This is a genomic window from Nitrospiria bacterium, assembly GCA_036397255.1.
Taxonomy (GTDB): domain Bacteria; phylum Nitrospirota; class Nitrospiria; order DASWJH01; family DASWJH01; genus DASWJH01.
On sequence record DASWJH010000018.1, the window covers coordinates 1 to 57,671 of the forward strand.

60 protein-coding genes and 5 tRNA genes (1 of these 65 running past the window's edge) are annotated in these 57,671 nt (G+C 42.3%); 4 read left to right on the plus strand and 61 right to left on the minus strand.

Translation table 11 applies throughout. The features are described from left to right. The 5 genes from VGB26_02570 to VGB26_02590 all read right to left on the minus strand — a co-directional run. Nucleotides 1-150 (minus strand): GTP-binding protein (locus VGB26_02570; protein ID HEX9756671.1); only part of this gene is annotated, 150 nt, incomplete at its 3' end. Between the two features lie 98 nt (nt 151-248). Next, nucleotides 249-324, minus strand: a tRNA-Thr gene (locus tag VGB26_02575). Between the two features lie 81 nt (nt 325-405). Continuing rightward, nucleotides 406-482 (minus strand) — tRNA-Gly (locus tag VGB26_02580). Nucleotides 483-538: 56 nt separating this feature from the next. After that, nucleotides 539-620: transfer RNA gene (locus VGB26_02585), tRNA-Tyr, on the minus strand. A gap of 61 nt (nt 621-681) precedes the next feature. Further along, nucleotides 682-757 (minus strand) — tRNA-Thr (locus VGB26_02590). A 260-nt stretch (nt 758-1,017) separates the two neighbouring features. Between VGB26_02590 and VGB26_02595 the strand changes: the two genes are divergently transcribed. Next, nucleotides 1,018-1,764, plus strand: a complete 747-nt coding sequence (locus tag VGB26_02595) for a hypothetical protein (protein HEX9756672.1) — start codon at nt 1,018-1,020, stop codon at nt 1,762-1,764. Here VGB26_02595 and VGB26_02600 read toward each other — a convergent pair. The 43 genes from VGB26_02600 to VGB26_02810 form a co-directional block, all read right to left on the minus strand. Beyond that, complete coding sequence (locus VGB26_02600) at nt 1,761-2,498, minus strand: RNA methyltransferase (protein ID HEX9756673.1); 738 nt, start codon at nt 2,496-2,498, stop codon at nt 1,761-1,763. The genes VGB26_02595 and VGB26_02600 overlap by 4 nt on opposite strands. A 223-nt stretch (nt 2,499-2,721) precedes the next feature. Then, the gene (locus VGB26_02605) at nt 2,722-3,840 is read right to left on the minus strand and encodes a DegT/DnrJ/EryC1/StrS family aminotransferase (protein ID HEX9756674.1); all 1,119 of its coding nucleotides are present in this window, start codon (nt 3,838-3,840) and stop codon (nt 2,722-2,724) included. A 169-nt stretch (nt 3,841-4,009) separates the two neighbouring features. Next, nucleotides 4,010-5,173 carry a glycosyltransferase family 4 protein gene (locus VGB26_02610; protein HEX9756675.1) on the minus strand — a complete coding sequence of 388 codons (1,164 nt, stop codon included), beginning with the start codon at nt 5,171-5,173 and terminating at the stop codon, nt 4,010-4,012. After that, nucleotides 5,170-6,522 carry an FAD-dependent oxidoreductase gene (locus VGB26_02615; protein HEX9756676.1) on the minus strand — a complete coding sequence of 451 codons (1,353 nt, stop codon included), beginning with the start codon at nt 6,520-6,522 and terminating at the stop codon, nt 5,170-5,172. Before VGB26_02615 ends, VGB26_02610 begins: the two co-directional genes overlap by 4 nt. A gap of 189 nt (nt 6,523-6,711) precedes the next feature. Continuing rightward, nucleotides 6,712-7,707 (minus strand): MraY family glycosyltransferase, encoded by a 996-nt coding sequence (locus tag VGB26_02620; GenBank protein ID HEX9756677.1) that lies wholly within the window; start codon nt 7,705-7,707, stop codon nt 6,712-6,714. Next, on the minus strand, nt 7,704-8,702 hold the full coding sequence (locus VGB26_02625; protein ID HEX9756678.1) for a glycosyltransferase family 2 protein: 999 nt from the start codon (nt 8,700-8,702) through the stop codon (nt 7,704-7,706). The genes VGB26_02620 and VGB26_02625 overlap by 4 nt, the downstream gene beginning before the upstream one ends. 95 nt (nt 8,703-8,797) lie before the next feature. Next, complete coding sequence (locus tag VGB26_02630; protein ID HEX9756679.1) at nt 8,798-9,901, minus strand: glycosyltransferase family 4 protein; 1,104 nt, start codon at nt 9,899-9,901, stop codon at nt 8,798-8,800. Nucleotides 9,902-9,994: 93 nt separating this feature from the next. Continuing rightward, nucleotides 9,995-11,089, minus strand: coding sequence for a UDP-N-acetylglucosamine 2-epimerase (non-hydrolyzing) (gene wecB, locus VGB26_02635; GenBank protein ID HEX9756680.1), 1,095 nt, complete (start codon nt 11,087-11,089; stop codon nt 9,995-9,997). Next, entirely contained in the window at nt 11,086-12,144 is a 1,059-nt protein-coding gene (locus tag VGB26_02640) for a polysaccharide biosynthesis protein (protein ID HEX9756681.1), read from the minus strand. Before VGB26_02640 ends, wecB begins: the two co-directional genes overlap by 4 nt. Then, a complete protein-coding gene (locus VGB26_02645) occupies nt 12,131-13,024 on the minus strand; it encodes an SDR family oxidoreductase (protein HEX9756682.1) in 894 nt (297 codons plus the stop codon). Before VGB26_02645 ends, VGB26_02640 begins: the two co-directional genes overlap by 14 nt. Beyond that, a complete protein-coding gene (locus VGB26_02650; GenBank protein HEX9756683.1) occupies nt 13,021-13,962 on the minus strand; it encodes a class I SAM-dependent methyltransferase in 942 nt (313 codons plus the stop codon). Before VGB26_02650 ends, VGB26_02645 begins: the two co-directional genes overlap by 4 nt. 119 nt (nt 13,963-14,081) lie before the next feature. Further along, nucleotides 14,082-15,380, minus strand: coding sequence for a hypothetical protein (locus VGB26_02655; protein ID HEX9756684.1), 1,299 nt, complete (start codon nt 15,378-15,380; stop codon nt 14,082-14,084). A gap of 12 nt (nt 15,381-15,392) precedes the next feature. Then, nucleotides 15,393-16,583: a glycosyltransferase gene (locus VGB26_02660; GenBank protein ID HEX9756685.1), complete on the minus strand. Its 1,191-nt coding sequence runs from the start codon at nt 16,581-16,583 to the stop codon at nt 15,393-15,395. Further along, nucleotides 16,584-18,380: a glycosyltransferase gene (locus VGB26_02665; protein ID HEX9756686.1), complete on the minus strand. Its 1,797-nt coding sequence runs from the start codon at nt 18,378-18,380 to the stop codon at nt 16,584-16,586. 32 nt (nt 18,381-18,412) lie between these two features. Further along, nucleotides 18,413-19,270, minus strand: coding sequence for a sulfotransferase (locus tag VGB26_02670; GenBank protein ID HEX9756687.1), 858 nt, complete (start codon nt 19,268-19,270; stop codon nt 18,413-18,415). Nucleotides 19,271-19,416: 146 nt separating this feature from the next. After that, nucleotides 19,417-20,286, minus strand: coding sequence for a sulfotransferase domain-containing protein (locus tag VGB26_02675; GenBank protein ID HEX9756688.1), 870 nt, complete (start codon nt 20,284-20,286; stop codon nt 19,417-19,419). Further along, nucleotides 20,273-21,520 (minus strand): ABC transporter ATP-binding protein, encoded by a 1,248-nt coding sequence (locus VGB26_02680; GenBank protein ID HEX9756689.1) that lies wholly within the window; start codon nt 21,518-21,520, stop codon nt 20,273-20,275. Before VGB26_02680 ends, VGB26_02675 begins: the two co-directional genes overlap by 14 nt. Nucleotides 21,521-21,545: 25 nt before the next feature. After that, nucleotides 21,546-22,370 (minus strand): ABC transporter permease, encoded by an 825-nt coding sequence (locus VGB26_02685; GenBank protein HEX9756690.1) that lies wholly within the window; start codon nt 22,368-22,370, stop codon nt 21,546-21,548. After that, nucleotides 22,360-23,025, minus strand: a complete 666-nt coding sequence (locus tag VGB26_02690) for a winged helix-turn-helix transcriptional regulator (GenBank protein ID HEX9756691.1) — start codon at nt 23,023-23,025, stop codon at nt 22,360-22,362. The genes VGB26_02685 and VGB26_02690 overlap by 11 nt, the downstream gene beginning before the upstream one ends. A gap of 74 nt (nt 23,026-23,099) precedes the next feature. Continuing rightward, nucleotides 23,100-23,885: an ABC transporter permease gene (locus VGB26_02695; protein HEX9756692.1), complete on the minus strand. Its 786-nt coding sequence runs from the start codon at nt 23,883-23,885 to the stop codon at nt 23,100-23,102. A gap of 2 nt (nt 23,886-23,887) precedes the next feature. After that, entirely contained in the window at nt 23,888-24,817 is a 930-nt protein-coding gene (locus tag VGB26_02700; protein HEX9756693.1) for an ABC transporter ATP-binding protein, read from the minus strand. A 41-nt stretch (nt 24,818-24,858) separates the two neighbouring features. Further along, on the minus strand, nt 24,859-25,542 hold the full coding sequence (locus VGB26_02705; GenBank protein HEX9756694.1) for a hypothetical protein: 684 nt from the start codon (nt 25,540-25,542) through the stop codon (nt 24,859-24,861). Continuing rightward, entirely contained in the window at nt 25,523-27,565 is a 2,043-nt protein-coding gene (locus tag VGB26_02710; protein HEX9756695.1) for an O-antigen ligase family protein, read from the minus strand. The genes VGB26_02705 and VGB26_02710 overlap by 20 nt, the downstream gene beginning before the upstream one ends. Nucleotides 27,566-27,595: 30 nt before the next feature. Then, on the minus strand, nt 27,596-28,138 hold the full coding sequence (locus tag VGB26_02715; GenBank protein ID HEX9756696.1) for a prepilin-type N-terminal cleavage/methylation domain-containing protein: 543 nt from the start codon (nt 28,136-28,138) through the stop codon (nt 27,596-27,598). 65 nt (nt 28,139-28,203) lie between these two features. Next, nucleotides 28,204-28,731, minus strand: a complete 528-nt coding sequence (locus VGB26_02720; protein HEX9756697.1) for a prepilin-type N-terminal cleavage/methylation domain-containing protein — start codon at nt 28,729-28,731, stop codon at nt 28,204-28,206. Between the two features lie 511 nt (nt 28,732-29,242). Next, nucleotides 29,243-30,079 (minus strand): class I SAM-dependent methyltransferase, encoded by an 837-nt coding sequence (locus VGB26_02725; protein ID HEX9756698.1) that lies wholly within the window; start codon nt 30,077-30,079, stop codon nt 29,243-29,245. 438 nt (nt 30,080-30,517) lie between these two features. Next, nucleotides 30,518-30,593, minus strand: a tRNA-Ala gene (locus tag VGB26_02730). Next, nucleotides 30,584-30,958, minus strand: coding sequence for a GIY-YIG nuclease family protein (locus VGB26_02735; protein ID HEX9756699.1), 375 nt, complete (start codon nt 30,956-30,958; stop codon nt 30,584-30,586). Before VGB26_02735 ends, VGB26_02730 begins: the two co-directional genes overlap by 10 nt. 5 nt (nt 30,959-30,963) lie before the next feature. After that, complete coding sequence (locus VGB26_02740; protein HEX9756700.1) at nt 30,964-31,440, minus strand: tetratricopeptide repeat protein; 477 nt, start codon at nt 31,438-31,440, stop codon at nt 30,964-30,966. Next, on the minus strand, nt 31,433-32,278 hold the full coding sequence (locus tag VGB26_02745) for a heavy metal-binding domain-containing protein (protein HEX9756701.1): 846 nt from the start codon (nt 32,276-32,278) through the stop codon (nt 31,433-31,435). The genes VGB26_02740 and VGB26_02745 overlap by 8 nt, the downstream gene beginning before the upstream one ends. Before the next feature lie 2 nt (nt 32,279-32,280). Then, nucleotides 32,281-32,946 (minus strand): phosphoribosylglycinamide formyltransferase, encoded by a 666-nt coding sequence (gene purN, locus VGB26_02750; protein HEX9756702.1) that lies wholly within the window; start codon nt 32,944-32,946, stop codon nt 32,281-32,283. Continuing rightward, nucleotides 32,939-33,979 carry a phosphoribosylformylglycinamidine cyclo-ligase gene (purM, locus tag VGB26_02755; protein ID HEX9756703.1) on the minus strand — a complete coding sequence of 347 codons (1,041 nt, stop codon included), beginning with the start codon at nt 33,977-33,979 and terminating at the stop codon, nt 32,939-32,941. Before purM ends, purN begins: the two co-directional genes overlap by 8 nt. An 86-nt stretch (nt 33,980-34,065) precedes the next feature. After that, nucleotides 34,066-34,779 (minus strand): ribonuclease III, encoded by a 714-nt coding sequence (gene rnc, locus VGB26_02760; protein HEX9756704.1) that lies wholly within the window; start codon nt 34,777-34,779, stop codon nt 34,066-34,068. Between the two features lie 74 nt (nt 34,780-34,853). Beyond that, nucleotides 34,854-36,092 (minus strand): beta-ketoacyl-ACP synthase II, encoded by a 1,239-nt coding sequence (fabF, locus tag VGB26_02765; protein HEX9756705.1) that lies wholly within the window; start codon nt 36,090-36,092, stop codon nt 34,854-34,856. A 46-nt stretch (nt 36,093-36,138) separates the two neighbouring features. After that, nucleotides 36,139-36,369, minus strand: a complete 231-nt coding sequence (gene acpP / locus VGB26_02770; GenBank protein ID HEX9756706.1) for an acyl carrier protein — start codon at nt 36,367-36,369, stop codon at nt 36,139-36,141. 75 nt (nt 36,370-36,444) lie between these two features. Further along, on the minus strand, nt 36,445-37,197 hold the full coding sequence (fabG, locus tag VGB26_02775) for a 3-oxoacyl-[acyl-carrier-protein] reductase (GenBank protein HEX9756707.1): 753 nt from the start codon (nt 37,195-37,197) through the stop codon (nt 36,445-36,447). A 360-nt stretch (nt 37,198-37,557) separates the two neighbouring features. Beyond that, the gene (locus VGB26_02780) at nt 37,558-38,556 is read right to left on the minus strand and encodes a beta-ketoacyl-ACP synthase III (GenBank protein HEX9756708.1); all 999 of its coding nucleotides are present in this window, start codon (nt 38,554-38,556) and stop codon (nt 37,558-37,560) included. Next, the gene (gene plsX, locus VGB26_02785) at nt 38,556-39,578 is read right to left on the minus strand and encodes a phosphate acyltransferase PlsX (GenBank protein HEX9756709.1); all 1,023 of its coding nucleotides are present in this window, start codon (nt 39,576-39,578) and stop codon (nt 38,556-38,558) included. The genes VGB26_02780 and plsX overlap by 1 nt, the downstream gene beginning before the upstream one ends. A 72-nt stretch (nt 39,579-39,650) precedes the next feature. After that, nucleotides 39,651-39,833 carry a 50S ribosomal protein L32 gene (gene rpmF / locus VGB26_02790; GenBank protein ID HEX9756710.1) on the minus strand — a complete coding sequence of 61 codons (183 nt, stop codon included), beginning with the start codon at nt 39,831-39,833 and terminating at the stop codon, nt 39,651-39,653. A gap of 36 nt (nt 39,834-39,869) precedes the next feature. After that, nucleotides 39,870-40,409 (minus strand): DUF177 domain-containing protein, encoded by a 540-nt coding sequence (locus tag VGB26_02795; GenBank protein HEX9756711.1) that lies wholly within the window; start codon nt 40,407-40,409, stop codon nt 39,870-39,872. Between the two features lie 98 nt (nt 40,410-40,507). Beyond that, the gene (gene tsaD / locus VGB26_02800) at nt 40,508-41,536 is read right to left on the minus strand and encodes a tRNA (adenosine(37)-N6)-threonylcarbamoyltransferase complex transferase subunit TsaD (GenBank protein HEX9756712.1); all 1,029 of its coding nucleotides are present in this window, start codon (nt 41,534-41,536) and stop codon (nt 40,508-40,510) included. 26 nt (nt 41,537-41,562) lie between these two features. Next, complete coding sequence (locus tag VGB26_02805; protein ID HEX9756713.1) at nt 41,563-41,988, minus strand: tetratricopeptide repeat protein; 426 nt, start codon at nt 41,986-41,988, stop codon at nt 41,563-41,565. A gap of 346 nt (nt 41,989-42,334) precedes the next feature. Beyond that, nucleotides 42,335-44,764, minus strand: a complete 2,430-nt coding sequence (locus tag VGB26_02810) for an ATP-dependent Clp protease ATP-binding subunit (protein ID HEX9756714.1) — start codon at nt 44,762-44,764, stop codon at nt 42,335-42,337. Nucleotides 44,765-45,009: 245 nt separating this feature from the next. Between VGB26_02810 and bioF the strand changes: the two genes are divergently transcribed. From bioF to bioD, 3 genes are read left to right on the plus strand one after another with little or no spacing between them, the layout of a single operon-like run. Beyond that, nucleotides 45,010-46,182, plus strand: a complete 1,173-nt coding sequence (gene bioF / locus VGB26_02815) for an 8-amino-7-oxononanoate synthase (protein HEX9756715.1) — start codon at nt 45,010-45,012, stop codon at nt 46,180-46,182. Continuing rightward, on the plus strand, nt 46,183-46,929 hold the full coding sequence (locus VGB26_02820) for an SDR family NAD(P)-dependent oxidoreductase (GenBank protein HEX9756716.1): 747 nt from the start codon (nt 46,183-46,185) through the stop codon (nt 46,927-46,929). 16 nt (nt 46,930-46,945) lie between these two features. Further along, nucleotides 46,946-47,692, plus strand: coding sequence for a dethiobiotin synthase (gene bioD, locus VGB26_02825; protein ID HEX9756717.1), 747 nt, complete (start codon nt 46,946-46,948; stop codon nt 47,690-47,692). 8 nt (nt 47,693-47,700) lie between these two features. Here bioD and VGB26_02830 read toward each other — a convergent pair whose 3' ends face one another. The 13 genes from VGB26_02830 to VGB26_02890 form a co-directional block, all read right to left on the minus strand. Then, entirely contained in the window at nt 47,701-48,018 is a 318-nt protein-coding gene (locus tag VGB26_02830) for a glucokinase (GenBank protein ID HEX9756718.1), read from the minus strand. Beyond that, a complete protein-coding gene (locus VGB26_02835; protein HEX9756719.1) occupies nt 48,002-48,691 on the minus strand; it encodes a glucokinase in 690 nt (229 codons plus the stop codon). Before VGB26_02835 ends, VGB26_02830 begins: the two co-directional genes overlap by 17 nt. A gap of 93 nt (nt 48,692-48,784) precedes the next feature. After that, complete coding sequence (gene thiE / locus VGB26_02840) at nt 48,785-49,423, minus strand: thiamine phosphate synthase (protein ID HEX9756720.1); 639 nt, start codon at nt 49,421-49,423, stop codon at nt 48,785-48,787. A 115-nt stretch (nt 49,424-49,538) separates the two neighbouring features. Beyond that, nucleotides 49,539-50,894, minus strand: a complete 1,356-nt coding sequence (gene accC, locus VGB26_02845) for an acetyl-CoA carboxylase biotin carboxylase subunit (protein ID HEX9756721.1) — start codon at nt 50,892-50,894, stop codon at nt 49,539-49,541. A gap of 112 nt (nt 50,895-51,006) precedes the next feature. Beyond that, nucleotides 51,007-51,477 (minus strand): acetyl-CoA carboxylase biotin carboxyl carrier protein, encoded by a 471-nt coding sequence (accB, locus tag VGB26_02850; GenBank protein ID HEX9756722.1) that lies wholly within the window; start codon nt 51,475-51,477, stop codon nt 51,007-51,009. 8 nt (nt 51,478-51,485) lie between these two features. Then, nucleotides 51,486-52,037, minus strand: coding sequence for an elongation factor P (gene efp, locus VGB26_02855; protein ID HEX9756723.1), 552 nt, complete (start codon nt 52,035-52,037; stop codon nt 51,486-51,488). A gap of 152 nt (nt 52,038-52,189) precedes the next feature. Further along, nucleotides 52,190-52,627, minus strand: a complete 438-nt coding sequence (gene aroQ, locus VGB26_02860; protein HEX9756724.1) for a type II 3-dehydroquinate dehydratase — start codon at nt 52,625-52,627, stop codon at nt 52,190-52,192. 232 nt (nt 52,628-52,859) lie between these two features. Beyond that, nucleotides 52,860-53,216, minus strand: coding sequence for a roadblock/LC7 domain-containing protein (locus tag VGB26_02865; GenBank protein HEX9756725.1), 357 nt, complete (start codon nt 53,214-53,216; stop codon nt 52,860-52,862). Between the two features lie 6 nt (nt 53,217-53,222). Then, the gene (locus VGB26_02870) at nt 53,223-54,863 is read right to left on the minus strand and encodes a tetratricopeptide repeat protein (GenBank protein ID HEX9756726.1); all 1,641 of its coding nucleotides are present in this window, start codon (nt 54,861-54,863) and stop codon (nt 53,223-53,225) included. A 215-nt stretch (nt 54,864-55,078) separates the two neighbouring features. Continuing rightward, nucleotides 55,079-56,308: a bifunctional phosphopantothenoylcysteine decarboxylase/phosphopantothenate--cysteine ligase CoaBC gene (gene coaBC, locus VGB26_02875; GenBank protein HEX9756727.1), complete on the minus strand. Its 1,230-nt coding sequence runs from the start codon at nt 56,306-56,308 to the stop codon at nt 55,079-55,081. 75 nt (nt 56,309-56,383) lie between these two features. Continuing rightward, complete coding sequence (gene rpoZ, locus VGB26_02880; protein HEX9756728.1) at nt 56,384-56,767, minus strand: DNA-directed RNA polymerase subunit omega; 384 nt, start codon at nt 56,765-56,767, stop codon at nt 56,384-56,386. Next, entirely contained in the window at nt 56,768-57,394 is a 627-nt protein-coding gene (gene gmk, locus VGB26_02885) for a guanylate kinase (GenBank protein ID HEX9756729.1), read from the minus strand. Between the two features lie 92 nt (nt 57,395-57,486). Further along, on the minus strand, nt 57,487-57,671 hold the final stretch of the coding sequence (locus VGB26_02890) for a YicC/YloC family endoribonuclease (GenBank protein HEX9756730.1). 682 nt of this gene lie beyond the right edge of the window; 185 of the gene's 867 nt are visible here — the last part of the coding sequence; its start codon lies beyond the right edge, outside the window — the gene reads right to left on this strand; the stop codon is at nt 57,487-57,489.

A 57,671-nucleotide genomic window follows, 5' to 3' on the forward strand; every position in this document is an offset into this window, starting at 1 on the left:
GATCTTATCGTAGGCTAAATACTCCGCCATCTTCTTTTCTGCCAATACCTTCGTAATCGCCGCGGTCAACGTCGTCTTCCCATGATCCACATGCCCGATCGTCCCCACATTTAAATGCGGCTTCGTTCGTTCAAATTTCGCTTTTGACATACATAACCTCCTAAAAATAATAAATAGGCAAACGATCTAAAACCCTTGGAAAGGTCCAAATATAAGCCACCATTAAGGATACTTTTCAGGCCTGGGGATGGAGCCCTCGACCGGGATCGAACCGGTGACCTCGTCCTTACCAAGGACGTGCTCTACCAACTGAGCTACAAGGGCCTCTCCAGTCGAAAAGTTGCACGCAAAAAAGGGTTTCTCTATTTCCCACATTAGGCCTACCGGTTCAAGATGAACCCAAACTGGAGCGGGAAACGGGATTCGAACCCGCGACCCCCAGCTTGGAAGGCTGGCGCTCTAGCCAACTGAGCTATTCCCGCAAAATTAAACTGCTTGAACCGTTTAAACGGTTTAAAGCGTTTAATTCGAATAAAAGTGGGGAGGGGAGGATTCGAACCTCCGAAGCCTACGGCGACAGATTTACAGTCTGTTCCCTTTGTCCACTCGGGAACCTCCCCTTTTTGATTAGGCTTGAAAAAATTTCATCCACCTCAATCCCACGGTTTATCAAAACGTGCATGGAGCCGATGAGAGGACTTGAACCTCCAACCTACTGATTACAAATCAGTTGCTCTGCCAATTGAGCTACATCGGCAAGGAAAAGGCTGCCTCCCGCCTCTTAAAAACCCAAACTGCGGACCCAATACTTTACAAAATTCCCAACATATGATATGAATTTCTATCAATGGGTATTTCTTTGGAAGGACCTTAGTTAAAAACCAAAAAATGGGTCTTCAAGAAAAATGCTATATCTTATATAGCTAATTAGCCATTGTCAAGGTCTTTTTTCAACCTTTTCCTTTAAAATTTCAACAAGGAAGAAGAATTCTAAGAAACCGCTGGGAGAACCCCTTTATGCTTAATTACAAAAGCCACTTCGCCTTTTTTGCTTTCCTTTTAACCTTTATAATCGCCTCCTCTGGTTGGGCTGGGGGGAATGATTTACAAATTCCTGATCCTTTTTTTGATCAAGATGATTTTAAACAGTTCTCAAGAGAGGCTGGAATAGCTTTGAGCTACGCCCCCTTGGCCCCGGCCGAACCCCTTGGAATCACTGGGTTTGATATCGGTCTTGAGGTAACAGCAGCTAACATTAGCGATGAGGCAGGATATTGGAAAAAACTATTTGTAGATGGAAATCCTCCTAATTACCTTCCCATTCCCAAACTCCATATTCAAAAGGGACTTCCTTTTAATGTTGATTTGGGTCTCATTTATTCTCAAATTCCCGATTCAAACATTGCTTTAATCGGGGGAGAGGTAAAATGGGCACTACTGGAAGGGAGCACCGTTACACCTGCCGCAGCCATCCGGGCCAACTACACACGGCTTCTGGGTGTTTCGGATATCGATCTTGAAACCTACGGGGTGGATGTTTCAGTCAGCAAAGGGTTCGCTTTTTTAACCCCTTATGCGGGTTTAGGACAAGTTTGGATTAGAACCCAAGAGAATTCAAACCTAGTCACTCTTGAAAACGAAAATCTGAATGAAACCAAAGGCTTTGTTGGGGTAAAGACAACGTTTCTCCTCTTTTCTTTGGTGGCCGAAGCTGCCTATGCCAATATTTCCACCTATTCCTTAAGGGCCAATGTCAGTTTTTAATTTCGCTTCAAAACCCCTCTTTGGCGTGCCGCCTCATAAAAAATAATCCCTGCAGAAACCGCTACATTTAAAGAATCTACCGGTGTTTTCATTGGAATGGAGGCTGAAAAATCCGTTTTTTCCATTACCTGTTCTGGTAACCCTGAACCCTCCTGCCCAAATACTAATAAGGTAGGGTTTTTAAAATCTATGTCGTAATAAGGTGTTTGGCTTTGAATTCCTGTGGAAACCGTTTGTATTCCTCTTTCCCTGCAATGGGACAGTACGCCGAACACATCATTTACCGCTCCCAAGGGAATTCGGAAAAGACTTCCCATGGAAGACCGAACCACTTTAGGGTGGAAAGGATCCACCCCCTTTTGTGTATACAGAACCCCTGTTATCCCCGAGGCCTCCGAAACCCTGATGAGGGAACCAAAATTTCCAGGGTCCTGAAGATCCACTAACAAAACCCCAAAAAATCCTGACTTTGATAAGATGTTTTGAACCACCCCTTCCACCCGTTTAAAAATAATAAAAATCCCCTGATTCTGTTGGGTTTCCGATAAAAAACCAGCCACCCTTTCGGAAACACAAAACATTGGAAAACCAAGCCTTGAAACCGTTTGAATTAACTGGGATCCCCTTTTATTTTCTCTGCACCGGTCACTGAAAAAAACCTGCTGGATTAATCCCGGAACCTGACAGGCTTCCTCCCCCAACCGGATTCCTTCAGCCGTGCATAAACCTTCCATACGGCTCTTTTTTTGATTTCTAAGAGACCGATAAAACTTAATTTTTGGGTTGGTGGTGCTTGTGATCACTTGATTTGCACGCAGTGTCGGAATAGGGCGCTCCCTATCCTTTTCCGTTGGATGAGGTGATCGGTCAAGAATAAGGAATCTTAAAAAAGAAAGGAAATCTTTTTTTTAAGTTCTTGAATTTATGGAATTGTTTATTTAAAAAAGGTTTGGAAACTCACGATTTCTTGAAAAACTCAGAAATGGTCTCAACAATAAAAGCTTGTTGTTCAACCTCCAGCTCAGGGAAAATGGGTAAGGCAAGAACCGTTCGGGCCGCATTCTCAGAAACAGGAAAATCTCCTTCTTTATACCCAAGGTTTTTAAAACAAGGTTGGAGATGGAGGGGAAGGGGGTAGTATACTGCCGTTCCGATTTCCTTATCATTTAAAAAAGTTTTTAATTTATCCCGCTGGTCCGTTTTTATCACATACTGGTTAAAAACGTGGGTACATCCCTCCCGGACCTGGGGAATGGAAATTTTTTCTCCTAACCCCGCGCTTTGAAACATTTCTGCGTATCGTTCAGCATTTTCTCGACGTTGTTTATTCCATTGCTCCAGAAATTTAAGTTTAATTTCTAGAATGGCTGCTTGAAGAACATCCAAACGGCTATTGATTCCCACTTCTGTATGAAAATAACCCTCAGCGCTTCCGTGAACCCGAAGTCTTCGGATCAAATCTCCATAAGAATCACTCTGAGTGGTGATTAAACCTCCATCTCCAGCCCCTCCCAAATTCTTCGAAGGGAAAAAACTAAAACAACCAAAAGTCCCCACCGTTCCGGCCATTTCGGAACCATCCCGAGCCCCGGTGGCTTGAGCGACATCTTCAATGATAAAAAGCTCTTCTTCCTCCGACAACACCTTTAAGGGCTTCAGATCAACCATCAAACCGAAAAGATGAACAGGAATAACGGCCTTGGCGTTAGGGGTCATCACTTCTTCAACTTGGGAAGGATTCATTAAAAAAGTGTTAGGATCAATATCGACGAAAACCGGGGTTGCTCCCAAACGGCTGATCACACCCGCAGTGGCAAAAAAGGTAAAAGGAGTCGTTATAACCTCATCCCCGGGTTGGACGCCTAAAGCCATGAGGGACAAGTAAAGGGAATCGGTGCCAGATGCTACACCAACCGCATTTCGAACCCCTAGATAGGAAGCCATTTTTTTTTCAAATTCTTTAACTCGGGGCCCTAAAATAAACCCCTGCTCTTCAAAAATGTCTTTCAGAACGCCCTCGACTTCTTTATGAATCGATTGATATTGTAATTTTAAATCAAAAAAAGGTACCTTCACAAATCCTCCCTAGTGTTTAAAGATGTTTTTTGATTATTATCCGAAATTCTCCAGCTCCAAATAGGAACCCCAATTCAAAACTGGGAATGCAGTATAAGGGTAAATTAAATAAAAGGTAAAGAAAAAAATAAAAAAACGATTGGGATTTCCTTTTTCAAATTTTCTACCCTTAAAGGATTTCTTTAAAATATAAATTTTGATGGGTTTGAACCATACGATTAATTTCAAAAGACTTGACTATCTGTTGACCCTTTTTCCCCATCTTTTTCGCACCCGGCTGATCCTTTAAAAGTTGAATTACGAAACGGCTCATTCCGGCCACATCCCTCGGGGAAACCAGAAAACCATTCCCTCCGTTTTGAACAACTTCAGGAGTTCCATCCACATGGGTCGCCACAATTGGAATTCCGCTGGCCGAAGCCTCCAAAAGGCAAATTGGCATTCCTTCCCAAAGAGAGGTTAATACAAAAATATCCATGATACCGAAAAGGTCAGGAATATCCTCTCTCCACCCTAATAGAAAAATTTTATCTTTCAGCCCAAGGTCTCGAATGGTTTTCTCAATGATAGGCCTTAAGACACCGTCCCCTATCATCACAAATAAACATTGGGGAATCTCCCGTTGAACCATTTGGGCCATTCGAACAAAATCAAGAGGAGCTTTTTGGGGTTTAAAGCAGGCAATCATTCCCACCAGTGGGGCATCGGGAGGAAAACCCAAACCACTTTTTAAATTAAAAGAAGAGTGGCCATTCCGTTTGAAAGCAGACAGATCGATCCCATAATGAACCAAAAGGGTTTTTTCCGGTTTTAAGATTCCTAATGTTTCTCCTTTTTGAATATTGGCGTGGGAAACACCGATTATTCGATCGGTAATTAAAGATGTGAGCTTTTCCACAAAAACCAGACATTTTCTCAAAAATATATTCTGGCGATCGTGGAAACCAAACCCATGATAGGTATGAAATATCAGGGAAACCCCGGCAAAAAAAGCAGCCCATCTACCCAATATACCGGCTTTTGAACTGTGGGTATGAACAATGATTTGCGAAAGGGGAAATAAGCCTTTTTTAATTCGCCTGATAAACCAATAAATATGACAAAAAGCCAGGAAATCTTTAATTGGGTTGATCGGGCGAACCAGGTCTGAAACAAAAAAAATGGTTAAACCGGGAATGTCCTGGGCTTCGGGTTCAAGGATTCCACCCGTCCCCGTAATCAAATATAAATCCACCCCCTTCTCTCTCATTCCCCTCAGAAGGGAAAGGGCCATTTTCTGGGCTCCCCCCAATTCCAGTTTTGTAACGACAAAAACCAAAGCCCCTTTCTTCAATCATCCTCCCCGCTTTTATTTTCCATAATTTCTTGGGCAGTCTGTTTTCCTTGGTAAATCGCATCCTCCATGGAGGTGTGTTCCCAGGCCCCATACCGCCCGATGGAAAAAATTCCCCGCTTTTTTAAATTTTGAAGAAGAGGGGAAAGATGTTTTTGCCGGTAACCGTTAAAGATGACATAAGCATAGTCAATGTTTTGAATTTGGGAAACCACGATCTCATCTTTCTCCTTTAAAATTCCGGACCGAACCAAACCCCGTCTCACTTCCCCAAGCAACACCTCCTTGGGAATCAAAACATTGGGAAGATGGGATATTTCTACATAAAGGGAACTCCTCCCCTTTGGGGCTAGGGAAGGGGAAAAATTCATTGGAAAACCCACCCGGTAAAAGGGGAACTCTTTCTCGGGAAAATAAACCCAATGTTTTTTAGATAATCCATCTCGGTTCACACCTAAATTCACATTATAAACGGAAATATATTCCAGACCTGATGCGATTTTTTTCATGCGTGGTGGAAGGTCATTACAACATTGAATGAACTCAGGAAGAGGCATTGTTGACACCAGAATATCAAAATCCACCGTCCTCCCACTCTTGAGCTTGATATTTTTTTTCTTGAGGCTCACAGCATCAATCTCTTCTCCAAGATAAATATGGGACAGGTTTTTGGCCATCATCCGGGGAAGGGTTTCAATTCCACCTTTTTTGGGATAAAAAAATGAGGGGTTATAACCCAAATCCCTCCGAGTGAGTCCCAAGGCCCCATTGATAACATCCTCTAAGTTGGGTTTCGGAACAAGCCATGAAACCCAATCACTGGTTAATTGGGTTAAGGGTCTTTGCCATAATTTTTCATTAAAAGGGACCATAAAATGGCGTGCAATCCCTTCACCAAAGGTTTGGTGAATCCACGCTTCAAATGAAAATCCATTTTGGGTATTTTTTCGGCCGTCATTCGAATTGGGGAAAACGTTCAATTGATTTTGTTGAATTAGGGACTCAACAAAACCCAAAAGACATTCTTTAATCACCTCGGGGGGAAGGCCGTGAGTATTGGCTTGAAATGGATAAGAAGTAAATACACCCTTGGAGAAAATATAAGATTCCCTTCCATGGCCACCCAATTGGCCCTTCATCAGATTTTCCACGAGGGTTTTAATTTCTGGTTTCCGAAAATGAAGAAGGTGGCCAGTAAAATCAAATGTAAATCCATCCACTTTGGAAGAACGACAAAGCCCCCCCACCCGATCCCCCTTTTCATAGAGTTCATAGGAGGCGCCGTCGAGGTGATAAGCCGTGCTGAGTCCGGCCAATCCTCCACCAATGATAACGATTCTTTTTGACATAACGCCCTCTGCGCTTCTTCTAACAGGGTGAAAACGTTTTTGATCTTTTTGTCGTCATTCCCGTGTAAACGGGAATCCAGGAAACGTTGATTCTAAAGAGCCTGGATTCCTGCCTGCCGGCAGGCAGGCCCGATAAAATCATTCGGGAATGACAAATCAAGGGTCACAGCGATGCGGAGCGATCCCCACCTACAATTTCATATCAATTCGTTTTAGAAAAAAACCGACCAAGGTTAAAACCAAAAAGGTAATCCCTACTAAGAAAACGGCTTTTTCTATAGAAACCTGAATTAATAGAATTCCCAAAAGACCCAAAACCAGGGTAACCCCATAACTCAATAAAACCGTCTGCTCCACAGAAAGTGCCCATTTTCGAAGCCTAAGGGCAAAATGGTCCTGGCTTCCTTTAAAAATTGACATGCCCCTGCGAAAACGAATATAGGAAACAAAAAAGGTATCAAAAATCGGAACTCCCAAAATAAAAATAGGGGCCAGCATTGCAACGGTATTGATCTGAGTATAGCTTCCATTCATCGCCAAAGCTCCAAGCATTAGACCCACAAAAAGGCTTCCGCAGTCTCCCATAAAAATTTTTGCAGGCCGGAAATTATACCGAAGGAAACCCAAAAGACTCCCACAAAGAGTGATTGACATCATGGCTATCATTTCAGCCCCGTTCAAAGCAGAAATGAAAAATAGAACCAAAGCGGAAAGACAGGCAACCCCTGCTGATAACCCGTCCATCACATCAATTAAATTAAACGCATTGACCAGAACAATAAGCCAAATCACCGTTAAGGTGACCTGCAACCAAAACGGCAAAAATGCCAGTTGAATATAAATTCCACTTTTGATCAAAATAAAAATGGCAATAAATTGTCCGACTAATTTAACCTGCGGTGATAAAACCCCTAAATCGTCAATTAACCCAAGGATCAGGACCAAGGTTCCGGATAAGATGATTCCCAAAACTTCCTGGCTAAAAGAAAAGGTAAAAGAGAGACTTAATAGAAAAGCCAAATAGATAGATAAGCCCCCCAAATAGGGAACAGGTTCCCTATGGCTTTTTAAATGCCCATCCGGTTTGTCCACAATCCCAAACTTTAAAGCAGCTTTTCGGGCAATGGGTGTTCCGTATAAAGACACCAGAAATGCAATTGCAAAACCAAGGAGATGGAAGATCATGACACGGTTTTATGCTCAAAATTAACAAAAGGGTGGTTTTTATTTTGAATCATTTTTCGCTTCATAAAGGCCCTTTTCACCAGATGCATTTTCTTTAAAATATCCAAAACCAATACGGGACGAAAAATAAAAATATAACCCCATAAAAGGATTTCATAGAAGAGAATAAAAGGTAAATCCCTCAGAAAATTCCCCATGCGGTCATTTTTTATTATTGTCAAATAACGGTTTAGAACAATATCCACTTGAATGGAACGGGGACGGCGGGTAAATTCGAAGCGAGAAAAAAACCATGAATGTTTACTTTTTGGGGAATTGGTTCCCCCCCGGCAGTGATAGGCAAGGGCATGGGGGGTATAAAACCCCTTCCATCCCCGGTTTCGAGCCCTCCATCCCAAATCAATATCCTCATAAAAGGCAAAAAAATCTTCGTCAAAGTACTCTCCTGGTATTCCAATATCTTCCAACATTTCTTTTCGATAAAAAGCGACAGCCCCACAAATGGAGAAAACCTCCCCCGGTTTTTGAAACTGATCTTGATTCCTTTGGCCATACCCCAATTCAATTGCCCGTCTATTTCTTCCAAGGATTTGGCCACAGGAATCAATGAAAAACCGGTCAAACCGTAGAATTCGGCCAGTTACCATCCCAATTCGTTCATCCCATGCAAGTACTTCTTCCATTTTTTCAACATAATTTCTTTCCAATTCGGTATCGGAGTTTAGGATCAAGAAATGGGTCCCCTTTCCCAGCCGGATTCCTTGGTTACAAGCAACACTAAACCCCCGGTTTTCTTCATTGCAAATGGTAACCAGGTTTTTTTCCTTCCCCAACACCTTTAAGGATTCATCGGTGGAATGATTATCCACAACGATAATCTCTAAGGGAAAAACCGTTTGAGAATGGATGGATTGAATACAATTCCGCAAATAACTCCCCCCATTCCAATTAACTATAACCACCGTTGTTCGAATGGGCGTCTTTACCTTCACCATGGTAACCTGTTTAAAATCCTTATTAATTAATGAATGGGAAATTTTTTTTAACCCCTGGTAACTCCAAAGGGCCCACCTAAAATTTTTATATCTTTTTAAGAAAGGATTTTGAGAAAGGCTTCCTCCAATTTCCCTTTTTGATCTTCCAAATTAAACCGGTTATGGACCCATTTTTTCCCCTCTAAACCCATTTGTTTTCTCAGCTTTTCATTTTGAACCAAAGAAGTTACTGTAAGGGCCATGGACTGAATATCTCCAGATGGAATCAAACAACCGGTAACCCCGTGGTGCACTACTTCCGAAATTCCGCCCACATCAAAAGCAACAACGGGAATTCCGTTGGCGCTGGCTTCCAAACTGACCAAAGATAAACTTTCATTAATTGAAGTCACGACTAAAATATCTAAACGCCTCAGCAATTCCTGTATTCGGTAAATGGGGCCGGTAAAAATAAGCCGGTGGTCCAACCCCAATTTTCGTCGGAGGGTTAATAACCGCCGATAATAAAAAGACTTGGAATCGTATTTGCCAACAACCAAAAATAAAGCTTGAGGGATTTTTTCTAAAACCTCTACTGCCATTTTTAAAAACCGATCAATCCCTTTCGTGGGTTCCACCAATCCCACTAATCCAATCAAAGGCCTTTCGGAGGGAATATCCTTAAAAATCTGGTCCTCTCGGGACCCATTTTGAAAATCCCCGTTTAAACTCACCCCCGCGGGAATTTTTACCAAATTGGGAAACACACCATCTAGAAATAAATGTTTGGCAACGGCATTGGATTGAACCATTACCCGAGCACTGAAAACCCTCAACATCTTGGAGATAAAAAACCGAAAAAAAGAAGGCAAAAGGATTTCATGGGCCATGGTAATATGGGGAATTTTAAAAACCTTGGCAGCCAAAAGTCCATGAAGAATTACACTGGTATTACTAAAAACAAGATCGAAGGACACCTCTTTCATTAGAAATCTCACCTTGTAGAAATTGCGTGCAAGAGCATAAAACCCCCTTAAATAAGCTAAGGGTCTAAAGCGAACGGGAAAATATCCCGGGGTTAAAAAAAATACCTCACGGCAAAGTGGACGAAAAAATTCAAAAAAAGGACCCTGGGGTGCCGCCAGGTAAAGTTCAAATAATTTCGGATTCAGGTTTTTCATAATCTGAAATAAGGTTCGCTCAGCTCCCCCCATTTGCATACTATGGGAAACGAATAATAATCGGTAACGTTTATCCTGAATTTTAGATTTCTCCTTACCTGAATGAAATTTGTATCCTTTTAGCTTCCTCTCTCATTCGCCCTTTTCCCCTTCAGCCCCCAATAAAATTTTCACGACAGTTGAAGAAACATTTTCCCTGGTATACTCCTCGGGAGGCAACCCCTTTCCTTTTTGATAGAGAGAAACTTTGACACAAGCTAGGATACGATCCGGTTCCACCCCGCTTAGGATTCCGCTCCCGGTTTCAATGGTTTCGGGCCTTTCGGTTGTATCTCGGATGGTGACATTTGGAACCTTTAGAATGGAACACTCCTCTTGGACGGTACCGCTGTCACTTAAAACACAAAGGGCTTGTCTCTCCAAAGCAATAAAATCAAAAAAAGAAAAAGGAGAATGAAAATGAATTTTTTCGTTTTGGTTCTGAAATCCAAATTGCTTGACCCGGTCTTTCAGCCGAGGATGTGCACTTAAAATGATGGGAACCTGGTACTCTCGCTGTAATTGATCAAGCCCTTTAAATAGGCTCCTCAAACGACTCTCTACATCTACATTTTCAGCTCGATGCGTGGTCACCAGAAAATACCCCCCGGATGTCAGGCCAAGATTTCCTAAGATGGGTGACCGCTGGATTTTCGAATCATAAAAACGAATCACTTCAAAAATCGGGTTACCCGTTACAAAAATACGGTGACCCGGTATCCCTTCTCTCAGTAAATTGGCGCGACTTCGTTCCGTATAGGGCATTAAAATATCGCTACAATGATCAATGGTGCGGCGGTTGATTTCCTCGGGAACGCGATCGTCAAAACAACGGTTTCCTGCTTCCATATGAAAAACCCGAATCCCCAAACGTTTAGCCACCAGAGCAGAAAGACCGCTATTGGTATCCCCTAAAATCAAAAAGCGATCCGGTTTTTCTTTAGTCAAAACCTTTTCACTCTCCACTAGAATTTTGGCCAACTGCTCCCCAAATGAACTGCCCCTTACCCCCAGGTAATAATTTGGCCTTCGAATGGCCAGGTCTTTAAAAAAGACATCACTCAAAGTGGGTTCAAAATTCTGCCCACTATGAACCAAGACATGGTCGCAAACCTCATCCAAACTTTTCATAATTAAACTGAGGCGAATAATTTCGGGCCTTGTGCCGAGAAGTGTAAGGATTTTCATACCTTTAAATTTTCTTTGATCCCTGTGGAATGGGGTTTCAAGTAATTGCATTTCTTTAGCAATTCTTCCAGGGCCTCTTTGGTCATCACATGATGGGCAGAACTAAACTCATTTCCGATGGGTTTTTCAGAAGATAAAGGTGACCGGAGTTCCGGCAAAATGGGAAAAATGACATAGAAATTCCCTCGTTGAATGGTGCGATGCGCTTCTTCCTCTGAAACCAGCGATTCATGTATTTTTTCTCCCGGACGGATTCCTGTAACCACCGTTTGGATCGGGCGTTTATCGATGAGGGTTTCCGTAATATCCACCACGCGGGCGGATGGAACCATGGGAACATAAGTTTCCCCTCGGTGGGCATGTTGATAGGCAGCAAAAATGGTATCCACTGCCTGATCTAAGTCCAATAAAAACCGTGTCATTTCCGGAGTGGTGATGGTCACAGGCCCCCCATTGGAAATCTGGTTTTGAAACAATGGAATTACAGAACCCCGTGATGCGAGAACATTCCCGTACCGAACACAAACGAAACGGGTTTTATGACAATCCAGGTTGGCACGAATAAAAATCCTTTCCTGAACCGCCTTCGTCATCCCCATGACATTGACCGGTTTACATGCCTTATCCGTAGAAATTCCCACCACAGTCTCTACGGGTAGATCGCGGTCTCGAATTTCACGGACAATGTTTTCTGCTCCCAAAATATTGGTCTGAACCGCTTCGAATGGAAAATATTCACACGTCGGAACCTGTTTCAGTGCGGCGGCATTAAAGACAACATCCGATTCCCTCAACATGGCACCGATACTATGTCGATCCCTAACGTCACCGATATGGAAGCGCAATAGATGTTCGAAGTTCCGGTAAATGACCTCATCCGTTGCAAATTTAAGGTTTTGGTATTCCAATCTCATTTCATGTTGCTTTGCTTCATCACGGGAAAACACGGTGATCTGTTTTGGGGTCCCAAATTCTCCGGTTAATATTCGCCTAACCAGGACCTTCCCTAAAGATCCGGTTCCACCGGTCACAACAACCCTTTTATTGGTTAACATGAATCCTCCTCATTTGGTGATAGGGGGTGGGATCTTCAGCTAATTGTTGAACCATCTCTTGCCAAGTCGGAGGTAAAAATCCAAATTTAGAACGGAACCGGCCGCTGTTTAAACTCCGGTCGCAACAGAGGGTCTCATTGCCGTTAATATGAATGCTGATTTTAAAATATTTTTTGAACAGTTGAAGAAGGTCGTACTTACTAATGGGGTCGGAGGAGATATGCCAAATCCCTTGGAGATCTCCATGGTTCTCAATTACATCTAAAAGAAACTTTCCAAAGGCCTGTGTCGTAAAACCACTGAAAATGGAACGGGAATAACCCCACACTTCTTTTCCTTGCTGACTCAAAAACCACTCCACCAACCCGCTGGCACCCAGGAGCTCCCGCCCAATTAGGGACGTTCGAAAGGTCAATGCCTTTGGCCCGGTAACTTCCCCTAGTAATTTGGTCCTTCCATACAGATCCGGTCCATCAGGAATATCCAATTCTGAATAATTGCCAACCTTTCCCGAAAAAACACAATCCGTACTAATATGAATCATTTTTACCTGGTTTAATTCGCAGACCTGAGCCAATTGATGGGGAAACAAGGCATTAATCATTATGGCAGACTGGGGATTACTCCCTAGACGCCGTTGCTTCACTAGCCCAATTCCATTTACCACAATAGAGGGATTCAATTCCCCAATAGCTTTTTTGACCGTTTCAAACTGTTCTGCCCGCACATTTCCAACCAAATTGGAAGGGGACAGGACTGGGTGTCCCTCGAATTTTAAAACGTCACCCCGGACCGTACCCCAAACCTCAAACTTGGAGGAGAAAACCTGCATTAATTTATGTCCCAGCATTCCATTGGCCCCTAAAACCAAAATCCTCATGGGTTATCTCTCCTGTCCCCAACTCTTCTAATCCAAAAGCTTCCACTGGTTGCCAAATGTTTTTGGGGGTCATAATGAGGAAATGCAGCCTGGAACTCTTTGATCCGTTCGGTCATCAAAAAACCCATGGGCAATAAAATTTCATAATCACGGTTTAAACACAGAAAGGATTGCAATAAATAGGCTTCGGTCCAAAACATTCGAAAATGGGGATTGGTGGCATAGACCTTAGGATATTCATAGGGAAGGCCAATATCGTGGAAATGGACCACCACACCGGAAGACAAGCGGGGCAAAACCTCTAAAATTAAAAAATTCACATCGCTTCCAGTACGAACCGTATGCCCTGAATCAATAAATAAAATATCGTTTTTATTCAATTCCTCAAAAAGTTTTAAATCTTGGATTTCCACCCCTTGTTTGATAATGCGAGCTACAGGGGACATTTTTTTTTCAATCTCGGTTTTGGGGTATGGGTCCACGATGGTGTATCCAAAGGAACTTCCAAACATTTTCCGGTTCAGTTGGATGGCATCTAAAATAACCTTGGAAGAATTTCCTGAGCCAATTTCAATTACTTGAGCAGGTTTAAAATGGCGGATCATACAATGGGTGCTGGCTGCGCAGCCAAAACTAAAGGACCCATTTTCAGTAAAAAATCCTTCCTCATTCCCCACGGGTTGAGGGGGCCAATGGCATTCATCCCCAAACTCCCTTCCCACCTTTTGTAAAAATTGACCCTGCTGACTGCAATTAAAATTCAATCCAGCCAGTTCACTTTTGCGATCCCAAACCCGTCTGCTTTCTAATTCTTCTAAATCGGGGATCGGTGAATAAAAGTGAATTGGCAAGGGGAGAAAACCTTTTTTTAAACAGAGGTCACTGCCCACCCCCGTCTGGGCCACCTGTTTAAAATGGTCCACCAAATAAGAGGTCAACTTTTTGTGACCCCAAAATAAAAAAGGAGCAATCAGTCTGTTTTTAATTATTCTCTTAAAAATTCCCATCATTTTTCCTGACCAAACTTTTCCTTGAGTTTCCGTTCATTTCAATGAAATTAAGTCTGGTGAATTCTCATTTCTGAAACAGAGGAATTTTCCCTTCCGGAACATTCCAGGGAATTTGCCAATAAAATAATTCGATGTTTCCGGTGGGAGGGAAATTCTTTTATTCCTTCAAAGTATTTCTCAATCAAGGGTCTTTGACTTTCATTGATTTCAAAAACAGCCTTTTTACATTTCATTTTGGATAACGCCTTTTCTTGGAGCGTGGCATCCCCATAATGATGCAAAACATTCAAACACATAATGACATCACATTCCGGAATATCGTCACCCCCGATCCATTCCTTAAAAACCACATGGCCTCCCCTCACTTGATTGATCATTCGCGCTGTTTCCAACGCCGTTGAGCTTCGGTCCAACCCGGATACAATCCCCCCACATTCCTCCACTTTGAAACAAAAATATCCATGGAAACAGCCCAAATCAACGACCCTTGCTCCTTTCCAATCTACTAGGTCTTTAATATGGTTCCACGTTTTAAATGAATTTGAATAACCAACAAAACCAATAACTTCAATATCCTGATAGCCAACATCATATTGTCCTTCTAACTCATTTAATCGGGTTTTTAATCGAAATGCATCATATTGAATACGGTTTAACATCTCCCCTTCCGTTGTAAATTCATTACGAAAGGAATCATAAAAAAGTATATTTTCAAACCTTTTCATTCCGGGTAAAGTAAAATAAAAGGAATTTCGATATTCCGATAAATATCGCAGGACCTCTTTTCGTTCAAATTGCACACTTCGTTCAATCATGAATTTCCACCACGAAACCTTTGCACGGACATAACCCCGAAAATTTTTTAGGATATTTCTTATACCTTTTTTTGCTAGAACTTCTCTCTTTTTCGCCTTTTCGAAAACTCTCCTTACCCATTCCTGTTCGTTTGGACAATACACATAAATCACCAGAGGATTATTGATTGCCGCATATTCGAAAAAATCTGACCAAGTCCCTTTTTCATCAATTGGAATGGCATCCATCATAAAAGAAGGGGGTAAGTTGTTTAAAATAAATTGACTTTGATTTTCTTTCTTATGATAGACAAACTGGTTATCAAAACTGATATAAGGTACATTTTGTTCTTTCGCATATTTTTTCGCAAAAAAGGTTTTTCCACTTCCATATACACCTGTAACAAAAATTTTCTCATTTTTTTTATTTTTTGGATTAGGAATGGGTTTCCAGGTTATTTTTTTCCATCTGACAGAGGTTACATGGATTAAAACTTTAAATAAGAAAATCAGCCTTCGTTTTACAATGTTTACTTTTTCTAATACTGGCAAAAACCCCATTTTCTAGTTTGTTCCTCTATGATTTAATACTTTTTCATACATAGAAATGACTTGGGATTGAATAACCGTATAATTGAGTCGATTTAATATGGTCCGATGATTCAAATCGGAAGCATGGTCAACCAATGGATCATCCGAAATGGCAAGCTGGATGGCATTGGCAATGACCTGAGGGTCCTCCGGATGAACCAGGAGAGCCGTCTCATTATGCTGGACCCACTCATAAGCACAACTTGTGTTAGATTGAATAGGAAAGGAACCCATCACCATTGCTTCAAGCAAGGAAGTGCTTATTGCATCACTGATACTCAAACCGATGGAAATTCTGGCTTGTCCATGCAAACGCAACATTTCCTCATGGGAGCAATAAGGAATAATTTCAATGGGTATTCCTGTGGTTTGGGAAACCAATTCTGCTGCGATTTGGACATCTCGGCCAGATGAAAAAACTCCAATTCGGTATCCTCTAAGTTTATCTGCACAGAGTTCAATGGCCCGGAGGCCAACCAGTGCCCTCCCCGCCCATCCTTGGTAACCTTTTAACAAAATTAGGCGTCTTGAGGAAGTGGGACCAACTCCTCGAAATTTTTCTAATTTTTCTAAGGCGAACCCTCCTGAATTAGGCAGTGTGGGAAGGGCTTCTCCTTTAAACCCAAAGGACCAGGCCAATTTCACATCCCTTTGACATTCGCATGTGTAGTAGTTACAGGCCGATAAAACCCTTCGAATGCGATCAGCGTGTTCTGATAAACGTCCAAAGAGATAAATATCGCTTCCCCAATTGGTGGCAATCCAGGGCGGAAACTCCCCACCCAATTTTTCTCGTGCTTCCAAAGTCAAATACCCTGCATGTTGAATTTCAAGTGAGTGAACAATATCAGGCTTGATTTTCTGGATTTTTGATACGAGACGGGAAGATTGGCTAAACTTATTCGGCCACATTTTTTCCAAACCGGCTGAAAACCGGGTTCTCCCCTTATCAAAAGGAAACCACCATCCCGTTTGAACCAAACTGGGATCCAACCCCCCTGACGGCCGACGGAAAAATGGGTGGACCGTTACTTTATTAAGCGATTGATGGGGATGGGTCTCATCAACTGGGAAAAGATGGATATCCCATTTATCTCTAGGCAACTGTTTGATCCACCTTGCGGTATGGATACTATTGGGCATTGCCACAAAGAGAAGTTTCACTTATTTTCTCTCTTCAAAAAGTTTCAAGAAATTTAACCTAACTTTTTCTAACCCAAAATCCTCTATGGCACGATTACGTGCATTTTTAATCAGCTTTTCCCTTACACTTTCATTTTCTAAAATAGAATATATGGTGTCCCTTAGCTGCACAGGGTCTTTTTGATCCACAACCCATCCGCACTGATGGTGCTTAAAATATTGAGCCAAAAACGAATTTTCCGGAGCATGGACTAAAATAGGACGGCCGCTGACCAAATATTCCCCCAGCTTCCCAGGAGCGGATGTTCTGATAACATCTGGAAAAGGAGAATCAAAGGCCAAGGGTAAAAAAAGGATATCTGCTTTTTGCTGGACTTTAGAAATAACTGAGGGCAACTGGTGACCTTTGTAAATCACCGGACCACAAATTCCTTCCTGCTCAAGTTTTTTAAAGGGCTGAGAGGTATATACATACAAATTTATTTTATAGCGTTCGATGAGCTGAAGGGCGCCAATTAACCGTTGAAATGCGTCGTAATGCGCCTGGTAGACAGCCCCAGTGTAAACCATTTGGACGGGTTGGTTTAAACTGTACCGGATGGACTCCTTCTTTTCCTCCTTTACCGGAATCTCACAAGGGTTGTGTACAACCAAAGGGGTAATTTTATATCTCGATCGATATTGGTCAAATAAATACTCGTTGGGTACAATCACTCCTGATGCACCCCTGATGACAACGGGTTCCACCCACCGTGCAAATCTGCGAGAAATAGGATTAATCCATTGGCCCCTGAAATCATCAAATATGTAAACGTAAAACTTGATATTTGCCATCCGTGCGGCTAAATATCCGGCTGGTAAATCGTATTGGTCTCCTGTACAGGCCAAAAGGGCATCGCATTTCTCTTGTCTAATTAAGCGAAGGATGTTTTTCGCCCGTTGATAAACCTGATAAAAAGCGCTAAGGGGTTTCAGGAAATTCCTAAAAATGAAAGACCTTAATCCCTTCATTTGATTTTCTGGGGGAAGGTGCAGGTATTTTGACAACAATTTTGATTCCGATTTCTGTCTCCAATCATAGGGATCAAACTCGTATTTTGTTTTTGAAATTAAGCAATATCCTTTTGGATCAAAATCACGAAATAATCGATATAAAACCATTGCCTGTCCTGAAGGAGATGGGGGTAAAATGTGAGAAAGGACCCCTAATTTTACAGGCAAGGCATCAATTTTTCGCTCCTTTATAGCCCAAAATGCACCAAAGGGGGGTTCAAGGGCTTCACCTTTGGCATCAGTGGTATGGTATTTTTTTGAAGCGAGAACTTCCCACTTGGAATCGAAATCGTTTGGGGTCCATCCTGATTTATGTGCCTGCCATTGTCCTCCCCGAAAACCCCATGCGTCCTCTTCTCCCGCTTTGTATTCCTGGGGAACAAATCCCAGTGGCGTGAACACTATAATTTGCCTTCTTGCAATTCGTTCACACTCTGAAATTAAACTTCGCCCAGACTCTTTTTCCAAATGCTCGACAACATCCAGTAAAAAAATGCTGTCTACCGATTGATCGGGCATCATTCTTACCAAATTTTGTGCTTCCTCTTGAACAATCACCACATTGAAAATACCTTTAAAGCGACCTTGGAGGTCTTGGACGTATTCCAGGTGGGGTTCGCAGCAAATGTGCAATTTGGGATGGAAAAAACTCTGAGGACGAATTCCACACCCTATATCAAGCACAACATCCACATCTTGAATGAGATCTATAATTGCACGATCTAGGGATTCCCTATCGAACCATTGAATGCTCATGTCATCCATATAAATAGTTTCTCACCTTGAAAATTCCAGAACTACGGACAGTTCCAGTGATTCAAATCACGACCTAAAAATTCTCCGAGGTTTTTGTTATGGCTATAATACAAATCAAACATTCTTTCTCTGATTTCAGAACTCAATTGATGTCTACTCGGAAAGTTAGCCCCTACAACTTCCTTGGTATTGATTTGATTAAGAAATTTTCCAATCTTACTTCCCCGCAATTTATTTTTATTTCTTTCCAAGAATCCTCCTAGCACTTTACTTCTGGGTAAAAGAAGATTCATGGGATTGATCTGCTTCCTTACCGATGGAGGTACAAAGGTTGGATTAACCTGCAGGAAACGGAAAACCGCCTGGATATAGGCTGTTGGATCCTTTTCTAGATCCTCATAGAGGAGAACTAGAATTGACTCTCTGGGATACATATCAAAATATTTCTGCAAATGGTCTAAATAAAACCCCTCTCTCCCATATACCTCGGTATGGTAAATCATAAATTGCCTAAAGGAATAATTTGTCCAAAAGATATCTGGATTAAATCGCAAGAAAAGCCGATACCATGAAAAAGCTCGATCGGATTGATCTCTCAGGCAACAAATTAACTTAGCCTTAGGAATACATTGATTCATTAAGTGGGGTGTATCATCATCAAACAAATAAATCGGGGTTATCTCACCCCATGTCGTAATTCCAGGCTTCAAATGTTTTTCAAATTGTTCAGAGTACCAGGTTAAACCTTTCGACCAGTTCGAGTGCACCATCCTTCGGGTTGTAAAAAAATAGACCTCGCTTGGGGGCAGGGCAATCTGGGGATGCTCTGAAAGACATTGAGCTAGCCAGCGTGTCCCACACCGAGGGGCCCCTATCCCCACAAATGCTGGAAGAACCATTTTTTAAAACCTTTTTTTTCCTTTCCAATTAAGGGAAATCCAGAATCCCACCCACACAGGTGAAGGCTCTTTTTCTCAAAGAAATTGACTACATTACGAAGATGTGTTCGAAATATAAGACTACCCTAAAGCGCCCTAACCCATGCTCATAGTTCATAGCCATAAGCCCTATAAATTGCTTTATCAGCCTCTAACTTTGCCATCATCATTGGGTCCAAATACTCTTTCCATCCACCTATATTTCCGGCTCTAAACGTCGGAGAGAGTTTGTTAAACAAACCATTGGCTATATTTTGGATTTGATCCTCTTTAAGCGGAATGCCAATATGTTGGGAAATACATTTGATGGTCTTGAGCTGTTTCTCGCGGTCTCCCCTTCCTTGGCGGCCAATCAAATCTTCAAACCTGATAATCAGACATCGTTCATCTTTGAGCCACGGAGAAAATCGCCGATACCGTTCTGCTAAACTTAGCAATCCAGTTTTTCCCGCCAAAACATTATCCGGAACCCCCTGAATTGAACAAAGGATGCGTTCCATATCCGAATTCAAACCCCGGAAATATTCGTGGAGACGATTGGAAGATCGTGTTTTCACATAAAACGCCAGCGACACTGCCACATCTCGTGGATCTCTGACAATAAGAACATGAGAAACGGAAAACTGTTTTAGAAAGGAACCAATTTCTTGGTCATAGTAAAGATGGCCATATAGATATTCTCCCTCCCTCAGTTCTCTCAGTGAGGCCTTAATTTCCGAAAATGACATTAGAAAATCCACTCCTCGATTTGCGTTTTGAAGACCTTCCATATTTTTGAATACCTCAAGAAGTAAATTTGTTCCTGCCTTTGGAATGCTATTCGCTAATATTTTTGGTCTTGCGCTTCTGGAATTCTTGAAAAAAACCCACCTTTGTATCCAATGAATGATTCCCTGCTTTGCAGCATTTTTCCTCCCCATAACCATGCGTGGTGAGTATTCTATCCCCTTTTCCCTTTTAATATTATTGATCGCCATCAACCTTCCATTCAAACGGATAGACTAAAAGTCCAATGTTGCGTCCATAATCAAAGGCGGTCCCAAAAATATCAAAGCGGAGAATATTCTCAAGAACATCAAGCCTTCCTTTACCTGGCTCATTAAAAGCAACAGTTAAAAGATAACTGGCAGGTCCTAAAAACCGTCCTGGGATTAGTAATCTGGCATGGTAAACGCCTGGGCCCACTGGATAGCGAATACTGTTATAATCCCACGTTGTGGTTGAAAAAACGACAACACCATCGTAACGGGTTACTGAAACAAACACCCTCCAGTTAAGGAATTTCCGTTTACAGCAAAAAGTTACATGTACATAGATGGGAGAAAAAATGTTAAAACTTGGAGTTACTTCGCCATATTGGTCTCTCAAATCCACGGAACGAATGAATACTTCTTTCGTATTTTCTGGTTCAGAAAACTCGACTCTTCCATCAGATGTAAACAAATTTGAGGTTAAATACGTTTGAACTGCTTTTTCCGGAAGGCCATTTGAGCGGATTCTCCCGTTGTCAATCCAAAGGGCATAGTTACACAGTTTTACAATTGAAGCCATATTATGGCTCACAAACAAAACGGTTCGTCCCCCTTTGGCAACGTCGCCAATTTTACCAAGGCACTTTTCCTGGAAAGTTGCGTCCCCCACCGCCAAAACCTCATCCACCAAAAGAATTTCCGCCTCCAGATGAGCAGCCACAGAAAAGGCTAACCTAAGATACATTCCAGTGGAATAACGCTTAACAGGGGTATCCAGAAATTTCTCTATTTCTGCAAAATCCACTATTTCATCAAATTTCCCGTCGATTTCCTTTTTCTTCATGCCCATCAAAACACCGTTTAGATAAATATTTTCCCGACCGGTTAAATCTGGATGAAACCCGGTTCCCACTTCCAAGAGACTGGCCACTGTTCCCCTTAGTTCGGCCTTACCTTCCGTAGGCTCAGTAATTCTACTTAAAATTTTCAATAAAGTGCTTTTTCCTGTCCCATTACGACCGATTATTCCAACAACCTCTCCGGGTTTCACCTCAAAAGAGACATCCCTTAAGGCCCAAATTACTTCCCTTTGGCCATAAGATGGGCTCTTCTTTCCATTTTTTAGGAAGGAGTTTTGGAATACCTCCGAAACTTTTTGTTGAAAAAATGGAAAACCCTTGGCTGCTTGACCAAGTGTATAGCACTTGCCTAACCCTTTGACGGCAATCGCCGGATCCATTATCTATACCTTTTTAAAAAACTGTTTATAAAGCATCAACAAATTTATGTTCTGACCGAATAAAAAAAATAAAACCACACAAAAACAAACCAAAGCAAAGAAAAGTGGAAACCATAAGTCCAAAAATGTCATAGGGTTGATTTACCAATGCTGCTTTATAATTTTGAACAATGCCAGTCATGGGGTTAAAATAAAACCATTTCTGCCAAGATTTTGGAATAATACTCAATGGATAAATAATAGGAGTTAAAAACATCCAACCCTGGAGCAAAAGAGGAACCATAAACCGAAAATCCCGAAAAAAAACATTCCAAGCGGCTAAAAACATCCCTATTCCAATTGCTGAAATAACGGTCAAAAATACCAAAAATGGGATTAAAATAATTTCTCTTCCTGGGGAGAATCTGTAATAAACCATTAAACCCACTAGAAGTACATTGGCCAAAAAAAACTCAATTAATGCAGGACCCAAGGTGGACATGGGAATAATAAAACGAGGGAAAAAAACTTTTTTAATAATATTTGAAAACCCAACCACACTTTCTGTCGATTGGGAAATAATCGACACAAAGAGAATCCAAGGAAGTAACCCCCCTAAAACAAAGAGGGGATAGGGTACCCCATTTGAAGGAACACCTAGGACTTTCCCAAAAAAAACACTTAAAATTAATATTTGGGTGATCGGTCGAACCAAAGCCCAAATGGGCCCTAAAAATGTCTGTTTATATTTAACTTTAATACTTCTTAGAACCAAAAAATAAAACAGATCAAAATAATGGATAAAATCTTTAAATTTTACTGGGCGAACACCTTTTCGGGGTTCTATAATCGTTAACGGTTTAACTTCCATTCGAATAAATCCACGCTTTATTACTTTTTTCCTTCCTTAAACTATGTTCTCCAGGGTTCAAAAAAACCATTTCTTCTTCTCCCACACCATTAGAAATCAACGCTTCCCGGTGGTTCTGAACTTTACCTAATTCAATTGGATTGGGTATTAATATTATTCGATCGAATTTATTTCTGCATACCCATGAAAATGGTTCAATCTTATGACCACAAAAATTTTTACCAACCCTCTCTTCATCAACTACTCCAACAACTTCAAGGTCGGTTTCCCCTATGGAAAGAAACGCAAGTTCAGACATCCCATCCGTCCCACAAAGCACAACTCTTCTCACACCATATATTTGAAGGTCTTCAAAGACCCCAAGCCATTGCTGTCTAAGTTCCTTAAAATTTTTCCAGGAAAATTGTATATACCGGAAGGATAAAGCCGTTTTTTCTGAAAATCCATTGGGGGTAAGATAATATAAATACCTTTTCCCAGGAATCCCCTTAACTTTGATCAAACCCTTCTTAATAAGACGTTTTAGATATAGATTAGTACACCCAAGTGCAACCCCCAGGCGTTCACTAAGGACCCGTTGGGTTAATTGATTGTTTTTTGAAACCTCATTTAGGATATGTAACGTTCGAAGGGCTTCATCATCCAAACTGTTCATTATATGAACAGTCTAACGTAAATTCGGAACCTGTCAAGAAACCCAAAAAAGGGTGGGAGAAATTAGAAGAGGGGTTATTTAAATTCCCGCCTTTGGAAAATAACCGAGGAAATAACAAACAATAAACTGACGTAAAGGAAGGCATAGATCGAGGTTAACAGAAAATAGGAAGGTTCCACCAAAACCTGATGAACAACTTGTCCTTTAATGTCAAACTGATCAAGGTTGGGAAGGATATAATACAGACCTTTTAACAAAACACTTAAAAAACCTATGGAAACTTTCTGACTCAACCCCACCAAATCTCCGCTGATATGACCGATTACATAAATGAAAATGGAAAATATGGCCGCAAGGGTAGAGGTGGTAAAGGTGGAAAACAAAAGGGCAACCCCCGTGATGATCATTAACTCCAAGTAGATGAGAAACACCGCCTGCAAAATTCGAGGTTCCACGTTCCACATACTATGGCTCCAGCGAACCTCATTGACCATTAACACCAAATAAAGCCCTACGGTCATAATCATAGAATTCACCAAGAGGGTTAACAGTAAACCGGCATATTTTCCCAAGAGAAATTGAGACCTGCCAATGGGTTTTGAAAGAACCGTGTAAATGGTCCTTTTCTCGATTTCCTTGCTCACTAAACCAATCCCCAAAAAAATGGCAATCATCACTCCGAACAGGTTGATACTGGCCAACCCAATGTCCATAATTATTTTAGATTGTTCTCCCACCGTCAGTGTTGCAATCAAAATTGACCCGCCAATCAGGAGAAGGGCAAAAATCAGCAAATTGTATAATATTTTATCCCGAACCGCTTCTTTAAAGGTATTATAAGCAATGGCAAAAAGTTTCATCCCTATCCGTTTCCTTCTTTAGATTCCCGAATGAAATGTTCCTCCAACGTTTCCTTAATCGGCAAAACGGAAATAATTTTTCCTTTTAAATTCATGACAGTGACCAGAACTTTTTCAAGGTTATCCTCACTAGCAATGCGAAAAATAAACTGTTCACCGCTTTTCGAATATCCCCCCGAAAAAGGGTCCAGGGCATTAACCAGGGGGTCATCACATGCACCGATCACCACCTCTGTATATTTTATTCTTGTTTCTAGAATTTCATTGAGATGGCCAATATCCTTCAAACGGCCTTTGACCAGAATACCCACTCGGTCACAGACCATCTCAACATCTGGAATAATATGGGAACTAAAAAACACCGTCTTCCCCTGCCCCTTTAACCGCAAAATAAGATCCCGAACTTCCTTTCGTCCGATGGGATCTAAACCCGACATGGGTTCATCCAAAATCACCAGTTTGGGATCATTGATGAGGGCTTGGGCGATTCCAATTCTCTGTAACATCCCTTTAGAGAATTTTCTTAATTGGAGGGTCCCACGGGACCCAAGTCCCACTAATTTTAACAAGTCTTCTGTTCTTTCCTTTATTTCTTTTTTTGAAAGGCCAAATAGCCTTCCATAAAAACCAAGAAATTCCTTTGCGGTTAAATAATCGTAAAAATAAGGGGACTCCGGAAGAAACCCAATCTGTTGCTTGACCTTAGGGTTTCCCAACGCCTCCCCTAATAACCAAGCCTTTCCAGAGGAAGGACGAATAAAGCCCATTAAAACTTTTAAAGTGGTGGTCTTTCCAGCGCCATTGGGCCCCAAAAACCCGAAAATCTCCCCTTCCTGAACTTGAAAACCCAAACGATCCAAGGCCAAAAATTGTTTCCGACGAAAACCGGATCGAAATACTTTGGTTAAATCCTCTGTTCGAATAACCTCCATGGCACACCTTTCTTTAAAACAATTTTTTCTACTAGAACCATTTAAAATTTCTCTCCCTTTCTAAAAGCTTCAATTCTTTCAGCGATTTTCATTTTAATTCGTTCATCCCGGGTATTTTCATAAACGCTTAACAAAAATACCAAAGCAGTTTTCTCCTCATCTCCTTTACTATAAAACCGCGCCACTAAAAGGGGAAGATAAGGAGGATGCCCCTCTATCTTGGAAGCAATTTCCATATACTTTGCCGCCTCTAAGGAGTCCTTCATATGGTAGAAATAGTTAAACCCAAGGTGAAAAGGAATTTGCCAATAATCGGGTCTATTTTTTAAACCTTTTTCTAAAATGGCATTACTAAGTGCTACCTCATCAGACATAACAGAAAGAACAATTCCCCCGAATTGATAGGCATAGGCAAAATTCGGATCCAGATCCGTCACCCGGTCCAATACCCCAAAAAACCAACTATTGCCCATTTCATTTCGATCCGCACTCCCCACATACTGAATCGCCCTCAACCATAATAAATCCGCGAAAGCCTCCCGATATTCTAAGGCGGCAACACTTAAAAATTGACCTGAGGGAAGGTAGGAGAATTTCTCTATTTTTTCAAAGGTTCCCTTTTGACGATCAATTTTTTGCTGCACCACAACCATGATCCCCAAAATGGGAAAAATGCTTAAAATTAAAACACCGATGAACCACCTTTTAAAAATCCTGTTTTCCATGATCTCTATTTAATTCGTGAACCCCCTTCAAAGAACCTCTGACCCCTTTAATATCAATTTTTAAAAATTCTTTCTCATAGGGAGTCAACCCCTTCCAGTTAAATGAGTTTTTGTACAATTCCAAAACCCTAGAAAATCGGTTGGCCCCCTGTTTGATATGCCCCTCATCCAAATCCATCTGTCCCAGAGAAACAAGAGAAGGAAGGAAAAAGGGCTCCAGTTCCAACGCTTTTTCAAAAGCCCCCCTTGCGGTTTGGAAATCGCTTAATTTTAAATGGATTTTTCCCGCCTCTTGGAAATTTTGGGTTTGAAAGGGGTTCAGTTCAATGGCCTTCCCATAATATCCAAGGGAAATTTCATAAAGATATTCCTGAATTTCTTTTTCTTCCGTAAAAAGGGCAACTACGGAATAAACATACCCCAACCTCCTTGGGAATTCCTCATTTTTGGGGTTCAAATAACCGGAGTAAACCAACTCAAAATTGGCATCATTGACCCACTCTACATTCTTGGTGGTGACATATTTTAAAAACAGAGTTGCCGACAGATTGGAATGATATTGTGTTTTTCCTGGGTCCCACCAGGTGGCATTTTCGTAATAACGTGCCGCAAGATCCAAATTCTCCTCTTTTAAAGCCTGGTCTCCCATTCTTGAATAGGAATATCCTAACATAGGTTTTACAATGATCAAGCCTAAGAGCACAAAAACAATTACGGTAGAAACTTTATAGAATTGGATCTGTGAATATTTTTTTTGGGGGGGGTTAATTCGAAAACAATCCTCCGGATGGATCAACTTTTTTATACAAATCAGCAGACCAGCGGAAAAACTAAAAAGAAGCGCAATGGCAGGCTCATGAAAATTGGAATCCACGAAACTATGACATAATGTACCGATCATTCCTGTGGCCAGACCGATCACAATAGCTAAAAAATTTTCAGAAGTCTTCCGATACATTTTTTTCCAGCAATCCCGGCCAAAAGAAAACAACCCCAAAAGGAAAACCCCTAAACCGGCAAATCCCATTTCCACCCCGATTTGAAGAAATTCATTATGAGGCGTAACCGTCCATCGACCAAAGCGTGAAAAAGTTCCCTCCAAGGGAAAATTATACTGAGGCCAATAATATTTGAACATTCCAAGGCCTACCCCCTTGGGATGATCCATTAGCATTTTCCATGATTGAGTCCAAATGTCAAATCTTGAATAAGAAGAGAGATCCAGTGTAGCAAGTTTCATTAAACGCTCATGAACGGGATTAGGGATAACCAGAAATAAAATGAAAAATAAAAAAAGCCCGATGAACCCTTTTTTCCCATAACCCACGCAAAGGAGAATCAAACCGGAGACCAAAAAAGATAGGATCGCCCCACGGGACCCCGACAAAAACAACCCAAAAACCATAAAAACCACACAAATTCCAGCCAGGCCCTTTAAAGAGATTGGACAACTTCTCTTTAAAACCGATTCAATGTCTTGTTCAACCCCCCGATTTTTAAAAAATAAGAACGCCATTAGAAGGGATATTATGGGAACCAAAAACCCACCGAAAAAATTTGGATTAAAAAAAGTCCCTTTGGCCCGGGAATAGTCCAAAATAAAAAATTGAACAATCCCCAGGAGGGCTTCAAACATTCCTAATATCAATAGGCAACCGATCCCAAACCAAATCTTTTCTTTGGACTGAAAAAATAAAAGGGTCAATCCAAAAAAGAATATATACATGGCAAGGGTTATCCCCCACTCAATGCTGATATTTTTATATGGAGAGAGGACGGTTGTCCAAATAATGAAAAGAACAAAGAGGAGTATATAGGGATAGGAAGTGCTTTTGGGGATTTCAAACGGACAGGTTTTAAGAAAAAGCCATATAACCATACCCGCTAAAGATAGAACCCCTAAACGTAAAAGGGTGAGAGAAGGATAGGGACTCCCCCCTTGGTAAACGGCTGCGATACATAGAAGAGTTAAAAGGAAAAAGCTCAAAAAGGAAGGGAATGTGGGATTACTTTTGTTACTCATTTGACCCGTTCCGGTCTCTTGAAAAACCCCCTAACTTCCAACGTCGTTGGGGTAAAAATTTATCAAATTTCGATCCTGCCCCATGGTCCAGATATCGTCTGTGGGATCATCGTCTAAATTCCCAATCGCCCCCGCGGTATAGGCGGTCCGGGAAGCGGTACTTGCTGGAAGGTCACCCGCTTCATACTGGGTTCCATTGCTTTTTCTCATACTTACTAATTGTGAGGCTGGCAAAACCGCATCGGCAGAATTTCGCCCTGCCGCCACACCCGAACCTCCCAAAGCCCCCCCCGGATCGGGGGCGTCTGTCAAAAATCCATAATCATATCGGGGGGTCCCGGAGGGCAACCACCCTATAATAAATAAATCCGTAGTATAAGACCCATATTCTGCATTGAATGATTCTAGTGCGGTATGAAGGGATCCTAAGTTTGCTTTGACCTCCGCCTGTCTAGCTTTGGCCTGAAATTTAAGGAAATTGGGGATGGCAATGGCGGCTAAAATTCCAATAATGGCAACCACAATCATCAACTCGATTAGGGTGAATCCTTTTTTTTGTAAAAGCAATCTCATATGGACACCTTAAAAAGAAAGGGGAAGGTTTTTAAAAATCCACCTTCCCCTTCTTTCTTTTTTAATTACTGAGATACGTCGTTAGTCACATTGGTTTGGACCCGAGTGGCCGTCATGGTCCACTGATCATCAGTGACATCGTTATCCACGTTTCCTACGGCCCCCGCGGTATAGAACGTCGCACTGGCGGTACTTGCAGGAAGGTCCCCATTGCCATAGGGCGTACCTGTACTGTCATTCATGTTGGTGATTCGGCAAGCAGCATTAGCCGCACAAATTCCGCTCACCAACGTGTCCTTAGTGGTAGCGGTACCACCAAACTCCGTCAAAAAACCATACAGGTAACGAGGAGAGCCGGACGGACCCCACCCAATGGCAATCAGGTCTGTCACATAGGTGGAAAACTCAGCCCTATAAGACTCTTCAGCCGTAAACATCCCTCCTAGGTTTGTTTTAACCTCTGCCTGACGGGATTTGGCCTGGAATTTTAAGAAGTTTGGAATGGCGATGGCCGCCAGAATTCCGATGATCGCAACCACGATCATTAACTCAATCAGTGTAAAACCTTTTTTACCTTTAAGAACTTTAAACATCGAAACCTCCTTTTTTTCGTTGTTATCCTTCTCCATCTGGAAGCCGAATAAAAGGCAACCTAAAAAACGGATCGTTGTCCCGTATAAATAGCAGGAATGATGCCAGCGAAATGGGACCCACAGACCTACAGAATTTCATATAATTATCAATGACTTATTGTAGATTAGGGATTTGAGACAAAATCAATCAGTAAACATAAAACGTCACAATCAAAAGGTTTTGGTGACACTTTTTGACATTTTGGGCTATAAATTTTAGAAAAAAACTTTCAAAAAAATAAGGGTTTGGCCCTTTAAGGGCCCCATAAATCCATTTTCTTATAGATTCATTTAAAAAGAACTTTTTTCAAACAAAAAAATCCATGGAAAGGAGATGAGTAATAAGGCTTTTAAGGGGAGGGAGACACTTTTTGGTCATATCTCTGATAACATACGTTCATATTTCTTTTTATAAATGGGGTTTATTAAAGGTTGGACCGAAGGGATAGAAACAGATCTTGTTGGGCCGGGACTATTTTTTGGCTATAAAAAATATGACTTTAAATGGTTCTGAAGGGATAGGATTCTTTTTAAGAACAGTGATATCTTTAAAGCCGATATCTTTACACATCTGAAGAAGGTCGTTTTCAAATGGCCAGAAAGAAGTGGGTTGAAGACCGGAATTAATATTGACCTGGGCCCCTTCACTATATACTTTACCTCGATAGGTTCCAAATTCTGTAGAAAGTTCTATTACCTGGGCAGTGGGAAAAGGGGAGGCTTCATCCGCATAGTGGGTTGCCAAAAGGAGCACATCGGTCATCTGACTCAAACGGTTGAGTAACAAATGGGGATCATCTAAGTGGTAAAGGATCCCCGCTACCAAAGCCATATCAAATGTTCCATACTTTTCTTGGGAGATTTTTCTCACATCATCCAGATAAAATTTGGCTTCCTCCAAACCGTAAAGGTTTTTGATCACACAACATTTAATGAAATTTTCAGGCCTCCCCTCGATGGCTGTCACTTTGCGGGCACCCATTTGACATAATTTTAACGTGTTCCCACCCTCCAAGGGCCCCAACTCCAGAATCGATAAATCTTTCACATTAAAGAAATTTTGAATTTCGGGAAGATTCAGGGGGGAAATTCTCTCCCTTGAATAATCGGTTTCCCCCCCGTAAGCACTTCCTTCTATTTCAAATCGGGTTTGCCAAAAAGGAAAATATTGAAAAATGCGTCCATAACCGAATGGGTCCCCATTTTTTTGAGAATTTTGTAATTCGTTGAATGAATGACGAACCCGTGTTTGAGTAAACTTTAGGATTTCATGTAAATTCCCTAAAATAGCCTTTCCCCACCTTCCCAAACGCCCCTCCTGTCTCCTTCCCTATTTCTAAAATTTCTTCAAAATTCCTACTTTAAAAATTTTCTTTACGATTTACCCTAGGACCAAAATATCACAATGATTTATCTTTGCAATACATAGGATCATTTTTTCTTGTTCCTTTTTTAGCGTTCCCTTTTCCTCATTTGGCCTTCGTCTCCCAAAATTAAAATGCCCTCGAAAAGAGGGCATCAATAAAAAGAATACCTGGTGGAGCGGAAGGGGAATCTCACACGCTCGTTTCTAGTGAACTCGCTTTCCCCAGGGGGCCAGCCCCCTAGGGCGTCCTGAAAATTCCAGGACTGTGACCCCCGAAGAATAAGGGAGCCTCTCCCCTAAAACTCCTCGTTCGATCCCCCTCTACAATAATGTACTCAAATTGGGGGTAAGAAGTTGTTTTCCGGAATTGGGAAAAATGGATGGTGGAGCGGAAGGGGATCGAACCCTCGACCTTCGCATTGCGAACGCGACGCTCTCCCAACTGAGCTACCGCCCCACATTAAAACCACGAACTAATTCCTGAGGAAAGTTTGTTATTAAGCCTAGTCGTTTCTCCCGACCAGTCCCACTTTTAAAATATTTCTCCCTTGAAATTGCTTCTTCTCGCGTCTCAAATTTCTCGGAGTAAACAAGTTTGTATGGCTTCCATCCCTTTAACGAAGCAGTCCCCCCTGACCAATGTTCTTTTAAGCGCCGCTCCAAGTCATTCGTATGTCCAACATAAAAACGATTATTTCGAATCGACTTCAAAATATTAACATACATCTGCGAACCAGCCGCTCCCTGCCTGCCGGCAGGTCCCAACTGAGCTACCGCCCCATACCAATTCAATATACTCTTATCTCTCCAGGGTAACTCCAACCTCTTCAATACCGAAAACCTGAAGGGTTTTTTCGAAGAATAACTCCAAAATACCGGTTTAAAAAATGATGCCGCGAAAAAAGGCTTAGCAAGGGGCGCCTTCTTTTTCCCAAGCGTTTTAATTCAACCAATATCCCCGTGTGCCGGGGCTCCATTTGGAGGCCCTGGTAAAATGTTTTGATGGCTTTCGGCTTTTGTCCGCGCAATAGGTAGACCCTTCCCAAATTCAAAAAATGATCTCCCTTGGGCTCCCCTCTTGAAACAACTTTCCGGCATAGCTGGAGGCCTTCCTCAATTTCACCCTGAACATAGGCGAGGGTATATCCATAAAATGAAATTAAATCCAATGGAATGACATCGGAGTTTTTCTCTACCCTAGCAAAAGCTTTCTCAAAGCAATAATGGGCTTCTTCCGGCTTACCTTCTTTAAGGTAAAGGCGCCCCAATTGAATATACTCTTCACCCTTCCCAACCTCACCCATGACCTTTAACCCCTTGGGATTCTTTCGGAGGACCCCCTGTCTGAACCGCTGTTCCCATTACGTGAACCACCAAAATTTCTTTTTTAAACTGCTCATACTGAAACCGGACACCCACTATGGCATTGGCATTCAATTTTACCGCTTCTATTTTTAGATCACTGGTAGCGATGGCGATGGCCTTATTCAGAAGATCTTGAAATGAGGTATTTCGAAGTCCACCCACCTCTTTGATGGATGATAAAATAGTTTCAAGAGAATCCAATTTGATTGCAGCATCGGCATGAACCAACCCGCGGTAGAAATGGATCTTCTCCCCTTCAAGGGTTTCAGTGGTTGTGACCAAGACCTCCTGAAGTTTCTGCAAGCTCATAGAAAGGGGAGATTCTTTCCCGTCCTGTGGCCTCCGAACTTTAAAAGAAACGCTTTTCCTCTCCTCAACTTCAAAACCCCTTTGAGGATCTTCTTTTTCTTCCGGGTGAAGGCTTACTGAAACGCCTTCTTGGTAAGGGGTAGTGAGCTCGTCTGCCTGAATTTCTTTTTCTTTTATTTCTATTTTTTTTACCTCTTTTACTTCCCTTTCTGGTTCAATATTTTTTGGGGTTTCCTGAGGTTTTGGATTTTCCTTCAAAGGCGAGATTGGCAACCCTTGGTTTTGTTGATGTTTCGGAATAATCTTTTCTGGAGCACCTTTTGGGCTTATCTCTCGAACGGGTTTGGGTTTTTTCCATCCTTGTTCGATTCCTTGGGGCGAAGGGGGTGAGACTGATTTCAGTAGGGTGTGACATTCGCCACAAACATTTCCTTCTTGTTGGTTATACCCACAATTGGGACAAAGCATCTCTACCCACAGGTTAATGGGTTAGCAAGGGTCATTTCTTTCTGGTGACTAAAATCCTGGACGAAAACTTGCCGACCTTCAACATTGATCCTTCCTTCTGCAAACCACTGTATCGCCAGAGGATAAATCCGATGCTCTTGGTCGAGAATCCGGGAAGATAAGCTTTCTTCCGTATCATCCGGAAATACGGGGACAGCCGCTTGGACAATAATGGGGCCGCCATCCATTTCTTCTTCTACTAAGTGTACCGTACAACCGGAAATTCGAACACCATAATCAAGGGCCTGTTTTTGGGCTTTAAGCCCTCGAAAGGCTGGAAGGATTGAAGGATGAATATTGATTATTCGGTTTTTAAAAGCCTGGATAAGAACCGTGGATAAAAGTCTTCGATAACCCGCAAGGACAACCAGATCCACATGAGAGCTCTCCAAAATCTTTACAAGAGCCCGTTCATGGGCTTCCCGACTCCCAAACGAAGAGGCTTCGACACACACATTTTGTACATTCAATTTTTTTGCTCGTTCAAGAGCCTCCACCTCAGGACGGTCACTAATGACAACATTCACATTTGCCAAAAGGCTCCCCTTCCCAATCGCATCCAAAATGGCTTGGAAATTACTCCCGCGTCCAGAAACCAAAATCCCTAACCCTATTCGTTCCTTAACCATAACAAACCTGACCCGAACCTTCGGAAATTTTCCCAATCAAAAAAGCCTTTTCTCCCAGACCTTTTGCGGCCTTTAACATCCCCTCTTCCACTCCACCGGGAACCACCATGATCAACCCTATCCCCATATTAAATACCCGAAACATTTCTGTTTCCGATAGCTCTCCTTTTTCCGAAAGAAAACCAAAAATGGAGGGGGTTTCCCAAGACTCCCGACGGATGACTGCTGATAACCCTTTGGGTAGGATACGGGGAACGTTTTCAGTTAACCCTCCCCCCGTAATATGGGCAATTCCTTTGACCGGGAACTCACTCACCAATTTTAAAACGGATTTTACGTAGATTCGGGTAGGGGTCATGAGTTCCTCACCTAGGTTTTTTTTTAGTTCAGGGACAAACCCATCCAAGGGCATTTTTAACTGTTCCAACAAAAGTTTACGAACCAAAGAAAACCCATTACTATGCAATCCGGAGGAAGCAAAACCAATTATTTGATCCCCCGCTTTAATGCTCCGACCATTAATCATCTTTTCTTTGTCAACCACCCCGACACAAAAACCCGCTAAATCAAACTCCCCTTCCTGATAAAAAGAAGGCATTTCGGCAGTTTCCCCACCTAAAAGTGAACAGCCCGCTTGTTTACATCCCTCCACAATTCCCTTCATAACTTCTAAAGACTGTTCCGCTTCTAATTTTCCTACGGAAAGGTAATCTAAAAAAAAGAGCGGCTCTGCACCCACCACAGCCACATCGTTAACACACATGGCAACGAGATCAATTCCAATGGTATTGTATTGATTTAGCAGAAAGGAAAGTTTTAATTTCGTTCCAACCCCATCGGTCCCCGAAACCAAAACAGGTTGACGATACTTTTTGAGGTCCAGGCAAAAAAGCCCTCCGAACCCACCTATATCCGATAGGACTTCGGGCCGGTGGGTTTCACGGACTAGGGGGGTGAGCATTTTAACAAATTTATTTCCTTCGTCGATATTGACGCCGGCCCGCTGATAATCCAATGGACTTTTTTCCACCATGGGTGCATCATAACTCAAAAACCCACATCCGTCAAACGGTCCGGCAGGGCCAAAACTTATATTTTTCAAGAGATAAGGTAAAAAAATTACTCTGAATCATCCCTAGTTTCCTTCAATCGACCCAAAGCAAATTTGGCTGCTTGTTGCTCCGCTTCTTTCTTACTTCGCCCTCTCCCTTGACCAAAGAGTTTTCCTTTAATACGTAATTCCACTTCAAATTCTTTACAATGGTCTGGCCCTGCTTCCTCCACCAACCGGTAGACTGGCAGCACTTCAAAATTTCTCTGGGAAAACTCTTGAAGGTCAGTTTTATAATCCCTGGACCCATCATGCAATTGGGAATGAAGCTGGCCCAAATCGAATGTTGCCAATATAAAGGACCTCACTTTTTCCAACCCCCCATCCAGAAAAATGGCTGCAATAATAGCTTCCAAGGTATTGGCCAAAATAGAATCTTTTGCTCTTCCCCCAGTTAATTCCTCTCCCCGACCTAATCGTATATAAGATCCCAGATCCCACCGATGAGCAACGGAGGCCAAAAAGGGTTCACTGACTATTCTGGCCTTTCGCTTTGAAAGCTCTCCTTCTTGAGAAGTTGGAAAATGGAAGATCAGATACTCACGGATGACCAAATCCAAAACAGCATCCCCTAAAAATTCCAACCGTTCATTGTCAGGGGAGGAGGATTCTCTAAACTCGTTGAGAAACGACTTATGAGTGATGGCCTCTTCGAGGAGGGATACATTGTGAAAAGAATGCTTTAAAAAATTTTGAAGGGTTAATAAAAGGTCCCTGGACATGTTGGTCTGATTGCTCCTCTGTAACATTTAACCAATGAACATTCACATCAACCTTGCCAACAGGGTTGATCAGGTTACCCGGAAAATTTTTTAAAAACAAGACAAGCATTGGTTCCACCAAAACCAAAGGAATTGGATAGGCTACTTTCAATATTCGTTTTTCGTGCTTTATTAGGGACATAGTCCAGATCACATTCAGGATCAGGGACTTCGTAATTAATAGTCGGGGGAATAATCCCATGATAAAGGGCCAAAATTGAAAATATGGCCTCAATCCCTCCCGCCGCCCCCAGTAAGTGACCCGTCATGGATTTGGTAGAACTCACAGGAATTCGATAGGCAGCTTCACCAAATACCTGTTTGATTGCAGCGGTTTCTACTTTATCTGCAAAGGTAGAGGTGGCATGAGCATTAATATATCCAATCTGCGAAGGGTCCAAACTGGAGTCCTTAAGGGCCATACTCATGCACCGCATTGCTCCCTCCCCATCTTCTGGTGGTGAAGTAATATGGAATGCATCTCCGGTCATGGCATAACCCACTAACTCAGCGTAGATCCGTGCTTTTCGTCTTTTTGCGTATTCGAGCTCTTCCAGAATTAAAATACCGGCCCCCTCACCAAGTACAAACCCGTCCCTTCCTCGATCAAAAGGGCGACTGGCCCTTTGGGGTTCATCATTTCTTACAGAAAGGGCTCTGGAAGAGGCAAATCCCGCTACGCACAGAGGAGTTATTGCAGCTTCGGTTCCACCCGCAATCATGACATCTGCTTCTCCTCTCTGAATTATCCTAAAAGCATCCCCAATGCAATGGTTCCCAGTTGCACACGCGGTGACGGCAGCAGAATTTGGCCCTTTGGCCCCAAAACGGATAGCAATATGGCCCCCTGCCAAATTGATAATACTCATGGGAATAAAGAAGGGGGTAACCCGTTTAGGACCTTTCTCCAATAAGATCTTGTGCCACTCTTCGATGGCATGAAGACCCCCAATCCCGGAACCCACCACGACGCCTAATCTTTCGTTCCCTTTTTCCTGAATAGGAAGTCTGGAGTCATCAACGGCCATCTGACTGGCGGCGATTGCAAACTGGATAAACGTATCAACCTTTTTAATCTCCTTCTGCTCTAAGAAGGATCGAGGGTTAAACCCTTTTACTTCCGCCGCAATTTGACAAGGATATCCGGACGCATCAAACCCTTGGATTTTACCCACCCCGGACTTTCCCTCGCAAAGGCTATTCCACGTATCCTGAACATTGAGTCCAAGGGGAGTGATGGCCCCACACCCCGTGACCACAACTCTTTTTTCCAGAAGATCACCCCATTTCTTCTCTTAAAATATAAAAAGACAGCATTTTTTAAAGTTTTTCTTTAATATAATCGATCGCGTTTTGGACCGTGAGGATTTTCTCCGCATCTTCATCTGGAATTTCAATACTAAATTCCTCTTCAAAGGCCATTACCAACTCCACCGTATCCAGTGAGTCGGCTCCTAAATCCTCAACAAAGGAGGCCTCTGGGGTTACCTCCTCTTCCTCCACACCTAGCTGTTCAGCAATAATTTTCCTAATTTTCTGCTCCACGGCCATTCCTCCCTTCACCTCCTCTTTCATAATTCTCTCCCTTTCTTTAATTGTGAAAACAAAAAAACCATTTCATGGTATTTAACCCATCCACATACCACCATTGACATGGATCACTTGCCCCGTGATATATGATGCATCCTCAGAAACCAGAAATCGGACTACCCTTGCAATTTCTTCAGGTGACCCCAACCTCCCCAAAGGAATCTGCTGGAGAAGCTTTTGTTTGGTCTCATCTGAAAGGATCTGTGTCATCGATGTATCAATAAAACCGGGGGCAACCGCATTGGCAGTAATCCCACGGAGGGCATACTCCCGGGCAGTTGTTTTGGTAAAACCGATCACAGCCGCTTTAGAAGCGGAATAGTTACCTTGACCTGCATTCCCGGAGACCCCCACGATTGAAGCAATATTCACGATTCTCCCATATCTTTGTTTTGCCATAAATGATAAAGCTTCTTTCGTACAAAGGAAAGTTCCTTTTAGATTTACCGCAATCACAAGGTCCCACTCCTCTTCCTTCATACGTAATAAAAGGTTATCCCGGGTAACTCCCGCGTTATTGACCAATATATCGATCCGTCCCCATCGCTGTTGTGTTTCTTTCACGCTCCTTTGAACATCGGATTGCTTTGCCACATCGGTTTTTAGCGCTATGGCTTCCTGATTCATCTGGGAGATTTCCTTCGCAACTATTTGAGCCTGCTCTTCCTGAATATCGGAAACGGCGACTCTCGCCCCAGCCTCAGCCAACGACAGTGAAATCGAGCGACCGATTCCCTGTCCCCCTCCTGTCACCAACGCCACTTTATTTTTTAAGACCAAATCTTCCATGGATTTAATTGTTTACACCCTTTCAAGTCTTTCTGAGAATCATAAATCTTCTCGAACCGTTGTTTTTATAGAAAACTCAGGGTTATCACGAAATTTCGAGTTAATTCAAGACAAAAAAAACATATCCGAAAAAAGCTTAAACTCTTCCCCCCAGAAAACAAAATTAGACTTTGGAGTAGAATAAAAAATTCTTCTGTGAAACCCAAGGGTTAAACCAGGAAACCAAACCTTTGCAAGAACAGCCCGATATTGATAAAATTTTTTTCCGATGTCAACAAAAATTTTTGATAAAAGGTTTTTGCATGGATGGTCAAGTAATGATCAATTTTTTAAAAAGACGAATATAAAAGGGCTCAGCCCCTACCATCGAAGCAATATCGCTCCCCAGGTTAAACCACTTCCGAAAGCGCCTAAAACAACAAGATCCATGGGAGAAATCTTTCCCGTCCGAACGGCCTCATCCAAGGCAATGGGAATGGATGCAGCAGAGGTATTTCCATATCGGTCCCCATTGAAAAAAACCTTATTCATAGGTAGTCCTAATCGATCTGCAGTAGCCTTTAAAATACGGTAATTTGCTTGGTGAGGGATAAAAAGGCTAATTTGATCCAGGGTTAAACCATTTTCTCTCAAGGCTTCGCGGGTCACCTCCTCCAAAGTCTTCACAGCAATTTTAAAGGTTTCGTTTCCCCTCATCTTAATATATTGGGAACCACCCTTCAGCAAGGTTTCTGAAGGCGGCTCTTTTGAGCCCCCCCCCGGGACATAAATTAAATCCCAATAGGCGCCATCTGAATGAAGATGGCTGGAAAGAATTCCCCTTTCCTCAAGAGTTGGTTTTAAAACAACCGCCCCTGCCCCATCTCCAAACAGGACACAGGTAGACCGGTCCTTCCAATTTGTAATTTTTGACATCACCTCTGCCCCGATGACCAACACCGTTTGATAGGTTCCACTCCGGATATATTGATCACCCACTGAGAGGGCAAAAATAAACCCCGAACAGGCTGCAGCAAGATCAAAAGCAACCGCCCTCTTGGCCCCCAACCGATTCTGGATGAGACATGCTGTAGAGGGAAACAACATATCGGGAGTTGTCGTTGCAACCAGAATGAGGTCAATCTCCATTGGATCAATTTTCGCTTCTTCTAATGCCTTCTGAGCAGCCGGGAACCCTAAATCGGAAGAAGCCTCTTTTTCATCGGCAATTCGACGCTCCCGAATTCCAGTTCGGTCTAAAATCCATTGGTCGGTTGTATCAACCATTTTCTCGAAATCTTTATTGGTAAAAACTGTTTTGGGAACAAAGGAGCCGGTCCCAACAATACATGAACGAAGCCCCCCAGACGGGTCAGCCATTATTTCTTTTCCCTTTCTTTCTCCTCGGGGTTCATTTGGCGCTCAATATCTCTTTGAATAGCCTCATTCACCCTTTGTTCTAATGCCTGTTTGGCCATTTTGATTGCATTTTTAATCGCCTTCCCGGATGATCTTCCATGACAAATTATGCTTACCCCATTGACCCCCAATAAATGAGCCCCTCCATATTCGGCATAATCCACTTTTTTTTTGAAACGGTTCAAGGCGGGTTTCAAGAGCAGGTATCCCAAAACTCCCAGACTGGATCCCTCGATTTCTCTTTTTAAAAAATTACCAATGGTATCCGCAAGACCCTCACTGACCTTTAAAACCACATTTCCAATAAACCCATCACAGACAATTACGTCTGCGTTTCCATTATAAACATCACGCCCCTCAACATTACCAATAAAGTTAAGGTCTCTTTCCCGAAGGAGCCGAAAGGTTTCCTTTGTTAATTCATTCCCTTTAATAGCCTCTTCACCGATACTTAAAAGCCCCACCCTTGGATTGACCTTTCCCTGAACCCGCCGGGCAAATTCTTCCCCCATTATGGCAAACTGTAAAAGGTTATTGGGCTTACAATCTACATTGGCCCCAACATCCAGTAAAAGGGCAGAGCCTTGAAGGGTGGGTAACACGGTGGCAATGGCAGGCCGATCCACCCCTTTGAGGGGGCCCAAAATAAACAAGGCGGTGGCCATGGCGGCACCGGTATTTCCCGCACTAATCACTGCTTCCGCTTTTCCTTCTTTGATCAAATGGGTCGCAACCCAAATGGAAGAATTCTTTTTTTTCCGAATCGCGTGGGAAGGGGACTCATCCATTTCCACTTTTTCCGGGGCATGAACGATTCGAAGATTGGGTCTCTCACCTCCCATTTTTTTTAACAAAGGGGAAAGGACGGCTTCATTTCCCACACAAATAAGTTCGACATCGTATTCGAGGATAGCGGAAATGGCCCCTTCCATGATAGCCTCTGGGGCATTATCCCCACCCATGGCATCAATGGCAATTCTCATCCTTGCACTCCAGAATTTAAATCCTTAAAGGGGTATGATAGGGTTGAAGAGAATTCAAAAAGAGGATAAAACTTAAGACTCCTTCACGGCAATAACATCCATCCCTTTATAAGAACCACATTTCATACAAACCCGGTGAGGAAGTTTTGGCTCTTGGCATTGAGGACAGAGGACCACGCTGGGAGCCCTCAATTTATAATGGGTTCTTCTTTTATCCCGCCGTGATTTGGAAATTTTATGTTTTGGGTGTGCCATATAAATTCCTTTTTTTCAATTATATTTCCGAGTCCCTCAAGAAAAATAATCTTGAAGGATAGAAAAAGGTCCCAGGGGTTTCTCCGCTTCACAACCACAAGGACCGTTATTTAAATTGCTTCCGCACCGATTGCATAACCCCAAACAGGACTCCCTGCAAAGGGGACGAAAGGGCAAAGCTAAAATTACATTTTCCCTAATTAAACTTTCTAAATCTATAGTCTCCCCGGAATAAAAATGAATCTCCAAGGAGCCATCATAGGACTCATCTTCGGTTTGCCCCTCCCCGTCAGAAAGGAACTGTGAATGGATAGCCACCTTTAAAGGCTGGGTAAATTCACTTAAGCAACGGCCGCATTCCAAAAACAAGGTTGTAAAAATCTCTCCCTCTATGGTAACCAATTCTTGAAATTTCTCAATGGCCAGGTCTACGGAAATTATATTTTTTAATTCCACTCCGGTAGAGTTTAGATCCATTTGAATGGCAGGCAAATCGCAACGAAGGGTCAACCCCTCTTTGGGGATTTCATTGGGCCGAATATACACTGGATCTATTTTCTTTCCTAAATCGACCAAGTATAAAGTGTCCTTTTTCCTCTGTCAAGCCAAAAGGGGCAAAAACACCGAGGTTTCTGGGAAGGAATTAAGGTGTTATTATGCTGCCTAAACCCATTTTAAAAGGCCAAATTTTCCTCTGAAAGCGATAAATTAGCCTTTGGGTTTAAATCAAAGGAAGAGTAAATCCCCTTCTGAAAAAGATAGCACCCTACCAGCCCCACCATCCCCGCATTATCGGTAGAGAGAAACGGGGATGGAAAAAAAGGGTCAATCCTCTCTTCGGACCCTTTTTGGAACATCTGCTTCCTCAATAGTGAGTTTGCAGAAACACCCCCCCCAACCACAATTTGACTTACACCTGATCTTTTGGCAGCTTGTAGCCCCTTTTCTACTAAAACATCAACTACTGCTTGTAGAAAACTTGAAGCAAGGTCGGGAAGCTGATTTTCCAATTCCTCTTTTGAATAAACATTCTTTCCTAAATAATCACGTAGAGCAGTCTTCACTCCGCTAAAACTAAAATCTAAAGAGTCTGGACCTAAATACGCCCTGGGAAAATCAATTTTAGGGGTCCCCCCTTGAGAAGAAAGTTGATCCAGGATGGGCCCTCCTGGAAACCCCAACCCCATCATTCTCGCCCCCTTATCTAAAGCCTCACCCGCAGCATCATCCCGTGTTTTTCCCAATAATTTATATATTCCAACTTTCTTTACCAAAAAAAGGTGGGTATGTCCCCCGGAAACAATTAAAGCAACGGTGGGAAATTTAATCTCGGGGTATTCAAAAAGGGGAGCAAAAAGATGGCCCTCCAGGTGATTAACCCCCAGTAAGGGAATATCCAAGGCATAGGCCAAGGCCTTTGCATAAGAGACCCCGACCAGTAATGCGCCAATTAATCCGGGCCCATATGTCACCGCTATCCCACGAATTTCCTTCCAACCCACCGATGCTTTTTTTACCGCCTTTATAACCAAATCATCCAGCACTTCTAAGTGCTGGCGGGAAGCCAATTCAGGGACAACCCCTCCGAAACGACCATGAACCCTTTCTTGGGATAAAAGAACATTGGATAAAATATCTTTTCCATCTCGGACGATTGCAACCGAGGTTTCATCACAGGAGGTTTCTATTGCCAAAATGGTCATTTTGCCCAATATGTGAAGGATCTGCTTTAAAGTTGTCTTAAATGGGCTTTGATCTTTTCGACCAGGCCTGACTGTTCTGGGGAGGCGGAGGAAAGAAAGTGTTCGTATTCTCTTTTGGCTTTATCCAAAAATCCTGCTTTTTCAAGAGATATGGCAAAATTTAGATGAGCATCCGAATAACCGGGGCGATGCTGAAGAGCCCGTTGATAAAGCCCTTGAGCCTTCTGAAATTCCCCCTTCTGGTCCAGCATTACGGCTAAATTATTTAGGGCTTCCGAATAATCAGATTTCAAACCTATGGCATTCTGGTAATGCTCCTTCGCCTTTTCCATTTCGCCTTGTTTTTTATAAATGAGTCCCAAACCATTGTGGGCCTCGGGAAAAAGGGGGTTTAAGGTTACCGCTTCTGAGAAATATTTTTCCGCCCCGCTCAGATTCCCTGAATTTAACATAACCACTCCTTTATCAAATAACACTTGATATTGGACATCACGTAAATTCTTGGAAACAGGAGAGGAAGGTAACATTGTTTGGTTTTTTTCCGTGGTCCGGGGGAGTGATGTTATTGAAACGGAGTTTGGAACCGGATGGTTGTCCCTTGATGTGAGATAGAGGATGGTGGTAACAGCCAATAAAATACAGGTAAGAAGGATTAACCCAAAAGAGAGTCTTCTCCCCCTAATAAACGGGGTTGGTTCAGTGAAGGAGCGATCTTTTATTTCGTTAAAAGGAAGGCGTGGCTCTGTTGTTTTCTGTGCCTTCTTGAGAGCCTCATGTATTATACTCATCTAGGTCCAATTAGACCTCAGCCAAGGCCTCTTCTTCGGTGAAGACAGGAATATTACCCTGAATTAAAACCTTAATTTTTTTATTGTCCTTAAAGCGGCCCTTAATTAACTCTTCGGAAAGAGGGTCCTCAATATTCTTTTGGATGGCTCGTCTCATGGGGCGGGCACCATAAGCTGGCTGGAATCCTTCATTCATCAACCAACTTTTCACCTCGTCTGAAACTTCCAATTGAATTCCTTTTTCGACAAGCCGCCGATTCAGGTCTTGGATTAGATTATCGATAATTTGAGAAAGGTGCTCTGGTTTTAAAGGATGGAAGACGACAATATCATCTACACGGTTTAGAAATTCGGGATTAAAAGTCCGCTTGAGCTCCCCGAGCACATCACCCTTCATACGTTGAAACCGTTCTCCCCCCTGTTCCTTTTGGAAACCTAAAGCCCCCCCCTTTTCAATTAATCTGGCTCCGATATTGGATGTCATAATGAGGATCGTGTTCCGGAAATCCACTTTCCTCCCCAAACTATCCGTTAGACAACCATCATCTAAAACCTGGAGGAGGACATTGAAAAGGTCGGGATGGGCTTTTTCAATTTCATCAAACAAAACGACAGAATAAGGCCTCCTTCTTACCTTTTCGGTAAGCTGCCCCCCTTCTTCATAACCCACATAACCTGGAGGGGCTCCCATTAACCTGGAACTGCTGAATTTTTCCATGTACTCAGACATATCAATGCGAATCAAGGCATCCTCATCATCAAATAAGAATTCAGCCAAAGCCCGGGCCAATTCGGTTTTTCCAACACCTGTAGGACCCAGGAAAATAAATGAACCAACGGGTCTTTTCTCGCCTTTTAACCCTGCACGGGAACGCCGAATTGCCCTTGAGACAGCCCCCACCGCTTCATCTTGGCCAATCAATCGGACATGGAGATTTTCCTCCATATTGATTAATTTTTTGGTTTCTTCCTCTTCCAACTTGTAAAGCGGAATCCCTGTCATTTTTGAAACAACATAGGCAATCTCTTCCTTCCCAATGGTGGGCTTCTGTTTTTCTTGGGTACTCTTCCATTCTTTCTTTGAGTCTTCAAGGAGTTTTTTTAACCGTTCTTCCTCCTCTCTCAACTTTACCGCTTCTTCAAAATTTTGAATCTTTATGGATATTTCCTTTTCGCGGGAAACTTTTTTTAATTCTTGCTCCAGAACTTTCAATTCCTCGGGAAGGGAGAAACTTTGAAGTTTCGCCCTAGACCCTGCCTCATCAATCACGTCAATGGCTTTATCGGGCAAAAAACGATCGGAAATGTAACGATCCGAGAGCCGAACCGCCTCCGAAACAGCCCCTTCGGAAATTTCAACGCCATGGTGATCCTCATACCGATCCCGTAATCCCTTAATAATTCGGATGGTTTCATCCACTGAAGGAGGATGAACATAGATGGGCTGGAATCTCCTTTTCAAAGCACCGTCCCGTTCAATATATTTCCTATACTCATCAAGCGTGGTGGCACCAATACACTGAATTTCCCCCCGTGCCAAAGCGGGTTTCAACATGTTAGAGGCATCAATGGATCCCTCGGCTGCCCCAGCCCCCACCAACGTGTGAAGTTCATCAATAAAAATGATTATATTTCCAGCGTGGACAATTTCTTTCATTACCACTTTCAAACGTTCCTCAAACTGGCCCCTGTATTTGGTCCCGGCAACAAGGGAACCCAAATCAAGGGCAATCACACGCTGATTTAAAAGATTGTCCGGGACTTCCGAGCCCACAATTCTTTGAGCCAACCCTTCTACAATAGCGGTTTTTCCCACTCCGGACTCCCCAATTAATACCGGATTGTTTTTGGTTCTCCGAGTCAGGATTTGGAGGACGCGCTCAATTTCATCCCCACGTCCGATGACCGGGTCTAAACCATTTTCCGCCGCCAGTTGGGTTAGATCTCGCCCAAATTCATCCAAGGCGGGTGTATTACTTTTCTTATCTTTTTCTCGGGGTGTGCTTTTCTTCAATAGATTAACAGTGAGTTGCCTGGCCGTTAGCAAATTGGCACCTAGGCTTCTCAAAATTTTTCCTCCAATTCCCTCTTCTTCCCTTAAAAGTCCCAATAAAAGATGTTCACTTCCGATATAACTATGGCCTAAAAGCCTGGCTTCCTCCACTGCATACTCAATGACTTTTTTCACGCGAGGAGTAAATGGAATTTCACCAAACGTCATGGTATTACTGCCGCTGGGAAGGTTCCGTTCAATTTCTAATTTTGCTTGTTCAGGAGAAAGCCCCATTTTTTTGAGAACCGCAAGGGCAACGCCATCTCCTTCTCTTAAAACAGCCAAAACAAGATGTTCTGTTCCTAAATAATCATTTTGGTGCCTTTCCGCCTCTTCCCGGGCCAAAATGATTATTTTCCTTCCCTTATCGGTAAATCGTTCGAACATCCAAACCTCCCCACGTTGTGTGTGTGAGTACTCGAACTCCTTTAAATATTTAGTTTTATTTTAACCTCATGCATTATCTATGTCAAGTGCTTTCTGGACCTGAAAAAGGATCTTTCCCGTGTTTTTCCAATAGTTATACCATTTTAATAATTTAAAATAGTGGCTCTTTTCCCCCAGGGAAACCTTGACTTTGATCCTAAATATATGCCAAAAACACGCAACCCCAAAAGGAAAAAGAGGGCATTATGGTTGCAGGATTTCACCAAGAGATTACAAATCTCAAAAATCAAAACCTATTACGAAAGCTCATTTCGATTGAAGGTGAACAAGACACAACCATTTCAATTGGGGGTAAAACGGTCATATCTCTTTCTTCCAATAATTACTTAGGGTTAGCAAATCATCCAGCACTTAAAGCTGTCTCGATTCAGATCATACAAAGCCATGGGGTGGGGGCTGGGGCCTCCCGATTGATTTCAGGCAACTCGATTCTTTATGACCAATTAGAAGAAAAATTATCCTCTTTTAAAAAAGTTCCTTCCTGTCTTGTTTTTAACTCCGGGTACACAGCAAACATCTCTCTAATTCCAACCCTGTCCAAAAACAAGGGCCTCATTTTGGCAGATGAATTCAACCATGCAAGCCTTTTTGAGGGATGCCGACTCAGTTCTGCCTTGTTTCGGATTTACCACCACCGGGATATGGCCCATTTAGAAAAATTACTGAAAAAACATTCTTCTGATAAACCAACACTAATTGTGACAGATGGCGTTTTCAGTATGGACGGGGATCTTGCACCGTTACCCTCTATTTATGATCTGGCTCAAAAATACAACGCCCAAATTTACGTAGATGACGCCCACGGAACAGGGGTTTTGGGACAACATGGACGGGGTACCGTTGAGCATTTTGATTTGGAAGAGAAAATTGAATTTCAAATGGCAACCCTGGGCAAGGCCTTGGGAACATTTGGAGGGTTCTTTACCTGCCAATCGGATACCCGAACTTATTTACTCCAAAAAGCAAAATCCTTAATTTTTACCACTGCCCTTCCGCCCTTTATTTTAGCTGCCTCCACTGTAGCAATAGATTGGATTCAAAACCACCCCGAACTCCGTGAAAAACTTTGGAAAAACCGGGAATATTTCATGGGTGGGTTAAGGTCCTTAGGATTTCACCTGACTGAAAGTGAAACCCCGATTATCCCTATCCTGATTGGGCCCCCGGGTCTCGCTCTAACTTTTTCTCAACGTTTACTGGATAAAGGAATATTTGCCCCTGCCATTCGGCCCCCAACCGTCCCCAAAGGAACCAGTAGAATACGAACCACGATTATGGCCACCCATACCCTGGAGCAAATGGATTTTGTTCTTGATTCTTTTCAAAGCATTGGAAAAGCCATTGGAATTATTAAATAAATGACCTTCCCAGGAAAAGATTCCCAAGTGGTGATCATCACGGGGGCAACCGGTGGCCTGGGATATGCGCTGGCGAAAACCTTTGCCTCCCACGGTTTTTATATTGTGGTTCACTATCTTCATCAAGAAAAGGTAGCAAAAAAACTGGCCGCTCTCATTCAAGAGATGGGAACCCAGGCCCTGGCGGTTCGGGCGGATCTCCAAAACAAAATTGAAATAGCCCAAATGAGTGAAAAAACCCTGAAAAGGTGGGGGAAAATAAACGTTTTGATCAATAATGCAAGCATAGTCTCCGATCAAATGATTTTACATATGACTGAAAAAAATTGGGACCAAGTAATTTCAGTAAATTTAACGGGCACTTTCAAGACCATTCAAGCCATTGCTCCTTCCATGGTAAAACAGAGATTTGGACATATAATTAATATTTCCTCCTATACGGGAGCCCATGGACGATCGGGACAATCCAACTATTCCGCCTCCAAGGCTGGAGTAATGGCTTTGACCAAAACAGCGGCCTTAGAGTTGGGTTCTCATAACATTCTGGTCAACACAGTCATCCCAGGTTTTTTAGAAGTAGGAATGGGAAATAAAATGACTTCTAAACAAATTGAAAACATTAGAAGGGATTTTTTGCTTTCAAAGTCCCCCCCCATTCAAAAGATAACGGAATTTATATATACGGTGGCAATGATGGAAGGGGTCTCGGGACAAATATTCAACCTGGACAGTAGAATTCTGTATTAACCAAAAGATGTATAACATGTATAAAGGCCTTTTCATTACAGGAACGGATACCGGGGTGGGAAAAACCATCGTTACTGCGGGATTAGCCCTGGCCTTGAAAAACACACAACGGAATGTCGGCGTGATGAAACCCATTGCAACCGGTTGTTTTAAAAAAAAAGAAAAGTTTGAATCCCCTGACACACAATTTTTAGTCCAAGCCTCCGGGGTAACAGACCCCCTTTCTCTCATCACCCCTTATTGTTTGAAAACCCCATGCTCCCCATATTGGGCAGCAAAAATTGAAAACCGAAAAATTCGAATCGACCGCATAATAGATGCTTTTTCCCAATTATCCGGAAAACATGAAATAGTTTTAGTGGAAGGCCTGGGGGGGCTAATGGCTCCCATCACCAGAAGAATTCTATTGATTGACTTAGCCAAAATATTAAACCTTCCCATTCTCATCGTATCCCGTTCAACTCTGGGAACCATTAATCATACCCTCCTTTCGATTGCCCAGGCACATCAGAGGGGGGTACCAATTTTGGGCCTCATTTACAACCATCCCCAAAAAAATAAAATGAAACTCCATGAAAGAGTTAATCCACGGATTATTTCCAGCTTTTCGAAAATTAAAAACCTAGGGACAATTCCTTATCTAAAGGATGTTTCAGTCGAGAAAAGAAATTTAAAAGGATTAAAGCGGGGTTTTGAAGAGATGGCCATTGAAATTCTAAAGAACCTGAAAAAACCAGCGAGGGGAAAAACTGGAAAAAATTAAAAAGGAATTTAATGGGATAAATGGGAAAGAGCAAAATGAGCAGCCCCAATTAGGGGAACCCGGGGGTTTAAAATGACATTAACCGGAACTTCCTTCAACATGCTCCGATACCTTCCTTTATCTAAAAAACCTCGCATAAAGACGCCATCCTTAAGCTTAGGTAATATTTTCGGAGCTATTCCTCCTCCCACATAAACACCCCCCACAGTAAACATCTTCAAAGCCAAATTCCCGGCTTCTGCCCCAAAGATGGAACAAAAAAGATTTAGAGTTTTTAGACATAGAGGATCACCTTCCTCCAAAAGCCACTTAGGTAATGGTAGCACTTGGATCCCCTTCTTTAAGTTTATCTCTTATCCATTTGGATTCGTTTATCTGCCCAGTATCACGCAAAAAACGATAAATATTAAAAATCCCAGGTCCCGAAAGAATCCGTTCATAACTCACATGGCCGAATTCGGAAGATAAAAAATGGTAAAGGGCAACCTGAGTCTCTCCTTGAGGTGCAAAATCCGAGTGTCCCCCCTCTGAGGGGATCGGACGGAACCCCTCTCCATCCCAATGAAGAAAGGCCTCGCCTAAACCGGTTCCAGCTGCAATGACTGAAACGTTTCCTTTTTTGACTCCATTATGCCCCAAATTCAGAATTTCTTTTTCATCAGGGGAAAGGAAAAGAACCCCAAATGCCGCAGCTTCCAAATCATTGAGAAGTTTCACTTGGTGAATCCCGAAGTAATCCGAGATCCGGGTCTCTTCCAAAACCCAAGGTAGGTTGGTGGTTTTGGACCTTCCCTCTTGAACCGGACCGGCAACTCCCAAACACACTGATTCCACTTTAGGTGCACCACCTTTCCCAAAAAATTCAGGCAAAATATCTTCAAACCGTAAATATTTCCGGCTCTCAAACTTCACTTCTTTTTCAAGTTGGAGCTTTCCTGAATGATGATGATATAACCTTAAAATGGTCTTTGTCCCCCCAATATCTCCCGCCAGAATCATTACGCATTCGCTCCCAATTAAGTTTAAGTTTTCCCCTGAAATAAAAACCCAAAATTAAAATTCACAAAACCCTCCCGTAAATAAAACAAAAGCCTACAGATTGATTTCTTTAGCTGATTCTTGGAGGAGCTTTAAAAACAGGTGGACTCTTTCCCCAATTTTGGGATAAGACAGAATTCCTGAGATCACTGCAATACCACTAGCTCCAGCGTTCATCACCTCTTCCACATTTTCTAAAGAAATACCCCCAATCGCAAAAATTGGAAATTTCACTTGATCTTGGACTTTGTGAATGATTTTACACCCCAAAGGATGTACCGGTTGCTTGGTTGGACTTTTATATATCGGGCCCAGCCCGATATAGTCAGCACCCCCTTTTTGGGCTTCCAACGCTTGGGTCACATTTCGAACCGTAACCCCAATGATGGCCTTAACCCCCAACTGGATCCGGGCATTTTCTACCGAAGAATCTTCTTGCCCTAGATGAACCCCATCGGCCCCAACCTTAACCGCAAGTTCTATATCGTCATTAATAATTAAGGTGCATTGGAACTTCTCACATAGGGTTTTAATTTTTTTGGCAATCGACAACCGGGAAACACCAGGAATTTCTTTCTCTCGATATTGGAGCAGTCGCACTCCCGCATTCAAAGCGTGTTCTACACAGGTCAGGAGGGACCTTTCCTGGCAGGCGTGTTGATCGGCAATTAGATAGAGTTTAGAAGGAAACATGAAAATTCCCCAATACTAAGGGAATTCTTCCCTTTAGAAAGAAATGGTTTCACTTCTCTTATTCTTAGGGCTTTTTTCAAATCTCTTTTCCGGAAGGACTTGTGAAAAATGACATTTACATCCCCACTTTCTCTTGAGAAAGCAAACGATCTAAAAATTTCGTTGAATACCTTCCCTTTTTGAAATTTGGGTCTGTAAAAATTCGACGGTGAAGGGGAAGAGTTGTCTTGATTCCCTCAACAACAAATTCATCTAAGGCCCTTTGCATTCTTAAAATCGCCTCTGGTCGGTCGACCCCAAACACAATCAATTTTGCAATTAATGAATCATATTGAGGAGGCACAATATAATTGGAAGTAACGGCTCCGTCTACCCTCACCCCAGGTCCCCCCGGAACATGGTAATCCGTGATAATTCCTGGACAGGGGGTAAATCTCTCCGGGCATTCTGCATTTATCCTACACTCAAAACTATGCCCTTTAATATGGACATCCTCCTGATGAATATCAAGGGCATCACCTGCACAAATCTTGATCTGTTCTTTAATCAAATCGATTCCAGTAACCATTTCTGTTACGGGGTGTTCCACCTGAATTCGGGTGTTCATTTCAATAAAATAAAAATTCTGGTCTTGATCTAATAAAAACTCCACGGTCCCCGCATTAACATAACCTACCGTTTTAGCTGCATCTACGGCTATCTTTCCCATCTCCTCCCGCAATTGATCATCCACCGCCGGAGAAGGGGCTTCTTCGACCAATTTTTGATGCCTTCTCTGCACCGAACACTCCCGCTCCCCTAGGAAAAGGGTCCTCCCCTGTGAATCAGCTAATATCTGTGCTTCAACATGCCTGGGTTCCTGATAATATTTTTCAATATAAACGTCTGAATTTCCAAAGGCCCCTTTCGCTTCTGCCTGAGCTGCCTGAAGAGATTGGTTCAACTCATCTTCCTGAAAAACCACCCGCATTCCTCGTCCGCCTCCACCTGCCGAAGCCTTAATGATAATTGGAAACCCAATCCATTTGGAAACCTCCAAGGCTTCCCCCTCACTTGAGACCACACCCGGACTTCCCGGTAGGACCGGGACCCCCGCCTTTTGCATTATTTCCCGGGCTTTTGCCTTATCTCCCATTAACGCTATACTCTCCGGGGATGGACCTATAAATTTTATTCCTGCGGATTGACAGACTTCCGCAAAGTGAGCGTTTTCAGCTAAAAATCCATAACCAGGGTGAATGGCGTCAGATTCGGAAACTTCCGCTGCACTCAAAATGTTGGGAATATTCCGATAACTGAGGGAGTTATCTGCAGGCCCTACGCAAATTTTTTCATCCGCATACCGTAGATGGAGGGAATCCTTATCGATTTCAGAATGAATGGCCACCGTCTTGATCCCCATTTCTTTACAGGCCCTGATAATCCGAATGGCAATTTCTCCACGATTGGCGATAAGGATTTTCCTAAACACTTTTCACCCTTAATTAAACATAATTTTTGAACCCTGAAAAAATTAATTACCTTCCACCAACGGGTTCCTGATTTTTTTAAAGGTAAAGATGCGTTAAATTTTTAAAAAATTTTCAAGCGGGTTGAATTCGAAAAAGAGGGGCACCATATTCAACGGTCTTCGTATTCTCTACCAATATCTCAACGACTTTTCCATCCACTTCGGTCTCAATTTCATTCATCAGTTTCATCGCCTCTACAATGCAAAGGATCTGGCCTTTTTTTACGAAATCTCCTACGTTGACATAAAAATCCGCGTCCGGTGCAGGGGCACGATAAAACGTACCAACAATAGGGGAAGTAATCGTAACCAACCCTGGGGGTTCGGATTGGGTTTTTTCAACCGAAGCAGAACGGCTGCCTTCCTGAAATTTTTGTTGGAACGGAGGAACGCTTATGGAAAGCCCTTGGGGGATTAAACCGGGGGAAGAAGGCGGTAGGATTCGTTTAATTTTCACCCGATAACCTGCCCGTTCAATTTCAAGCTCGGCCACTTCCGTTGACCGCACAAGTTCAATTAATTCCTTCAGCTCTCTAAGGTTCATGGGGTTTCCTATTTAACTCGCTCTACATAGGATCGGGTTCGGGTATCAATTTTTATCATTTCCCCTTCCTCTAAATAAAGGGGAATTTTTACAGTAGCCCCCGTTTCAAGAACAGCTGGTTTTGATCCCCCTGTAGCAGTATCTCCCCGTATCCCTGGGTCGGTTTGTACGATTTTGAGCTCTACAAAAATGGGCAAATCAATTGTTAAAGGTTGGTTATTATGAAATAAAATTTTGATATTCATGTTTTCTTTTAAAAAATCTTTACTTTCCCCTAATTGATTCTCACTTAAAAAAATCTGCTCAAAGGTCACGTTATCCATAAACCAATATTGTTGATCTCCCGAATAAAGGAACTGCATATCTTTTTCTTCCAGCTGCGGCTCATCCAACTTTTCCCCAGGCCGGTAGGTGCGGTCTATCACATTTCCTGTTTTTAAGCTTTTTAATTTGGTTCGAACGAAAGCAGAACCCTTTCCAGGTTTTACATGTTGAAAATCTACTACTATAAAGGGTTCCCCATCAATTTCAATCTTAACCCCATTGCGTATGGCATTCATCGGAATCACAAACCAAAACCTCCACCTTTAAGAACAACTTGGTCTCTTATTTTATACCCGGTCATAAAAAATCACTTCAAATTATGATAATCTCGTCCCCGGAAGACTAAAAACAGAAAACCCCTTCAGGATTTATCAAGTAATACCTTTGGTCATTTCCGTTTCAAATGGTTAATTAGGGCCTGAAGTCCTAAAAGATAGCTATTAACCCCAAAACCCACCACTTGACCCACTGAAACCCCCGCCACATAAGACAAATGGCGAAACCCTTCTCGCGCATAAATGTTTGATAAATGAACCTCCACGGTTGGAATGTTAATCCCTAAGATGGCATCACGAAGGGCAATACTGGTATGGGTATAGGCCGCGGGATTAATTAAAAGGCCATCTAACTTTTGAAAGGCCCTTTGAATAAAATTAACCATCTCCCCTTCTGAATTGGTTTGCCGAATGGAAACCTCAATTCCCTCCATTTTGGAAAATTTTTTTATTTTTTGATCGATCTCCTTCAATCGGAGGGGCCCATAGATTTCTTTTTCTCTGATTCCCAATAGGTTAAGGTTGGGGCCATGCAAAACCAATATTTTCATCTTTTGTTTCAAAAGGCCCCTTCCATGGCCCACAAAACGTTTAACCCATTTATTAATGGATTTTGTAATGAGGACCAATCCTTTTCAAACTAAAGTCCAATTAATTATCCCAATTTCAAATCGGAGCAGGAAGTGTTTCAAATTGGAATGCTCGACAAAAAGAAAAAACACTGAGGAGTTTTATGGGAAAATTTTGCATTTTTTAAAAATTTACTGGTTAACGGTATGAGGGCTATAGTTCTTTTTCTAAATGATACAATTCTTTCTTCATCAAAAAACGTCCTTTTCCAAAATTTCCATCAGACCCTACTACCAATAAAAGGAAATATTCATCATTGATTCGTTTCAAAAGAACAGTCGATTTTTCAGCTACCACAGATAGCTCTCGCATTACACCCATGGATAAAGAATCCGATGTTTTTTCCAACCCTTTAATGACTGAACAGTATTCAGCCCCTAGGGAATGCAGGTCGAGCAAAGGATCTCGTTTATGTTCTTCTACCACAATCCCGTCCATCCCCACGAGGGCAACCCCCATGGAATCTTCCATATTGTTGGTAATCCGCCGAAGGCTTTCTTCAAAGCTCATAAGTTTTCAACCTTTCCTAATATTTGACAACCATTCCTTGAGTCGTTGGATTTTTATAGATTTGGTATCCAATGGAGGACTTTTTTCTTGCCCTTGTTCCCTAATGGCAGGTTTTAAGAGATCCCTTTTCTGGCTATAATTTATCTGTGGTTCTGCAGTTGAGGTCAGGGAACCATCTGGGGTCGGTATTTCACTGGAAAATTCTCTATGGTTTTTCCCGGTTAACAAACTTGCAAGAGTAACTGCGTCATCTAATTTTTGTCTAAAACCCTGATTAGAAGGATCAGATAGTAAAAGCTTTCGGTAAATTTCGATTCCCTTATCATAATAGCCTTGGCGAACATAAAGCTCCGCTAAGGATTCGGTGTCAAAATCATCTTTTTCCAGGGAATCTACCTTCTCTTCGGGTTCCGGCCCTAAGGCCATCGGAGGCTCCATTTTAACAACCGGTTCACTGACTTCACCCGGTGGTCCAACATATTCCCGGGTCTCAGGAACCTCGATGAAAGGGACAGTCGATGGTTCTTCCACCTCTTCAAAACCTTTTTTTTCTTTCTTAATGGAATCCTCTTCCGTTAAAGAGGTAAATGCACTTTCCAGGGATTTTAAATCAACATCGGAATCCTCTGAAATTTCAATTACCCCTCCTTCTTGTTGTTCTGAAACTTCAATCTTATTATCCCCCAAATCCATTTGAGGTATTGGCTCTTCCAAATCTAAATTGATAGATGCGTCAGAGGGGAGTCTGGTTGTGGAATTTCCCTGACCCTCATTTTCAGAAAAAAGCCCTTCCTCCCCTGGGAAATTAAAGGGAGAATCTTCCTTTTCCGAAAAACCTTTCCCGGGTGATGAATCCATAGACGCCTCTTCAGGAATGGCTTTTTCCTGAAAATCCATAGGGCTTTCGCCCTTTAAATTATCGATTTCAAAAGAAACGGATGAATTGGGTTTTTCCTGTTGCATTTCAGGCGAAGATAAATCGATGTCCAGAGGAATATCTTCAGGAGAAGCCTTGGCATCCGTGACCAAGGACGGATTTTGGATTTCAGATTCGGAGGGGGTTATTCCAACTGAGCTCTCCATAACAATCTCTTCCTGTTCCCCTACTATATCCCCTTCTTCCACCCAACCATTTTCAACACTTTCTTGAGTTTTTTTAATATCCACTTCGCCAAAAGGCACTTCACCCATTCTCAAGGACTCACCTTTTTCCTCTTTAGCAGGGAAAACAGAGGTTTCCAGTTCCCCTAGAACCTTTTGCATTTCTGGATCCTTGGGGTTGAGGTTTAAGATCATTCGGCAGGATGCAAGAGCCTGATCGAGCTGGTCCTCTTCACGATATAATTGAACCAGATAACGGTGGGCCAAAACATTATCCGGATTGGCGCTTACCACTTCCTCAAATTCCCTTTTGGCTTCCGCCTTTTTCCCAACCTGCCATAGCAATTTGGCAAGAGAAACATGGGCACCTACATAATTTGGATGATTTTTCAACCCATCGGTTAAAACCAAAAAAGCCTCATCCGTCATACCACATTTCATATATTCTTCTGCAAGGGGAACAAATAACCTGGAGGCGGGATCTCGAGCCATCTTTTCAGTCAATTTAATTATTTCTGGAGATAGGGATTTTTCGCTTCCAGCCATTAAAAATATACCCTTCCGGGTCTTTAGGGGAAAATGAGAAAAAATAAAAAAAGGGGATTCTCATTACAGAGAATAGGCAAAAATCAAAAAAAAGTCAAGAAACATACGAACTTCCACCTTTTCCAACCCTTTTATTAATCCCCCTTGTTATTCCCAAAACCGGTTTGAATACACCGAGGAACTCCAAAATAAACTAATCCGGCCGCTATGGCCTTTCAATTATTCCCTTTCCTGTTTTTTACCTGAACGGCCCTTTTTAAAATCTGCTCAGCCACCTGTTCTTTAGACATCTTGGGTAATTTCTCCACTGAACCAAAACAGTCCATAAGAGTAACAATATTGGTATCTTGGTCGAATCCCGCCCCTTTTTGGGTAACGTCGTTGGCCACAAGAAGATCCATACGTTTACGGATCATTTTCTGTCGAAGTGCTTCAAGGTCCAAGTGGGTTTCTGCCGCAAAGCCTATCAGGACACAATGATTTTTTGATTTTCCCAATTCCTCCAAAATATCCGGAGTTTTTTCAAATTCGAGTTTTAAGAGCCCTTTTCCTTTTTTAATTTTGTCCCCGACATATTTCCGAGGCCGAAAATCAGCCACGGCCGCGGTCATGATCATATAATCAGATTGGGAGTAACGTTCTAGAACGGTCCTTCTCATTTCTTCAGCCGTGGTCACGCTTTTAAATAAAACCCCTTCAGGTTGGGGGATAGCAGTTGGACCACTAATTAATTCAACGGAAGCCCCCAATTTTTTTGCTACTTTTGCCAATGCATAGCCCATTTTTCCGGATGATCGGTTAGAAAAAAAACGAACAGGATCAATTCCTTCCTGAGTAGGCCCGGCTGTAATCAGGATCCTCTCTCCCTTGAATAGGGTATTAATTTTAAAATGGCCCATCACACCATCAATAATCGTTTCAATTTCTGAAAAACGTCCCACTCCCACACCACCGGATGCCAAAAGACCATACTCGGGCCCAATGAAACCTACCCCAGTCTCCCTTAATATTTGAATATTTCTTTGTGTTCTTGGATTTTTCCACATCATTGCTTCCATGGCGGGAACAGCCAAAATGGGTTTATCACTGGACAGAACAATAGAGGATAATAAATCATCGGCTAAGCCATTTGCGATTTTTGAAAGGGAGTGGGCAGTGGCAGGGGCAATTAGGATTAAATCGTTTTCTTCCCCAAGCTGGATGTGAACCATCCCTTCTCGGGAGTGAAATAATTCCTCAAAAACAGGTTTCCCAGAAAGAACTTTAAAAGATAATGGGGTAACAAACTCTTTGGCCCCCCGGGTCATAACCACCGTGACGATTGCCCCAAGCTCCTTTAGCCGCCTTAGCAGGAAAAGGGCTTTATAGGCAGCGATACTCCCGGTCACACCAAGCAAAATTTTCTTGTTATCCAACGGAGGCGTTAAAGGGGATATTTTATTCATGCGGTGTTTTTGGACCGGCTTTTATGTTTTAAACTTAAATTCAAACATTAAAAGGTTCACTCCTTAAAACCTTTTTTATTTAGACTCATTAACCAATTCAACATCCCCTTCACTGGCTCCGGGACCTTTAATTCCGGAGTCATCCACATAAACGCTTAAATCTTTTTTGATTTCACTGGTGTCTTCTTCTTCTGAAAAGACTCTTTTTCGGGCATCTTCTTCCCGAATTCTTTTCATTTCCTTATAAGCCAACCGCGCCTCTTTTCCAACCAGGAATTGAACCTTTCCTAAAAGAATTTCATCCAACGCCACGGTAGTCTCTTTAGTATACCGGCTTCCAGTTATTTTCTTTGCTCCCTCCATTAGTTGTTTCGCCCGCTGAGATCCAATAATCACCAAACGATAACGACTATCAAATTCCAGTTTTTCAAAATCAATAGGTAAAGACACAATTTCCATTTAAAACGCCTCCTTACATTTAATAAAGTTTTCCTCAATCCAACCCAAGTTCATCCTTTTCATTCGAATTCTTTCTGAAACAATAATCGCCTCCAGTTCCCTAAATGCCTTTTTTAAATCATCATTGATAATTAAGTAATAATATTCTCTATAATTCCAAATCTCTTCTTTTGCTTTTTTCAAGCGACGCACTATTTCTTCATGGGATTCGGTTTGCCGTTCCTTTAGCCGGTTTTTTAAATCTTCAAAGGAGGGGGGTAAAACATAAATAAAAACACCTTCCTTATGTCTTTTTTTAAATTGCAACGCCCCCTGAGAATCCACATCTAAAATCACGTCAATTCCCCTGTCAATTAAATCCATTAAAACTTCTCTGGAGGTTCCATAAAGGTTTCCATGGACCTCCGCCCATTCAATAAACTCTTTTCGCTCCACCATCTGTTGAAATTTGGCATTATCCACAAAAAAATAGGATTTTCCATCCACCTCACCTTCCCTCGGAGGCCGAGTGGTATAGGAAACAGAATGCTGAAGATTTGGAACGACTTCGGTAATCTTCCGGCATAAAGACGTCTTGCCAGCGCCGGATGGAGCAGATACCACAAAAATGAGTCCTCTTTCTTTCATTAAAACCTCAAGGTCTTTCAAGGGAGCTACATCGCCCCTGACCCTCAACAAACTCCTGGGGTCTTCAAATTAATTGCCCAGGTTTATAACCCCTATTCGATATTTTGGCATTGTTCCCGAAGCCGCTCCAATTCACCCTTGATTTCAATAACTTCTTCTGAAATCGAGGTGTCATTCGCCTTTGCACCCAAGGTATTCACTTCACGGTTCATTTCTTGAACTAAAAAATCCAGGCTTCTTCCGATAGGTTTTTTTTGAGAAAGAAATATTTCAAACT

Excerpts from the sequence above, each read along its gene's own strand:
- VGB26_02695 (HEX9756692.1), bottom strand. The coding sequence starts at position 23,885 with ATGAAACTTTTTGCCATTGCTTATAATACCTTTAAAGAAGCGGTTCGG.
- VGB26_02740 (HEX9756700.1), bottom strand. The coding sequence starts at position 31,440 with ATGGGTGAGGTTGGGAAGGGTGAAGAGTATATTCAATTGGGGCGCCTT.
- tsaD (HEX9756712.1), bottom strand. The coding sequence starts at position 41,536 with ATGACCATTTTGGCAATAGAAACCTCCTGTGATGAAACCTCGGTTGCA.
- purM (HEX9756703.1), bottom strand. The coding sequence starts at position 33,979 with ATGGTGGAAAAAAGTCCATTGGATTATCAGCGGGCCGGCGTCAATATC.
- VGB26_02615 (HEX9756676.1), bottom strand. The coding sequence starts at position 6,522 with ATGTCAAAAAGAATCGTTATCATTGGTGGAGGATTGGCCGGACTCAGC.
- acpP (HEX9756706.1), bottom strand. The coding sequence starts at position 36,369 with ATGGCCGTGGAGCAGAAAATTAGGAAAATTATTGCTGAACAGCTAGGT.
- VGB26_02670 (HEX9756687.1), bottom strand. The coding sequence starts at position 19,270 with ATGGTTCTTCCAGCATTTGTGGGGATAGGGGCCCCTCGGTGTGGGACA.
- efp (HEX9756723.1), bottom strand. The coding sequence starts at position 52,037 with ATGAATGCCATACGCAATGGGGTTAAGATTGAAATTGATGGGGAACCC.
- VGB26_02690 (HEX9756691.1), bottom strand. The coding sequence starts at position 23,025 with ATGAACAGTTTGGATGATGAAGCCCTTCGAACGTTACATATCCTAAAT.
- VGB26_02630 (HEX9756679.1), bottom strand. The coding sequence starts at position 9,901 with ATGCAAATGGGGGGAGCTGAGCGAACCTTATTTCAGATTATGAAAAAC.
- VGB26_02685 (HEX9756690.1), bottom strand. The coding sequence starts at position 22,370 with ATGGAAGTTAAACCGTTAACGATTATAGAACCCCGAAAAGGTGTTCGC.
- VGB26_02625 (HEX9756678.1), bottom strand. The coding sequence starts at position 8,702 with ATGGTGAAGGTAAAGACGCCCATTCGAACAACGGTGGTTATAGTTAAT.
- VGB26_02680 (HEX9756689.1), bottom strand. The coding sequence starts at position 21,520 with ATGGATCCGGCGATTGCCGTCAAAGGGTTAGGCAAGTGCTATACACTT.
- VGB26_02710 (HEX9756695.1), bottom strand. The coding sequence starts at position 27,565 with ATGAGTAACAAAAGTAATCCCACATTCCCTTCCTTTTTGAGCTTTTTC.
- rnc (HEX9756704.1), bottom strand. The coding sequence starts at position 34,779 with ATGTCCAGGGACCTTTTATTAACCCTTCAAAATTTTTTAAAGCATTCT.
- VGB26_02745 (HEX9756701.1), bottom strand. The coding sequence starts at position 32,278 with ATGCTTTGTCCCAATTGTGGGTATAACCAACAAGAAGGAAATGTTTGT.
- coaBC (HEX9756727.1), bottom strand. The coding sequence starts at position 56,308 with ATGAATAAAATATCCCCTTTAACGCCTCCGTTGGATAACAAGAAAATT.
- VGB26_02780 (HEX9756708.1), bottom strand. The coding sequence starts at position 38,556 with ATGGCTGACCCGTCTGGGGGGCTTCGTTCATGTATTGTTGGGACCGGC.
- VGB26_02640 (HEX9756681.1), bottom strand. The coding sequence starts at position 12,144 with ATGTTAACCAATAAAAGGGTTGTTGTGACCGGTGGAACCGGATCTTTA.
- VGB26_02700 (HEX9756693.1), bottom strand. The coding sequence starts at position 24,817 with ATGGAGGTTATTCGAACAGAGGATTTAACCAAAGTATTTCGATCCGGT.
- VGB26_02715 (HEX9756696.1), bottom strand. The coding sequence starts at position 28,138 with ATGAGATTGCTTTTACAAAAAAAAGGATTCACCCTAATCGAGTTGATG.
- VGB26_02870 (HEX9756726.1), bottom strand. The coding sequence starts at position 54,863 with ATGGCTGGAAGCGAAAAATCCCTATCTCCAGAAATAATTAAATTGACT.
- VGB26_02705 (HEX9756694.1), bottom strand. The coding sequence starts at position 25,542 with ATGGAAAACAGGATTTTTAAAAGGTGGTTCATCGGTGTTTTAATTTTA.
- VGB26_02645 (HEX9756682.1), bottom strand. The coding sequence starts at position 13,024 with ATGAGGATTTTGGTTTTAGGGGCCAATGGAATGCTGGGACATAAATTA.
- VGB26_02675 (HEX9756688.1), bottom strand. The coding sequence starts at position 20,286 with ATGGCGATCAATAATATTAAAAGGGAAAAGGGGATAGAATACTCACCA.
- wecB (HEX9756680.1), bottom strand. The coding sequence starts at position 11,089 with ATGAAAATCCTTACACTTCTCGGCACAAGGCCCGAAATTATTCGCCTC.
- bioF (HEX9756715.1), top strand. The coding sequence starts at position 45,010 with ATGGTTGCAGGATTTCACCAAGAGATTACAAATCTCAAAAATCAAAAC.
- rpmF (HEX9756710.1), bottom strand. The coding sequence starts at position 39,833 with ATGGCACACCCAAAACATAAAATTTCCAAATCACGGCGGGATAAAAGA.
- VGB26_02805 (HEX9756713.1), bottom strand. The coding sequence starts at position 41,988 with ATGTTAAATTCAGGGAATCTGAGCGGGGCGGAAAAATATTTCTCAGAA.
- VGB26_02620 (HEX9756677.1), bottom strand. The coding sequence starts at position 7,707 with ATGATCTTCCATCTCCTTGGTTTTGCAATTGCATTTCTGGTGTCTTTA.
- purN (HEX9756702.1), bottom strand. The coding sequence starts at position 32,946 with ATGGTTAAGGAACGAATAGGGTTAGGGATTTTGGTTTCTGGACGCGGG.
- VGB26_02595 (HEX9756672.1), top strand. The coding sequence starts at position 1,018 with ATGCTTAATTACAAAAGCCACTTCGCCTTTTTTGCTTTCCTTTTAACC.
- VGB26_02865 (HEX9756725.1), bottom strand. The coding sequence starts at position 53,216 with ATGAGCTTTGAAGAAAGCCTTCGGCGGATTACCAACAATATGGAAGAT.
- thiE (HEX9756720.1), bottom strand. The coding sequence starts at position 49,423 with ATGTTTCCTTCTAAACTCTATCTAATTGCCGATCAACACGCCTGCCAG.
- VGB26_02665 (HEX9756686.1), bottom strand. The coding sequence starts at position 18,380 with ATGGATGACATGAGCATTCAATGGTTCGATAGGGAATCCCTAGATCGT.
- fabG (HEX9756707.1), bottom strand. The coding sequence starts at position 37,197 with ATGGAAGATTTGGTCTTAAAAAATAAAGTGGCGTTGGTGACAGGAGGG.
- gmk (HEX9756729.1), bottom strand. The coding sequence starts at position 57,394 with ATGAAAGAAAGAGGACTCATTTTTGTGGTATCTGCTCCATCCGGCGCT.
- VGB26_02810 (HEX9756714.1), bottom strand. The coding sequence starts at position 44,764 with ATGTTCGAACGATTTACCGATAAGGGAAGGAAAATAATCATTTTGGCC.
- rpoZ (HEX9756728.1), bottom strand. The coding sequence starts at position 56,767 with ATGGAAATTGTGTCTTTACCTATTGATTTTGAAAAACTGGAATTTGAT.
- VGB26_02600 (HEX9756673.1), bottom strand. The coding sequence starts at position 2,498 with ATGGAAGGTTTATGCACGGCTGAAGGAATCCGGTTGGGGGAGGAAGCC.
- VGB26_02835 (HEX9756719.1), bottom strand. The coding sequence starts at position 48,691 with ATGATTCTGGCGGGAGATATTGGGGGGACAAAGACCATTTTAAGGTTA.
- aroQ (HEX9756724.1), bottom strand. The coding sequence starts at position 52,627 with ATGAAAATATTGGTTTTGCATGGCCCCAACCTTAACCTATTGGGAATC.
- bioD (HEX9756717.1), top strand. The coding sequence starts at position 46,946 with ATGTATAAAGGCCTTTTCATTACAGGAACGGATACCGGGGTGGGAAAA.
- plsX (HEX9756709.1), bottom strand. The coding sequence starts at position 39,578 with ATGAGAATTGCCATTGATGCCATGGGTGGGGATAATGCCCCAGAGGCT.
- accB (HEX9756722.1), bottom strand. The coding sequence starts at position 51,477 with ATGAACCTTAGAGAGCTGAAGGAATTAATTGAACTTGTGCGGTCAACG.
- VGB26_02820 (HEX9756716.1), top strand. The coding sequence starts at position 46,183 with ATGACCTTCCCAGGAAAAGATTCCCAAGTGGTGATCATCACGGGGGCA.
- VGB26_02720 (HEX9756697.1), bottom strand. The coding sequence starts at position 28,731 with ATGTTTAAAGTTCTTAAAGGTAAAAAAGGTTTTACACTGATTGAGTTA.